This window comes from Mesorhizobium sp. B1-1-1 (assembly GCF_006442955.1).
In the GTDB taxonomy this organism is placed as follows: Bacteria; Pseudomonadota; Alphaproteobacteria; order Rhizobiales; family Rhizobiaceae; genus Mesorhizobium.
The window spans coordinates 171,679-229,349 of record NZ_VFWW01000011.1; the positions used below are offsets into that span (position 1 = coordinate 171,679).

Here is a 57,671-nt window from a genome sequence, read left to right on the forward strand (position 1 = left end):
GGGCTTGTCGGCGGCATGCGCCGCCGTGGCGACCACGAGTGACAGCACGGAAACGGCGAGCGCTTTTTTGAGTTGAGAAAGCATTGGTTTATCCTCTCTGGAATGGACGTGCATTTCAGTTTGATTTTTCAAGCGCCCGCACGTCGGGATGAGCGCCTGTTATGAGCGAAACGACTTCCTCGTGATTGGTCTCGGCCGCCAGCCGTTCGGCCACCTTGCGGCCGCGCCGGAACACCACGATGCGGTCGGCGACCTCGAACACTTCGGAAATGTTGTGGCTGATGAGGACGACGGCACAACCGCGCGCGGCAAGCCGCCGCGTCAGTGCCAGAACCTTGCGGGTTTCGGCGACGGCAAGGGCCGCCGTCGGCTCGTCCATGATGACCAGCCTGGCATTCAGATTGAGGGCCCGGCAGATGGCCACGGCCTGGCGCTGACCGCCGGACAGGCTGCCGACGGGTGCTTCCGGATCGGAAATATGCGCGTCGAGCTCTTTCAGCAGGCCGTCGACGCGCTGGCGCATTTCCTTGCGCTTCAGGAAGGGAATACCCAAAATGGAGCGTTTCAATTCGCGGCCGAGAAAGACGTTTTCGGCAATCGACAGGTTTTCCGAGAGCGCCAGTTCCTGAAAGATCGTCGCGATCCCCGACGACGCCGCATCCTTGGGCGAGGAGAAAGCCACCGGATTGCCCTCGATGAGAAGCTTTCCATCGCTGGGCGGATGGGCGCCCGCCAGGATCTTGATGAAGGTGGATTTGCCGGCGCCGTTGTCGCCGAGAAGCGCCAGCACCTCGCCGGAGCGGATTTCCAGGTCGACATCGGCAAGCGCAGTCAGAGCGCCGAAGCGCTTTGCGATATTTCTGGCGACAAGAAACGGTTCTGTCATGGCGGTTCCCCGGCGGTTGCTGGTCGGCTAGACGGCCTTGCTGACCCAGCGCAGCACGTTGGTCCAAAGACGCGCATAGCCCGGCCATTCCACGAAGCTGTTGGGCAGCCAATGCGGGCCGATATCCGACGTCCAGGCCAGCGTGCGGCCCTGGCCATGGCGGCCGGTGACCAGCAGCGGATGGCCGCCCTGATCCTGCGGCAACCGTGCGAGGATTTCGACGTCGTCGCGATCGCGAGCGATGACCTCGTTGGCGCCGAGCAGCAGCGGCCATTCGCCTTCGATGCCGGCAAAAATCGGGTGTTCCTTGGGGCCGGTGATTTCAGGCCGGAACCCTTCGGGAATCTCGAGCCGGTCGTCATAGGGGAGGCAGGTTACCGGCAGCGCCTCCTCGACGGCCGTGCGGTGCCAGCGCGCCTTGCCGTCGATGCCCTGGAAAGAGAAATAGCCGCCGATCATGACCATGCCACCACCGGCCTGCGTCCAGTCGCGCAGAAGCTTGAGCCGGTTGGGCACTGTCTTGCCGTGCAGCCAGACATCGGGGTGAAGCAGCAGCGAGTTCGCGCCGATGTCGGAGAGGATGATGGCCTTGTATTGCGACAGGCCCTCCGTGGTGAAAGGCAGCTTTTCGACGGCTTCATGGGCCGGCATGTAGTCGAGGTCGAATTCGCTGCTCTTCAAGGCATCGACCAGCGGCGTCGCGCCCAGGTGAAAGGTGACGCTGCCGAACTGATCGAACCCCTTGTAGTGGGTCGCCGAACTCATCCAGCTCTCGCCGACCAGAAGCACTCTTGTTTTCGCCATGACCAATACTCTCCTGGGTTCCCGTAAGTTGTTGGTTCAGCTTGCCAACATGGCGTTGTTCGCCAAAGCGGCAGCCTTCAAAGTCGCGAAATCCGCGATGTAGCCCTGTGCGCCTTCGACCGTGGTCGTCAGGCTCGCGCCGATCGCCGCATGGCGGGCGGCGTCGTCCAGCGACGCACCATGCAGCCAGAGGCTTAGGAATATGCCGGCGAAACTGTCGCCGGCGCCCGTCGCATCGACGCGGTCGACAGGCAGTGCCGGCACCTCGATCTGCGGTCCGCCATTCGCCGGAAAGACGACCGCGCCAAACTCGCCGAGAGTGAGCACGACCGTTCCGCGCGGCTTGATGCGCGCCAGCATCAGCCGCACCTCTTCGATCATCGTCGCCATCCTGGAGCGAAAGTCGAAAATCTCCCGCATCATCACATCGTTGATGAAGGTCAGGTCGATGTGCCGGACCATCTGCGTGAAGGTTTCAGGCGTGCGTGCGCTCTTGGGCAGGCCGGCCGAATGCAGGCTCACCCTCCAGCCGGCCTGATGAAAGCGCGCGATGGAAGCGGTCATCGTTTCGTAGTGGAAGCCTTCGATGTGAAGACAGGCCGGGCGCGGCTCGGGCTGGATGTCCAGATTGGCGGTCAGATCGATCTCGCCGAGTTCGAACGGTTCACTGATGATCGTGCGGCTGCCATTGCGCTCGATGATCACGATGGCCTGCGAAAGGCGGTTGTTGGGCGTGTTGCGGATCGGCAGTGCGTGGACGCCCAGTTTGGAAAGCGCGCCGAGCGCCCAGTCACTTTCCGGGTCTTCGCCGACCGCCGTCGCCAGTTCCACATCGAGAGCGTAGGGCGCCCCAACACCGGCGGCGGCAACCGCGAGATTGGCCGCGGGCCCGCCCAGCGCCTTCTCGATATGACTGGCTGTGATGCGGTCGTCGCGATGCGGCAGGACGTCGACGCGGCAGAGAAAGTCGACGCTGACCCGGCCCGCGACCAGGAGCCTCGGCAGATGATCGAGATTCTTCGGCCTGTGGGGCGCGCGGCCCGGCAGCGAACGCGCAAACGAACTCGGCCGGTACATCAACGTGGCGATCGCCTTTTCGATGCGTTCGCGCGTGGCCTCCTTCAGGCCGGCGGTCCCATTGATGAAGTTCGACACCGTTCCGATGGAGACACCGGCCGCGCGTGCGACATCCGCTATGGTTGGGCGCTTGCGTTGCAATGGCAGGTTCCAATTGAAGCGTTTCAAACGGTATCAACGGAAAAGCCGCCCCTCAACGGAATTATGTTCTAAAAGGTCGGGAATCTGCGCGGGAATTTGGAAACCTATGGCGATATGGCCTCAATTTCGGGCCATTCGTTCCAGAATTGAACGATTTTCAAATTCTTGAGCCGAAAGACCGGGCCGGCGAATTGCCTGCTTTCATTCGGATAGCTTCGCCGAGCCGATGATCTAGATCAGCAGCAAGCCCTTCATGCTGGAATAGCCCTTGCGACCGATGATGATGTGGTCATGCACGGAAATGCCCAGCCGCTTGGCCGCGTCGATGATCTCCTTGGTCATCTCGATATCGGCACGCGATGGCGTCGGATCGCCCGACGGGTGGTTGTGCACCAACCTATGAGATTCGAAAATACATTATATTTCAATAAGTTATTTTATGTCGAAGGTTGGGTGGTGCCGGTATCTGGTATCTGCAGTTTGCGCCAATTCGTAACAATCCCGGAGCAGCCCGCGCGACCCCTCAGGCGCCCGGAGTCACATGCTACTGCACGAATTTCGCACTGGTCTATCCCTATTTTGGGCGAGCGCGGATCCGAACAAGAGCTTACCTTGCCCGACGATGTTGCAAGCCGCATCTATCTCAATCGACGGTCAGCCCTGTCCATTCGAATGGCGTCGGGCCGTTCCACGCGTTCACCGGAAAGGACTACCGTTGGCGCAGGGAGGCAGTGAGTTAGTATGGCGCGCTCCCACTGCGCTTTGCTCGCGGCGGCCCAGAGAGCTCGCGTTGCCGCGGGCGGTCATAGAAGCTGAACAACGAAAGGATCACTGTGGCCGAATCTTCGAGGGTCAGAAGACCGTGCCGGATCTTTGTCTTTCGACACAACATCTGCAGCTGATCGGGAGCACCATGAGGTCGACGCCATATATCCGCACAGGACCGCTCTCGTTTTGCCAAGAGCTTTTGCTCTTTACAGAATTGTCACAATCGCGTGCTCCGATGATTGCCCGTTTAGTAAGGATAGTCGGTCACCTGGATATCCCGGCATTCGAGCGTGCGGTTCAGGCCACAGTCACGGCGCATGAGCCACTACGCTCCATTTGTGTTTGGCGCTCTGGAGAACCCGTTTGCCAAGTCATGGCACCAGAAGATGTCGAGCATAGTTGTCGACACGAGGACTTGCAGTCCGACACAAACGTAACGTCTGCTTTGCAATGGGCTTACGGCCCCGCGAATTTCTCCGCCGGACGCGCTCCCCAAATGCGTCATTGCATCATTCGCGTTGCAGAGGATGTACACCTTTGGGCCTTCGGCGTGCATCACATCTCGGCGGACGCCATCTCCCTCCAACGTTACGCCGAGACTTTTCGACAAAGTTACGCCGGTGCATTGAACGGATTGACCCTCACGACCTCGATCGACTATGCGCGGGTGCAGCGCAAGTGGTTGTCTTCGGTCGAGGCACAGGCGGAATATGAATTGTGGCTCCGCCGACTCGATGCCATAGGTATGGAACCAATGCCGGTCCGGGCGTCAACTTCGCCATCGATCGTCGGCCGCCACCGGCAGGAGTTGCGGATTGCAGTTGGCGGCCGGGACGCTGTGGTTCGCCGCGCGCGCGAATGGCGCGTTCCTCCGGCCGCACTCTTTCTCGCGGCCTTCGCACGCACTGTCGCCGCTCGACGTGTAGCATCATCTGTGGCTGTATTTACCAATGTCCCTAGTCGGAGCCTCCCTGGCGCTAGCACAGCCACTGGAGCGTTCTACAATACCGTGCCGCTGGCTGTGCCCGTGGAAGCAGGCGATGCTCGCTCCGCCTCCTCCAGGGCGGCTGGAGCACTTTTCGACGCGCTGGACCATCAAGAAGTGCCGATGGCCCTACTGAGCTTAGGCGCGACGCGGCGCGGCGCGGTCCCGCTTACTAAAAGGATTCCCATTTCGTTCAATATTGTTGATCACCCGTTGGGCAACTGGCACCTGCCAGGATGTCGTCTTGAGGATCTCGATATAAGCACTCTTGATCCGGTTACGTGGGAGTCGGGCGGCGCGGCGCGCCTCCAGGAGGATGAAGGTTCGGGATGCGACTCCATGGACTGGTTAGTTACCATGCTGCCTTCAGCACTCGTCGTCGCAGTAGAATATGACGCATCCTTGTGCGACTCAGATGACGTTCGGTCGATGCTTGTTGCTTACCGCACAGAGTTCCGTTCTTTTGTGGAAGCTAATCACGGTGACGACAAAGGCGATGCTGCTTTAGTGGCAGACTGGAGTTATGTGTGACGGGGCAGTTCCGTTAGCACTGTCGGTCTGTGGTACGCCACAGGACAGGGCAAACCTCTGGATCCGAGTAGTCTGGCGCACCGTCCGCGTTGGTACGGCAAAGCATGTCATTCAGGTGGACGGCCTCCGCATCCGCCCCTCCCTTCGATCGGATGTGCTGGTTAGCACCGTCTTGATAGTGGATGGCAAACCCCAGCCGCGGCCGGTCGGAGCGGTTAGGATAGCTGCCATGGACAAGCCGGCAGTGATGGAAGCTCACATGCCCGCGCTTCATGGGTATCAGACGCACATCAACGTCGCGTCCAAGCGCTCGGAACCTCGCTTCCAAAGAAGCTAGATCAGGTTCGTCGAAGGTGTGTAGGTCGTCGATATCGGGCCAGAGATGGCTGCCATCCCACACAGCAAGTGGGCCCATGTGCTCGTCCGTATCCTGTAGCGGGATCCAAGCTGTCAGCATGCGGACCGAAGTGCAGCTTCGCCAGTACGCCCGATCCGTATGCCACCCGACGCTCGAATTCGCATGAGTGAGGCTCACGGGGTCCTTCCACACCAATTGGTCATGGAAGAGCCGGATCTCCTCCGCACCGCTTAACGCCGAAGCTAGGCGCGGCAAAAGCGGTAGGCGAACAAACTCCATGACATCGTCGAGTTGGAGCGAAAGGTAGTCTGCTTGACGAACGCCTCGCTCGAGCGCACCGGACCATTGGGGTAAAACGCTGCGGGGAAGCTGGCGATCGCGCTCGCCAGCAGCATAACGCTCGAATGCGTACCTTAAGTCATCAAGTTCGGCGTCAGTGAGAATCAGACCCGACAGCCACCATCCGTGCGCGCCGAAGAAGGCGACATCCTCGGGGTTTGGTTCGAAATCGCTGTCGATCATTTGGACTTTGATCTCCGACAATCATGAAGACCGGCGCGCCCCAGATGCGAGTGGTTCCGAAGTTTGGCGCGCCGGTCAGATCCGCCATCCATAGATAAACCTGACATCGGTTCCCCGATGTAGGGGGATTGAGCCAACATCGACGGCGTACCCGCGAAGCTTCAAGAATGTCATCGTGCTTTCTGCACGTCCAGCGTGGTCTTGCAATTCGATGACGACCTGCGAGATCTTTCCCCAGTCCTCGGGTTCGATTCCCCGCAGCACCTCCTGCTCACCCCGCTGTACGTCAATCTTCAGAAGACCGACATTATCAACCCTAAATGTTCTTAAGATTGTCGAGATTCGTCGACACCGTGAGTTTTGCTGCCGCGCTTCGAACGCCGCCTCTAAGAAGCGCCCTTGCGCGGATTCGCCATCCGAGCTTGACCATGCGGGATCATTGGCAAGCAGGCCGCCAAGCAACGCTTTGTCCTTAGTGCGATCCGGTGCGAAGCTCGACATGGAGGGTACCTGTGGAAAATACGAGAAGTTCAACTCCTCGACGTCCACCTCACCGCATCCGAGATGGAGAAGGTCGAGTTGAGTTTCAACCTGCGCCAAATTCTGCTTGAGACAATTGAACAGCTCGAAGGCGGGTTCGATTGCGATCAGCCGACACCCGCCAGTCTCATGGAGGGCGTAGCGGCTGAATATCCCTATGTTGGCGCCCACGTCGACAATCGTTGCACCAGGCTGGTAGTGGAAGGCAGGGTGGCGATAGGCATTTTGGGTAAAGATTTCTGTCCACAAGTGACGGGCTTCGGCCGCCGACACAGTTGCGAATTTCCCATCCGGAAGGTCAACGAAATTGACGGGAGACGCGACCTCGGATTCAGAAGCGATCGTGCTCGGCCCCACCTCGCGGCCGGCGGATGTTTGGTTATGCACAGTGCCCACAGCACGGGCCGCCAAGAGCCCCTCAACGACCTCAGTGAACGCACGCAGCGAGGTACCACGGAGAAGGGTCGACAGAGGGACGCCGATACCGAGGGCGTCGTTTACCTCGGAGACAATCTGAATTGCTAGGAGAGAGTGTCCGCCGAGTTCCAAGAAATCATCATCGAGGCCAATTTGACCAAGTCCAATGCGGCGCTTCCAAATCGCTGCCACGCGATCCGCAGGTGTGACGCCGTACAGTGCTGGTCCCTCAGACGCTCCAGGGTGCGGGAGTTGAGCCCGATCGACCTTCCCCGAAGAGGAGAGGGGTAGTTTGTCGAGGAGCATCATCGCGCTAAGTCGCGGTACCATATATTCTGGCACGCGATCTCGAAGTGCATCGCGGAGTTCTCGCAAGGAGGCTCGGCTGTAATCGTTGAGAACCAAGTAAAGTGCAAGACCTGTCCATGTATCAGTGGTCCAATACTTAGCGGCGGCAAGCTGTACGCCCGGTAAACTTTCCGCATTTGCCTCAAGGTCCCCCAATTCGACCCGATATCCGCGTACCTTCACCTGATCATCCTGGCGGCCCAAAAACTCGAGGCAACCGTCAGACAGCCACCGCGCTCGATCGCCTGTCCGATAAACCATCGCTTCTGAATTTGTTGTGGTCGGATCGCGAATGAAACGATCGTGTGTGAGATCCGGCAAACCGGGGTAGCCGAGGGCCGGTGCAACACCGCCGACCAGTAATTCCCCGGCTATAAGAAGCGGCTGCGGCTTCCCCGCGGCATTCACAACGTACGCGCGGACGCCAGGAATCGGCCGACCGATTGCGGGAAGGTCTAACCACCGCAGCGGTGCTTGGTCGAGGATTGCCTCCGTCGCAACATGGGTTTCCGTGGGGCCGTATTGGTTGATCAGTTGGGCTGTCGTCGCTCTAAAGAACCGACGTATCGCTTGCGAAATGCGAAGCTGTTCGCCAGCCACAATAACCTCTTCGAGGTTGTCAAGCGCAGTAGGATGCGCATCAGCCGCTTCGGCCATCTGATGTAGAGCAACTGGCGGAAGGTAGATTCTGGCGATTCGGCAATCCGCGATGAGCGAAGCTAACGCACCGATATCAGCGCGTTCATTGTCGGCTGCTATCACGAGCGTTCCGCCAAAAAGAATAGTCGCGAAGATTTCCTGCAAGCCGACGTCAAAGGCGATGGAGGTACGGCCCAACGTGCGCTTGCCACGTATCGACCGTCGCCGATCCTCGCACGTTATGAGGTTGGCAAGAGTCCGGTGAGGAACCTCCACGCCCTTAGGAAGCCCAGTTGAGCCCGAGGTGAACATCAAATAGAGCGGATCATCTGGCGTTGACGATCCTACCTCGATTGGCCGCGCCGCGCCGTTCATCTCCGACGGCAGGTGCTCCAGAACGATGGGATCCATGCCCTTAAAGTGCACAGCCAGAAGGTTCTCGGTGACGACCGCCGTGAGGTTGGCCTGTTCTCTTATCGCCGCTTGCCGAGCAGTAGGAAGGGTTGTGTCGAGGGGGACGATTACGCCACAAAGCCGGATGGTCGCGATCAAAGCTGCGATCTGGTCTGGACCTGGCTGCAGCGCAATGCCTATGCGCGCGCCCTTCGAGCGGATCCGAGTAGAAATTGCCACACCGATCTCGTCGGCTCGGCCCATCAACTGGGCTAGGCTCCAGGACTGGTTTCCGAACTCGATGACAGGGTGCTTTAGCGGGCCGGTTAGCGCCGCGGCGACGAGATCCTGAACCGTGCCGTCGAATGCCGGATCGCCCCCCCCTGCGAGCGCGTCGAGCGCGACCGCTTCATCGTCGCCCAAGAAGTGTGTGCCGAGGATAGTCGCGGACGGCGTTTGGTGAAGCGCCACGAGGGTGCACGCCACATGCCCCAGGAATCTCTCCACAGTTTCAGCCCGGAGAACACGAGCGTTGTAATCCGCAACGAGAGCTCGTTCGTTGTCAAAACGCAGCGCGACATCGTGACGGAGCGAGGGCGCGGCAAAATGGTCTAAAACGACCAGCACTCCAAAGAGCGGATTGCGATTAGCGACGGCAGTCAAATCGGCAAGGGAGACCTGGCGTCCGAACGAAAGGGGATCCCAGATAACCTCGGCTAGAACCGCAGCAGCCTGTGTCTCGAGAGAAGCGAGTGTGCGAGCGCCAGGTGTCGACAATGACACACCCACAGCTACACCCCTTTCACAGACACCTAGAGAGACGTCGTCAGCGCTTTCGTACCTAGCCAATACGGTCGCAACCGCTGCGAGGAGTTGCGCGTTCCCATAGGGTACCTGGCCGGCGTGGTAGCTGAGAGTCAACGACGCTGTAGCCAGCTTGTCCGAATAGACGCGGGAACGCACACCTTCGAACGGCAAGGTCGCAGGGTGGAAGCTTGCAAAAGGGCCATTGTGAGAGCTTTGTGAATTCATTGAGCCTCTGCTCTCCAAAGCGTCGGACAGATCTCTGGATCACTGTAGTCAGGGTTACCATCCGGTGCACGGCGGCATAATAGGTCGTTCACATGAAGGGCTGGACGGCCGTGCTCATCGGATTGAGCGCGATAGCGATTGTCACCATCTTGGTAGTGGACGGTGAGAGCGATCCGCGGCGTTGTCCCATGGTTCGGCTTGCTTCCATGAATAGTTTTGCCAAGATGGAAGCTCACGCATCCTAAGGGAACGTTCAACTCGGCTATTCTCATTTGAACGCCGGCGGCCGCCAGCCTCGCTTCCAGCGCCGGCAGGTCTCTGTCGTTGAAGGTGGTCATCCAGTCTTGGGTGCCCTGAAGGTGGCTACCCCTAATTACCGCCAATCCTCCCATTTCCTTGTTGACCTCAACAAGGGGGATCCAAGCCGTAAGCATCCTTTCCGATGTGCATGTTCGCCAATAGGCTTGATCCACGTGCCAACCCACAACGGTACTCGCATCCGACGAGGGCAACTTGGTGATGAGTTGGTCGTGAAAGAGCCGGATCTCAGACGAGCGGGTCAGATGACCTGCGATCGCAGCGATCGTCGGATTCCCGCATAGCTCTCGCAATTGCTCATTCTGCAGCGAAACATAATCGTTTATGCGAAGCAGGCCACCGTGCTCGGGCCGCCAGTCAAGATAGCCGCCGGTAATCGGAAGCCGCCAATCGCGCTCGCCTTCGTAATAGCGGGCTACCCCGTACCGGGCTCGGTCTATCAGGTCGTCTGACAGCACCGGATGCGGCGTGACGTAGTACCCATCGCGCTGAAAAGCCTCCACTTCCTCGTCGGAAGGAAGAGGATCGATGGAGGAATGCGGCGTAGCTCTAGGGCCATCGGTTGAGGTATACATCGGCAGATTGCATATTTCCTGATCTGGCCTACAGTAGACGGTGTTTTCGCAATCGACAATTGCCGGCTTTTATTTGGAGAGGGGCGAATGCCACAACCGGAGCAGCTTCCTGAACTAGCAAGATTGGCCGAAGAATTTCTGACCGCATTGCGGGCAGCAGCCCAGGCGGTCGCGTCAGGATCGGGCGGCGGCGCGGACCTCGCGACCGATGTGACGGACAAGGCGTCGCGCTTCACGGCGTCCGCCGGTGGCTCGCCGGATCTAGCACGTGCGGTTGAGGCGTCCCCTGGACTTGCTGCGCTGAGTCTTGTCTCCAAGCCTCTTGCCGAGTTGGCCGCGAAGAACCCAAACCTCGCGGAGCTAGCGGTAGTCTCGCCGAATCTTGCCCTAGTCGCCGCCAAATTTCCTGAGATGGCCGAACTCGCCGAGGCATCACCCGCTTTGGCAGCCAACGTTGAGGCTGTTTTAGCACGTCTACGCGGCGGGTGACTCGCCGTTTGCGGACCTCGTCGGTTCACCTGGCGCGTTGCGGAACCGTTCCAGATCCAGAATTGGATTGGATCTCAACGAGGCTACATCCCGATGTTCGTGAGAAACTCTTAGCCTATAGGACGGTTGAGCGTCGAAACCAAACCGTCTTAGGTCGAGTTCTGCTGGCCATCGCTTTGAAGGAATTGGGCGAACAACTCGATGTGCTGTCCGAGCTCGGCGTTCGTCCGACTGGAGAGCCTGACGTTCCGATGGGTTATTCTGGATCAATCTCTCACACTGATGGGCTCGTTGGAGCCGTGGCGGCCGAAGGAGTGGCGATCGGTTTTGATCTCGAACACTGCTGGCATTCTTTTCTTGAGAAAGAGCCTCGAGATCCCGATCTTCTACGCGACGTTTCTTTCCGTGACCAATCCCTCCGCGGTTGGGTTGGGAGCGAAGCGGTGGCCAAGGCATCTGGTGCCACACTCTCGGACGTCCTTGTCACTCCATTAGTTGGCGGGCGGATGCTCTTGGGCGAGCCGTGGTTTGTCCAAACGTTTACGGTTGACGAGGGGTTCATGGCCGGTATCGCTACGCTTCAGCCTATTTCAGAGCCTTCCATAGTATGGTTGGCGCGGGATAGTTTTTTCGCTCCTTGCACTGGCGCGTACCCGGGCTCGGGTAAACTGAAGTGAATTCGTAAGCCCCTCATTTCACGGGAATTTGGGGGGCTCGCTCCTTGGACGAAGTGCGTTCGCCTGACCTGCAGACGGATTATTCTGGATCGATCTGTCACACTGATGGACTTGTTGGCGCCGGGGGTGGCGCGGGAGCGGCGATCGATTTTGATCCCGAGCACTGCTGGCATTCCCTTCTTGAGACAGAGCCTCCCGGTCCCAACGTCCTGTGCGACAGTGGTCCCGCGATCGATCCTGACCTTGCCCCCAGTTTCTATCCAGTTTTGAGTTTCCGGCGTGGGTTGTGCCCTGCTGGGCGGGTGAAGCGACGGGCGCTGGCGCGGAGCCTTTGGCATAGACGCAGCGCGAGCGACCGTCGCGGATTGAAAGTGCTGGCGAACTCGGCCGGTGTCTGCCAGGCGATTTGCGAGTGCGGCCGCGCGGTGTTGTAGTCGGCGCGCCACAGGGCAATGGCCACGCGCGCCTGAGCCAGCGAGGTAAACAGCGTCTCGTTGAGCAGTTCATCGCGCAGTCGGCCGTTGAAGCTCTCGATAAAACCATTCTGCATCGGCTTGCCGGGCGCAATGTAATGCCATTCGACGCGGCTCTGATCTGCCCAGGAGAGGATGGCGTTCGAGGTGAACTCGCTGCCATTGTCGCTGACGATCATCTTCGGCCGGCCGCGCTCGGTGATGAGACGGTCCAATTCGCGGGCAACCCGCATGCCCGAGAGAGACGTATCAACGATGAGTGCCAGGCACTCTCTCGTGCAGTCGTCGACGACGGCCATGATGCGGAAGCGGCGCCCGTCGGTGAGCTGGTCCGATACGAAGTCGAGCGCCCCAGTAAAGCAAGGAATGAGGAAATTTCGTCTTTGTGTGCGAATAATTGAGTCAGCCACTATCGGCCTGTAACCTCTGTAACACTATGTTGCGTGCAGTTGGTATTTAGGGTGTTCTCAGTAATATTTGTTGACAAACATTTTATTTATTAACTAATGTAGGTGGGGCTGCCGTGAGTTCATAAGACGTGACAAGCTATTGATTTGTAGCTTGGCAAAATAGGCGCCATGTGCCATGTTCAATATTTAACTGCTTTAAAGGGTTACCGCCGGAGGGCACGATGCAACTGCGTTGGTGTGTCGCATCTTTGTTTATTTTCGGCGTCATTGCAGCGCACGCTGACGATAAAAAGCCTGAGCCGGCGGAAATAGTCTCTTCAGCGAGCTTTGCTGCGCTGGCGGGGCCTTCGGGTTCTAGCGTGGGCGGAGCGGGGGCTTCTTCCATAACTCCTGATCTGTTTAATGGTGCGTTCTCTATATCAGCTCCGATTGCGTTACCTGCCGGACGAGGTGGTTTGCAGCCGGCCATTGCCCTTAATTATCGAAGCAATGTCCAAAACGGGTGGCTTGGCGTTGGCTGGAGTTTCAACCCGGGTACAATTAGTACCGTTAGAAATCCAAATCCTGCCAATGCTCCATTCACATATGAAACAACAACCGGGGCAGTCAGCCTGGTTGAACTAACTCCAACTTCTTTTAGATCTGAGCTCGACGAGTCCTTCGCGGAATATCTAAGAACCCCCGGCACGGACGGAAAGCCTGCTTGGCGCGTCGTTGACAAGGCGGGAACTGTGTTTCAGTTCGGGAGCACGTCCGGCTCAAGAGATGTGGATCGCGGTGCTAAGGAGACTCGTTGGTATATTGACAGGGTAACCGACACGAACGGGAACTTCATCTCATACAGCTATGTTGTAGACGGAAATCGCCGCTACCTGAAAGAAATCGACTATACGGGATTTTCGGATCCGGCCGGAACCATTATCGACCCAGCGCCCAATTCAGTTCTGTTCAGCTATGAAGATAGGCCGGACCCGATACTGACCTACGCAGATGGCATCGCCCGGGCAACGGCTAAGCGGGTCAAAAGCATCACCGTGAGCGCAAGCGGCGCAGTCCAGTGGGTCTTTGAGTTAACGTATGGCGTATCTTCTTCAACGGGAAGATCTATGCTGCAGAGTATAGTCCAGCGCTCCCATTTAGGGGGTGCGCTGCCAAATACGACTTTTGTCTACAATAACGCAGCCGTTGGTTTCGAAGCTGATTATGCTACGTCACTTTCGGCCAATCCATGGAAATCGGATGAGGTCCGGTGGAGCGGGCCGTTATCCGCGTTGATGGGGTATCCTGACTTTAACGCTGATGGGTTGCAAGAATTCTGCGTTCCTGAAATGTCGGCCCTTTCATGCTGGTCGCGCGCGGGCAACGCTTTGGAAAGGCCACAACGACTGCCACCTTTTAGAGAGGGCTGGATGAACTTCGATGTTTCGGTAGTTCAGTACCCGGATCTGAACCTCGACGGTAGCTCGGATGTCTGTGCTCATTTCCAGCGGGGAGTTCAATGCTGGCTTGCGTTAAACGGTAAGTTGCAGCCAAGACCCGGTCCTCAGTGGGATTTCTCGTATATTCCGACGGTCTCAACCATTCGGTATATGGATATCGACGGGGACCGTTATCCTGACATCTGCCGTCTTGAGGCGTCTGGGATCGAATGTTTTCCAGGAGGTATAGGCGGATTTCAGTTGGATCCCGCCAAGCGCGTCAAGGGACCTGAGTGGAAAGATCTCCCAGACGACGTGGAGAATCCACCGCCGGGCACGGATTGGAGTGACTCCTCCTACTATTCGACCATTAGGGCCATTCACCTCGACGCCGACCAACGTGCCGATCTCTGTGCCAGAGATGCCGATGGGGTTATATGCTATTTGGCTGATGCAAATGGATTTGATCTGGCCAACCCCGTGCGAGGGCCAGCTTGGTCTAACCCTCCACCGGTAGTCGACCCATTAAACCCGCCGCCCCCAGCAACCGATTGGAAGGCGACTTCCCATTCAACATCGATCCAGTACCCGGACCTAAATGGCGACGGCCTCAACGACGTTTGTGGCAGAGACAACAGCGGCATTGTCTGCTTTCTCAATGTCGACGGCTCCTTTGACTTGTCGCGCCCTATCTTGGGGCCGCGATGGGCGGATATTCCGCAGCCAATTGATGACATGGGGAATCCTGTCGGCGCGCCGGACCCCAACGACTGGAGCCAGGATTCGAGGAACGCCTCCATTCAATTTCAGGATATAAATGGGGATGGGACTGATGATATCTGCGGCCGGGATAAAGTTGGACTGATTTGTTACACAGTTAGCCAAGCAGCCGTATTCAGCGTCGCTCCATTGCGCGGGCCCTCAATGCCTGATGGCGGAACGCCAGACTGGTCAGCTTCGGATATTTATAGAAGCATCCGACTAATGGATTTTGACGGCGATGGCGGCCTCGACGTTTGTTTTCGTGGCAACAAGGGCTTGGGGTGTTGGTTTCGAAAGGATTTTGCAGATGATCGTCTGAACGCCGTGACCTCTCCGCTAGGAGGTACTACAACGGTAGAATATAAATCCACGGTATCGTCTACCCAAACGCGGCTGCCATCCCCGTTTCTGGTGCCGTCGAAGATATCTATTTCAGATGGCCGATCCACGATTTCTGAGCGGACATTTACATTTTCTGGAGGGATTTTTAATTCGCTGGCGGGACAGTTTCGGGGCTTTGGGCACGTGACAGTCGTAACGACTGCCGATGCCAGCGCGCCCCCGAGAGTAGAGTCCTTTCAATTTCTGCAGGGAGACGGACAAGAGCCGTCCGATAACGACGCAGACGCTGCAGTGGCAAAAATGCGCGGAAAGATCATCCGCCACGACATATCTGACGGGTCGGGAGTTCTTTTGGCTCGCACGGAGACCGAATATGCTACGCTGATTGACGGTCCCTGGTATTTCAGCCCCCCGACAGTTCAAATTTCGCGCCAGTGCGATAGGAGAGGTTGTTCAGTATCGAATAGAACAGAATACGATTACGATAATTCAACAGGTAACCAGGTGCGCACTATTCATCTGGGCAACCCGAGCAAGGAGGCAGACGATTGGCTAGTTGAGCGACGTTTCGTCGTGAACCCCACGCTCCACATTTCCAACCGGGTGGCCGAAGAGACGGTCTATCGCGGTCGGACAACTGTCGCGAAGGTCTCGTCGACCAGCTTTGCCTATGACGCAGTTTCAGGATGTGACGACCTTAGTGATCGTCCCTTGGATGTCAGGCGGGGCAACGTAACATCGATAACTAGGTGGAACGATTCCGGTCACGACGTGACAACGACCATGCGGTACGACAAGTTCGGAAATTTGGTCTGCTCAAGAGGTCCGGATGGAAGCAGAATCACGCTTGACTATGATCCGACGGGGACATTTGCCCTTCGTACTACGAACAGTCTGAATCAGGCGGTTGTTCAATCAATCGGTGGGGTAAATGGGGTTGCGGGTAGCGGCCTGTATGGGACGCTGGAAGCTGTTGCCGACGCTAACGGGGCGATCACCTCGTTCACGTACGATGAGTTCGGTCGTGAACTCAGCGAAACGCACCCTGACGGCTCGGGAACTCAGTTTTCTTATCTCAATTGGGGCAATCCTATCTCACAGCATACCAGATCGATAACTGCAGCAGGAGTTTGGCAGAATGATTTTCTGGATGGCGTGGGGCGAGTTTGGAAATCGGAGTTCGAAGGCGCCGCCGGACAGGTTGCTGAGTCGATCACCGAGTTCAATTCTCACGGCCTCCCGTCCAGATCTAGCGACATTGTCTATGCAGGCGCAACGCATCTATGGACTGAGTTTCGTTATGACGCCTTAGACCGCGTGGTGGAGAGAATTGAGCCAGGAGGTGCGATTTACCGGAGTTGCTACGGGCCGGGCGTGCAAGTTACCGTCGATCCTGAGGGGCAACGCAGGAGAGCAACATTCACTGCGTTCGGTCAAATAGACGCTTACAACGAGGACTCGGGCAGGGCCTTCGACTGTGTAACTGAGTCGGGTGGTGAGGCGCGGCAGACCAACTTTTCGTACGACGTTCTGGGCAACGCAACCGCGGCATGGTCGGGTGCCAGGCGAGAGCAATTCAAGTACGACAGCTTAGGTCGAAAGATTGCATCGAGGACGCCAGATAGTGGCGAATGGCACTACGAATATGACGCTGTTGGTCGTCTTCTCAAACAGACGGACCCATCCGGTGTATCAATGATACTTAACTATGACGTGCTGGGGCGTGTTCTGCGGAAAGAATTCCGCGACGACAACGACCGGCCCCAAAGGTTTGTCAACTATACATTCGATGAAGGTCTAAATGCCATCGGGCGTATGACGTCAGCTAAGGACGACAATGGAAGGTCGAGTTTCATCTACAGCGCAGCTGGGCAGCTTATAGCGGCACTCCGAACGACTGGTGACGAGACCTATGTAACGCATTCAGTCTTTGATCTCGATGGCCGTCTTAAGCAGCTCGTCTATCCCGACGGCAAAAGCGTATTTTACGACTACGACGGACCTTGGTTGAAGAAAGTTTATAGCGACTCTACTGTATACGCAGAGTACAGCAATTTCGATCCCCAGTTCGGACCGCTTGATTCTCGCTATGGAAATAACACCACGACCTCTGTAGAATATGGCAAGAACATCGCTGGGCGCTGTGGCTTTAAACCTTTTCTTATTTGCACGCTGAAAAGCGTCGGTCCTGGCGGAGTGATCGTTTCTCAGAACCTGGAATATGACATTGCCGGAAATGTCATCTCGATCGATGATCGAGCGTTAGGAGCGACGAAGCTTTTCTATGACGAAAACTATCGACTGACCTCGGCGGAAAGCCCCGCCGGCTCGAAAGTTTGGTCGTACGACAAATTTGACAACCCCGCTTTGCCAATAACCGATCCCAGTGTTTTCGCCGAGCCGATCGAATTGCCCTCAAATAAGGTCGGGAAGGTCGACAACACTTCTCTCGCATATGATCAGTTGGGGAAAGTTGTTTCCGTCTCAACTCACGTCGGAAGCGACAATCTCAATATCACCTACGCCATTGATGGATTGCTAAGCGGTGCTAGCCGCCGAGGAAAAACTTTGGCATCGTATGACTACGATGGTGACGGCTTGATGGTGCAGAGAAGGACACCCTCAGGAACCACCGATTATGTCGGTTTACATTACGAGTGCGAAGAAGGTCACTGCTTGAGGAAGATTCTGGCGGGGGGCTTAACGATAGCTTATGAGGATGACAGCGCGGCCATATACTATTCGTATTCCGATTACCGCGGTTCGGTGCGCGCGATTGCGGGTGCCGATGGAGTGCCTGTTGCGACGCTCAACTATGACCTCTGGGGAACACCAACGCACAGCGAAGTGCGAAAGAAGATACCTGGCGTCACTTCTGGCATGTATTTAGCATTTGGCGGCGGAGCGTTGGACGAGGCGACGGCCCTCTATACGCTAGGGGCTCGTCAGTACAGCGGAGATCTCCGGCGCTTCTTGCAACCGGATGGCCAAGCCTCTGATCTGGGTTCTATGCTCAGATCAAACCGTTACTCGTACGGCTTCAACAATCCGGCGACCTTTAGCGATCCAGATGGTCGACTGCCTTTTATTGTGATCGCCATCATTGTCGGCGCCGTGATCGGAGGGTTGGACGCGGCGTTTCACGACGAGGATGTGCTTGGAGGGATTGTCAAAGGGGCGGTTATCGGTGGTGTTAGCGCCGCTCTAGCAAGCGGAGTGTACGCTGGCACGTTCGCGCTTACCGACAGCGTGCTAGCGAGTAGTACGATAGCGGGCGCCGCAACCGGGGCCTTGAGTGCCGCTATAAATGGGGGAGATGTAGGCCGGGGAGCGCTTGTCGGTGCCGTCAGTGGTTTTGTGGGCGGCGGATTTGCTGATCTCTACGGCAATTCAATAACAGCTAATACTCCGACTGAGGCGATTGCTGGGCAGGTGGGTCGCGATATGCTGCGCGGCGCAGCCCAGGGATATGTTGTCAGTAGGGTTTTTGGCGGCGACCCAGATGATGCGATGGTGAACGGAGCGGTACAGGCGGTGGTCGCCGGTCAGGCCACAAATGCTGTTGGATACTCAATCGGTTTATACGAGAGCGGCGGGAAACAGCCAACTTGGTACAAGCATGGATATGTGTTCAAGGCTAAGGAAAATATGGCGGGTCCAGGCATAACAATAGGTATATTTTCGACAGTCAATCCCGGACCATACGATGCAGCCGTCCAGAAGAATTACGGGCGCGGGGCGCGATACGACCGGTATGCCAATCAACTTATCACTCACGAGCAGGGGCATGTCTCGCAGTACTATGCTCTTGGCGGCGGTTACCTTCCCGCCTATGGTGCGGAGGCAGCATTGCATAATCCAAATCAGATGAGCCTTTCAAATAATTCTTATGAGAACTCAATGCCAAACGGTGCTTGGTCGAGCAATCATTTAGGTAATACCTATGGTGACTTGTTTGGCAAGAAGTAGAATGGGAGCATTTTGGTGTTCTTTACCCGTCTTGGCGCTATCGTTGTTTTAATTTTGGTCGGCTTTCTGAGTAGATTTGCTGTGGCAGATCCTCTGGATCTATTGGAATATTCGAATTCTACGAGAGGTTATTCGGATAAGGTTCGCTTTCTCACAATTTTCAAACTTGGCAGCCCCGTCTTAGAGAAATCAGCGAGAGGAATTTCCGAAGCAGCGATGAAGAAGTGGGTTGCCGACGGCAATAAGGCAATGATCGTAGTTGGTCATGCCGACGATTTGGCGGATGATGACCTGAATCTCTCTCTTGGTCTGTCTCGAGCGGCAAATACGGCTAAAGTGTTGACCTCTGATGGAGCGGATCCGACTGCGGTTGCGGTGCTATCTGCTGGGGAAATGTTTCCGTTGATCTCCGTACCCAATGAAGAACAAGAGTCGCACAATCGTCGAGTCGAGATGTTCTTAACTGACGACCAATGGAACAATGCCAGTGCTGTAAATTGGCTTACATTAGCTAAACCCTCCGAGCCGGACTTAGACTCGATCAAAGAATTCGTTCCGAAGGGAACTGATCCATCGGATATAATGTCGGCGCGCGTCGATCTCCTCGGCAGTGGCAACAGTTTCATTATATTCCAGACCAAGTCGCCATGTCGCTATGGTTGTACGACAGCATTGATCGCCTTTGACGGGGCGGCCTGGAAAGTGGTTTTGAGGGGACCGCCAAATTCTGACCTGGAGATCAATAATAGCGGAGGTACCCCAGTTCAGCTGGCGATTTGGTCGAGCTTGGACGATCTTTACTGCGGTCAAAGGGTAATTGTCGCGGGTGGAGAGGTTCAACTCCAGAAGTTATTGGCGTGCTTTTCACCTCGTTCCGACTTCGTGCCCTTGTCACGGTACCTTATCGGACGATGGTCTACCGTAGCTGGGTGCTCCGAAGAGACCACCATAACGTTTGCCAGCGACGGCAAGGGCACGCATTTTGGCACTCCGATGCGATGGGAAGTGTCGGGAGATATCGTACACCTTTCAATCGCCGAGCAGAGCATCGATCTTGCGATATCAGGAAGACGTGCCGGCGAATTCAGCGCGACCGAGGGTACGAGTATGTCGAGGTTCTCAGCCTGCGGGTCTTAGCGTAACGGGACGCGTCCTGCTCCGTTTCCTGCCAACTGACAGACCAATCGACCCCCTTTTTCGGCGAGTAGGCAATGACCCGAAAACGCCCCGACGGCATGTCCTGCTCTGCTGTCCACGATTGCGTTAGCTGCCAAGGCTTGGCTGATCGTATCAGTCTGCTGTCCTCCCGATGATAAGCACCGTTGAGGTATCGCATCGTTACTCGTTCGGTCATCTCGGTGAGAGCGAGCCCCTATTGGCACCGTGTCGCTATAGAAGACGGTCGGCCGGTCCGGAGCCCAGATGCTTCCTGAGTGGTAGCGACCGTATTTACGATCCTTTGGCTCCACTTCCTGTTGATTGACGTGGATGCGACCAAGATCGTCTGCGGCCTGAGCGATGTGAACCCGATATCCTTGATTGTGCAGTGCGAGGTAGAGGTCATTGGCGATCGAGAGTGCGCGAAGTAGCGCGGTTTCCGATGAAATCAGATCCGGCAGGATCCTCTTGTTTGGCCTGAGAAATTCGCCGTCTTTCACGTCTCGCGTTTTCCACAAATGTTCTTCGACACCGAACAGTAGCGGATGATGTGCGAGACGATCGGGTTTCGCTACGCGTCTGGTCTTGCGCGCGGAGCTTTCGCCCGGCGTTCTCTTTGTTCGTGGCTTTGGAGTCGACGGCGTGATCTCAATGGGTTCATCCAATGCTTCCGGCAGTGCTGGCAACTCTGCCGCAAGCCCCAGCGACCTGCGGGTCCAGTACCCCGATCCGGGGTAGGGGACCTGATACTGTTTGCAGATGGCGGCTAACGCCGTGCCTCTTCTGATGTCGCATATGCCAATATCGGGTAACGACAACCGCCAGAGCCATGCCGGGCGCCCGCCCGGGCGTCCGCTTTGGTGCTGTAACTCTGTATCCCGACATGACCAGACATAGCGGGGAATCGCTTCGGCTTATTGTCGCCGATGCAACAGATGTGATGGCCTGATATGGACGTCCTTACACCCGAACAACGCCGGCACAATATGAGCCGCATCCGGAGTCGCGACACTAAACCTGAATTGCTTCTGCGTCGCGGTTTGCACAGGGCGGGGCTCCGGTTCCGTCTCCACGCCCCGGAACTGCCCGGACGACCTGACCTGGTATTTCCCCGCTTCCGCGCTGTCATACTGGTGAATGGTTGTTTCTGGCACGGACATGACTGTCCGCTGTTTAAGCTCCCGGCGACGCGAAGGGAGTTCTGGGTGTCAAAGATTGCAGGAAACCGCGCGCGTGACCAACAAAACCAAATGGCGCTGGGCGCAGCGCATTGGCGCGTTCTGACAGTCTGGGAGTGCTGCATGAAGGGGCCGGCACGTCAGCCGTTGGTGCACGTCATTGAATCGTGCAATGCCTTCGTACGCGGGGATTTCCAATGTGCCGAAATTGAGGGACAGAAAAGTGGCGGAGCTTGACGGCCGAAACCACGTGAATGCAAAACGACGGCTCCACCTCTTTCAGTTTTTTTCAGTCGGCAAGTACACGGTCGCCTTCGCAAGGGTCTTGTTGGAGGCCCCGATATACCAGGCGTTCATACGCTTATCCCAGCTGCGGTTTTCGCAGAACGTATTCCAATCGAACTCGTAGATCGCTTCCAGCGACCAGTCCCGGCCCATTTTTACAATCAGCAGGTATTCGAACAGCTGCTTACGAGGATCATCGGAGTCAGGGTATATTGTTCCCGTCTTCTTTGCATTGCATATGCCCTTAATCGAATACCTCTCTCCCTTTCTTGACAGGGCGTCGACATTCGCGGTTCCAGTGGGGGCGGCGAGTAAATTCGGTCGCCCGGATGTGCTGTAGAAGTACTGTATCGCAAGTTCCTCTGCCATCTGGCCAACCGAGATCGCGATTTTTCGTCGTTTCATTTCAACGTCGAGTGCTGCCCGCAACTTGATGAGGTCCATATCTTCGAAGCCGGCAAGGAAGTTCGCGGGTGCCGTCGGATCGTAAATCCTGTCGCTGGCGGGAGCTACTTTAGAGCTTCGCGTCGTAGTCATCTGGCATCCTTTGAAGGCGAGCATTCGACCTGCAGTGAGACCCTTGCAGATCAATTTACCACGGAATTACCGGTCGTTCGTACCGCACCACGGGCCTCGAAGAAAATAATCAGAACTATTGTCCACTATCTCCTTGCTTCTGCACGCGACGACGGTCTTCAGATCCCAAATGTCCAGCTCTGGTGTCGTGTAGAGAATTGCACCCGACCATTGACCGAAATTTGCTGGCGGCCGGATGTCAAAGTGCTATCAAAGTTTTGGGGGGAGATTTGCATGAACGCTTTGCCGCAATGGACGGAGCTCGCTGAAAAACGCGGCCTCGATCCACTGGGCATGCAAAACAGCGGCGTTGCCCTTTATCAGTCTTTGGTGCCTGGCATCAGCAACGTGACGCTGCGCATGCGGTATTATGGTTTCTATTGCTGGCTGAGTGATGCTTACGCGCGCCATGAAGGCAGCACCGACTTTGACGACTGGCAAAGATGGGTACGGCGGGCCGAGGCGCTTTATGCGTTGGTTTCGTCGGCGCAAGGAGGCGAAACCGGAGTTGGTGGTATCGACTGGGCGAACAATCGGCTTCTCAGGGGCGAGGCAGAGATTGACTTTATCGAGGCCGCGTCGACCGACCCGAATGTGAACCGATATCTGCGCCAGTCTATGGGTGTGTTCGGTGGCGCATACTACTCGCAGATGGTAGAGACCGGGCTGTTCATTGGAGGCGATCATGGCATCCCGAAGGCGACGGCTGCCCGGGGCATTAACGCCGCCGGAGCGTTCCGCGACGCGATCGGTCCGCAGGTGGAAGCGCTGCTCATCGCAAAAATCAGATCTGCGCGCGTCACCAGGGAAGAGCTCAGCTTACTCGGGTCCATCGCACCCTCCCGAATTCAGGAGGACTCGCCGGAACGTGAGATCTATGAACAGGTATTGTTTCCGGCAGGTGACAGCGTGACCGTGTCCGGCCAGAGCCGGCATTCAACCCTCTTGCTGCTGCTGGGGGCTGCAGATGCACTGGGCAGCCGTCCTGATCCTGACGACATCCGCTGGTTTCTGTTTCACAGCGCGGACCTTGACCTGCCTGAAGCGCTTGAACGCCAACGCCTGCGTTGGGAGGCCTATCAGTCACACGATCTTTTCCAGCTGGCAGCAGCAGGATTGCTCGGATGGGCGATTGCGCTTGTGAGCGAAGTGGAAGGCGGTCTTGAGCTGGGCGAGATAGGGGCGGAAGTTGAATTCCGTCTCCGGAGCTCTGACTCAGTGATTGCCGACCGAACCTGGAGCGAGTTTCGCGGCGACCTGCGTGCGGAAGATGACGACTATCAGAACTGGTCAGACACCCTTTCGGCCAAGCGGCACTCGGCGGAAGACAAGGTCTGGGAAGCACTTCGACTCATCGCGGCATTGCATGGCCGTATCCATCGGCGACCCGAACTGGCTGCTGAGATCGCACAAAGCTTTCCTCTGGATGGCCATGCTCGATCGATCCGGACTGAACTGGCCTGGTTCGACAAGCAGGAAGGGCGCCCTGTCGCCGAACTCGTCTCAGACTATCTCGTGCGGCGGATTGTGAGACGGCATAGCTGGGTGGCAATGCAGAAGTTCCGGCGACAGAAAGACTACACGTTCCTGTTTGAGGCGCGCGACGGTCGGATTGCACACCGGTCCGACTACCTTCCGGTCGCGACCACACCTCGGCTCGCGCCTGCTGTGCAGTTCCTCGCTGACATACACCTCGTCGGGCCGGATGGTCCTACGATCCGTGGTCAAGAGTTGCTTGGTCTCAACCCATGAGGCTTCTTGACCGTCTGGTGCGGCGAAAGGGCCGCGGCTTTCACAGCGCACTGGCGACCAGCTTTGCCATCGAATTCGGCGCATTTGAGGACGTCATGCTGCCTCAGCTGATGGGTAGCGGGGCGACCAACATTCTCATTGTTGCCGACGACCGGATGACCGCGCTCGCGCTCATGGATGGTTCGACGCTGCCAAGGCAGCTCGGTCGGGACTACGCGCTGTACGGGCCACCGGTTGGGGCAGGCGTGTTTCATCCGAAGATCGTTCTGCAGCTTGGCCGTGATGGAGGTCGGGCGTTCGTCAGTTCAGCGAACATCACCGGCGCCGGTCTGGGCGGAAATCTGGAGATCGCGACCGAAATTGAATGTTCCGCGGAGCCTGGACCCGAACAGGATTTCATCCGCGCGGCCTGGCACTATGTTGAACGCATCACATCGGAGACAGAGGGAGCCGCGCGCGACGCGCTTGACTGGGCACGCGAGCGAACACCGTGGATTGCCGGACCTGTACCCGAAGACGTGCAGGTCCTTGGTGATGGCAGCCTTCTGGCGTTTCTCGCCATTCCTGACGAACTGGGCGTCCTGGAACGTTTCGCAGGCCTTGTCGGAGGTGCTCCCGTCGAGCGCCTGATCATCGTCAGCCCCTATTGGGACAAAGCACTCGACGCTATCGCTGACATTCGCGCGGCCCTCAATCCAGGTCGGATCACCGTGTTGCTGGACGCCCAACGGCACGATTTTCCCCGTGAAGCGGAACATGCTGCTGATCTGGAGATCATCGACATTTCAGAATGGGAAGGAAGCCGCTTCACTCACGCAAAGCTTCTTATCGCGATGACCGCAGGCCATGACCATGTGCTCTCAGGCAGCGCGAACTGCACGCCGCCCGCCCTCGGCCGCAAAGGCTTCGCCGGTGCCAACGCTGAGGCATGTGTGTATCGCAGACTGCCTCCCGGAATCTCGATCGAGACGCTGGAACTCCTGGAGTTTCTCGACCTTCCAGCTACGCCCGCAAGCGAACTGCCGGTCGTCGAGCATCGCGAGCCGATCTCGTTTGCCCCCCTCGCAGGGCGTGGCGCAGGAAGTTTTGAGGTAGATCATGGCCTGTTGATATGGACACCTCCAGACGTGCCGCGCTGGACGGGCGGCAGCATTGAACTCATCGACTCGTCGGGAGATCCGGTCATCCGTGTGGAAGCAGAGCGGCTGATCGCGCGCTCGCACCAACGTATCGTGCCGCTGGACGATCCGTTGCTGGCGAAAGTTCATTTTGCCCGCGTGATCGAAGGCGAAATGTCTTCGACAGTTGCGCCAGTGGTCCATCGCGCGCTCATGAGGAACAGGCGGCGCGAACCTGCCAGCGGCCGCGTTGCGCGTTCGGCCGCAGCGTTCCTGGAGGGGTCTGGCGCCGAGTTCTTTCTGCTCGAAGCTTTCGAATATTTATACCGCGCCGACACTGCAGAGGCCGATGCGGCGCCTGAGATTGGTCCGGCACACGGACCACGCTCAAGAAAGGAAACCCTCGCTGAGCCCGGACGAAAGCTCAGCTACGAGGAGTTCATGGCTGAGCGCGCTGTTCGTCCCTCCAGGGGAGAAAAGGGCGAAAACGCGCTCGCGGGAACACATTGCGATGGTGTGCGAGTGCTCCTCAATCGCCTGTCGGGCGGAGGGGAGGCGGCCGACGATCGCACTGGGCACGTGGATGATGACAACTGGATGAATCTCGGTGACGAGAGCGGAGATTCTGAGAGCCTCAATCCCCGGATTTCAGAACCGGATCCCGGATCCCGGATCGAGGTCGACCAGAAGCCACCAGCTGCCGACCGCAAGGCTTTCGAGCGGGCTGTAGACAACTATGTCGAGGGTCTGACCAACGACGAGCGCTCCCTGAGTCCGGCCGATGTTGTTAAACTCCGCCTCCTGCTTATGGTCATTCTATGGAACGCGTACTGTGCTGCCTTCCCAGGCGGCCTGCAGTGCTCGGTTGACGACAAAGGGTGGCCCCGTCTCGTGCTCCGGGTCATCGCGGCGTTCTTTTGCGGAAGAAATCCACCGATCCGCCGACTAATCCTGGCCAGTGATCTCCAGGAGATGCCCATAGATTTTCTCGAATGTTGGGCGACCGTGATCTGGGCGCTCGACGCGATAGCCCGGATGCTTCCGGTTACCAGCGGCACTCGAGACTTTCTGAGCCGCCTGCCAAAGCTCAAGGCGCAAATTGTTGCGCAGCTGGGTCTGACTCAAGCTGACCTTGCCGGCGACGTGATGACAAAGTGGGCAGCGGGACTAAGCAGAGAGATGGGCAGGCGTCTCGGCATCGAGGGTAAATAGAACGGCCGATATCCCAAAAAGATTTCATGCCAGGCCGTAGGCCGACCCCGCCTGGTAGTTTGGAGAGTTTCTGCGACGATCGAAGAGACATCATGTCTTTACGCCAATTGTGACCTGCGCAAGTCGCCGGCTTTGTGCCAACGACAGGAACCGTGTTTAAGCCTGATCGAGAATGCCCTTGGGGTATCGAGCCAGATGTTTGTGCAACTTCCTCTCTACAGCAGCTATCTTATTGAAAGAATTGCAAAATCGGTGCCGATAAGGACGCGAGGAGCGGCCTCTGGGGGCGGTATTGGATGCTCCTCCGTCACCAATCACGCTCACTCACTGCCGTTCATGCTGAATCGCGTTGACGCACGGCACGCCACGGTATTCTTTTGATCCCACATCTCGAGTTCCTCAATTGGGTACAACACCGCTTTGCCAAGCTTTACGTACGCCGGTCCAATCCTCTTGGCGCGCCAATTTCGTAGCGTTCCAAGAGAGATGCTGCCGCGATAGCGTTCCGATACTTCCTCAGCTGTCAAGAACTTCCTGTTGTCCATCAGGCTCTCCAAAATGTCCGACGTCGGGAGGATGTGAGCAGGCTCAAGCACGCTCCCAAACCCTGGATCATGCAGTTGCGCGGCCCATGAGTGGGTATGTGCATCGGAAATAGAAGCCGCTGAGCGAGCGAGTAGAATCAGCGGATATGGCTGGATAGAAATCGGATCAACTGCCAACAAAGTGAGCAAGGTCGGCCGACCCGGGCCAGTCGGCAATGTGGTGGGCGGTCTCCGACACCATCGCCTCGACGCGGAGGTCATAAAGTCGTAGTCGGAGCTGAGGTTTGCAGTTATAGCCGCCATGGGCGGCGTAAACGGTGAGATTGACCTGAGACCCTGAAGCTCCTCCAGTTTTTGGTAGAGTCCGCCCCGCTCAAGGAGACGGACGAATGAAGCGTTCACGGTTCACGGAAGAACAAGTCATCGCGATTTTGAAGGAGCAGGAGGCGGGAATGAAGACCGCCGATGTCTGCCGCAAACACGGGATCTCGGAAGCGACTTTTTACAAATACAAGGCCAAGTTCGGTGGCATGGACGTTTCCGACGCCCGCAAGCTGAAGGCTTTGGAGGAGGAGAACGCCAAGCTGAAGAAGCTGCTGGCCGAGCAGATGCTGGACAATGCCATCCTGAAGGATGTCGCTGCAAAAAAATGGTGACGCCCGATGCCAAGCGATGCGCTGTGGCCCACGCCTGCGAGCGGCATGGGGTGAGCCAGCGTCGGGCGTGCAAAGCTCTTTTCGTCGATCGCTCGAGCGTTCGCTACACAAGCATCCGGCCGGATGATGCCGTCGTTCGAGCCGCGATGAAGACGGTGGCAGCCGAACGACGCCGCTTCGGCTATCGGCGCATCCACATCATGCTTGAACGGCAAGGGATCGTGATGAACCAGAAGAAGCTGCGGCGGCTTTACAGGGAGGAGAAGCTGCAGGTCCGCAAGCGTGGCGGCCGCAAGCGGGCCTTGGGAACGAGAAGGCCGATGATCGCGCCGGGCCGGATGAACGAGCGCTGGAGCCTGGATTTCGTCAGCGACGCCTTCACAGATGGTCGACGGTTCAGGGTTTTGGCCGTCGTCGACGACTTCGCGCGGGAATGCCTGGCACTGGTCGCGGATACGTCGCTGTCGGGCGCCCGCGTCGTCCGGGAACTGGACGCCATCATCGCTCGCCGCGGCAGGTCTCGCACGATCGTCTCGGACAACGGCACCGAGCTGACGTCGATGGCGGTCCTCAAATTGTGCCAGGAGAGCGGCGTCGAATGGCATTACATCGCGCCCGGCAAGCCGATGCAGAACGGATTCGTGGAGAGTTTCAACGGCCGATTTCGCGATGAATGTTTGAACGAAACGCTGTTCTCCACTCTCACGCAAGCGCGGGCAGCAATCGAACTATGGAAGGAGGACTACAACCGCAACAGACCACACTCAGCCTTGGGTAACATCACGCCCATCGAATTCGCCATGAAAATGGCGCTGGAAAAACAGGCCGCATGAGGCCAGAAATGAAGCGCCGGACTCTCCATTGAAATGGAGGGAACAAGGGTCTCAGGTCAGTCGATAGCGATATAGCCGCGAGGGCGTCGAGTAGACTCTGACCCTAGCCAAATCAAGCACTCCAACCTGGCCAAGTAGCGTCGTTCATAGGCATGCTGCTGCAATAGTAGTCATCTACGAACCGGCCGGTGGCCTTATCTCGGCACCGCCAGATGAGGCTATAGTTCTGGCCATAGAATTGATCCCAGGCGACTCCGTAGGCTTGGGGCATATAGTATCCGCCGCCGCTGTTCTTTGCCGCGGCACCGGCCGCCGCAGCTACACCCGCAACGGCTATCCCTGTCGCAACGGCATTGTCCGTGTGTATCAGCCTTGTGCATCTCTCGACCGTGGCTCCGCGGCGGACTAGGAGGGCGGCAACTCGCGCTCGATACTGCTCGTCTGGGCTGTTCGCCAGGGCATGGCACAGGCTGCTCGTATTTGATGCTGCGAGATCAGCGTCGGAAACAGTAGGTTTGTCGTGCAGCCGCTGATACACAGGGCTGCACTCGCAACGAGTGCCATTGTCTTCATCGATTAGTCCCCCCACGAGAACAGTGGGGTAAATCGACTTCGAAAGTCCAGAGATTTGTTGTTCAGGCGCGAGATTTCCGCCCGGAGCCGCTGTGAAGTATATGCAAAAAAACTGATGTATAGCCATTGACTCACAACAGCGAATGGCGCGAACATCCTCTCAATCCGAGGGGATAATCAAAATGGATAAGCTTCATGTACTCGGCGCTGGCTTAGCTGCGCTGGTTTTGTCGGCATGCGCTGAACAACGCGTCAATCAGAATCAGAGTAAAGTAGGACCGAATCTGTATGAAGCGCAATACAGCCAAATAAATTACCAGCTTAGTAAGTCAATTGACGACCCTTATTCCATTCCTATTTTCGCTTTTGTGTCAACTACTGCTTTAAACTCGACTGACAGTGCAACGCTTGGAGGGACGTATACATCCGCAGCGGCAGGTCTAACTCGAACTTTCACCGGATCCTTCGGAGGTGTGAGCAATTCGTTTCTTTATACCGGGAGCCCGGTAGGGGATCCGGATGCTCAAAAAATCGTTCGGGACATTTACGCTTACACCGTAGGGCAGACTGAGTGGCAAGCTGAATTCGATAAACTTACGATACCTCCGCCACATAAAGGTTGGCTTGTCAAAGATAGCAGCGCGCAGCCAGGCTTATTTTTAATTGGAAAATATGGTGCGTACACTTTGTGGACCAGATCACGGAAAGACTATAGCGACTTCATACTCTCGGTCTTGAGTGCGTTTGCGCCTATTAAGGAGGACGCTGCTCCGGCAGGCGGTAAAGGAACCACCAAAGGGAAGAAGGCGCCCAAAACTGGCGGAGCAAGATCTTATCTTGGACCAGCGACCGTATTAACGGTGCCTGCAGCAGAGAAATAGGAATAGGATACCGAACTCGAGCCAAGGCGCAGCACCACTTTCGTTTAGCGCGAGGGCCGACGACTTGTCGCCCTGCGACGGAACGTCGAAATGGTCCCGCCGCGGCGCTCGCACTCGACCTCACTGTGGCGTTCGCGAACTTCCTAGAAGCATCAGGTCCGGCGATCGGCCACATTGTAGGTTAGGGGCACAGATGGTCATTACTAGGCCTTGGGGGCACCGATGGATTTGGGGCAGTGGCACTACTTCCTGTCGCTTGAGCGGGACTTCGAGAGGACGCTCGACTATGTCGAATTGGCCGAGGAAAACCATAAGGCCTACTCTAATGAATACGCGAAGCTTCTGCTTCTCGTCGGCAGCGAGGTCGACATTGTGGCCAAAATCCTTTGCAAGGACATCAACGCCGCATCGACCGCCAGCAACATCCTGCACTATCAGACCGAGATCTGCGCTCGCTTTGCTGGGATGCACACAATTGAGATAGACATTCCGCGGTATCGAATGAGCGTCTTGCCTTGGCTCGATTGGGGGAACACCCCGCTAAGCAGCCCTGGTTGGTGGCGGTCCTATAACAACGTAAAGCATGGCCGCGACGCCAATTTCAATGAAGCGAGCCAGGGCAACGTCACCGCCGCCTTGTGTGGCCTCTTGGCGCTTCACTTGTACATCCACAGAGACACGGGACACCTTCAACCGTATCCGAAGCTATTGGAGTTTGCGTTTCCTCAAACTCTGGTGGCCCGAGGCAGTGGGAAAACGCTGCCTGGTGTTTAGCGCAGTCAGGCTGCGAGCTTCATCCTTGTCAGGAAACGCTATCACTACGCGTACTCTGTTAGCAGGTCTCTGAGGCCGCGCGCTCCAACTCCAAGCATCGGGGTCGGCATAAGCCAAGCATCCCAATCACCACGGAGTGAGCCGAGTCAATTTCATCGTCCCTTGGGTCGAATTTTCTCTTCTTTGAGCAGGCTTCTACAAGCTTTTTCATGGTGCGGCAGATCGAGGCATAGTTTTCGGCGGCTGATGTCTCTCCTCTAGGGTCGGCCATCGCATACCCACCCAGCGCCTGGTGGCATCGCTCTCGTCCCGCGAGATCAGCTATCGCCGTAGGCTCGGCCGGCCGAACAATGGTTCCAGCACTGTACCCAGTAATCCATTAACTGCTTGATTTGCCCATCGAAAGTGATGGTAGCGGGAGAGCGCTACCGCCTTTCCCCCACTCGGAAACCCCGCGATACCTTCTACGGAGTTGGACGTGATGACATGTATCTGTCTTGCAAAGGCCAGTGGGCAAGGACAAACTGACCTGAAGCCGACGCCCGTCTCCATGACGCGAAAGGCAGCTTGCGCCTGATCTCGGTCATCGGTGCTTCGCTAGCAATTACCCAAAAGCGGCCATCCATCGAGGGAGCTGAGCAAGCTGCTGTCATCGCAAGTGATTTGCTTGGGCAAGGTTCGCTTTGACTCGAGTAAAAGACGGCAGTCAAAATACACCAATAAACGTCCGCTCCCGCTCGAACTGGAAATACTTCTGCGCGAGTTCTCAAACGAACTCATCCCAGCTATGCTCGGAGCCGGAGGCGGGCAAACGGGATGAGGTTACCATTTCATTGGGCGATGGCTGTCACCTTGGCGACAGTGCTGAGTGTTGCAAGCATCGCAACTGGCCAGGAATCCCGATACTCCGCTCGGCAGGTTCAACAGGCCCTTGCTGAACATGGGTACGATCTTGGGACCGCGGACGGAATTTGGGGACGTCGCTCTATCAGTGCGCTCAAGGCTTTCCAGAAAGCGAGCAACCTTCCCCAGACGGGTACTTTGGACGAAGCGACGTCAGCGGCGCTCTTTCCGCAAGCCCAGGTGACGCGTGGCCCGTTGACGCCCATAGCCACGGATGTGCACCCGTCGCCCGTGCAGCAGCCTGGTGTTCCAACGAAGACACCTCCACAGACGGGTAACGGGAGAGACGCGCAAGCTGGCGGCGATACCCACCAGGCGCCGCCTTTGCCGGCAAACACCGAGGTGGCACCGGCCAAATCCGATCGCCTGGCGCCGGAGCCCAAAAAGGTCACCGAGGGGTTCACCCCCACGCCGCGTTTGATCTATCTGGGCCTGCTAGGGATTGCAGCCATGTTCTTCTTCCTGCGGAGACGCCGAAGAAACCCGGCCGCGGAATTGGTTCCAGCGACATCGCAAAGCAAGCCCAGCGAACCGGAGCGCACTCTCAACCGCTCGGCCAGAACCGACAGGCATCGCGTCCAAGTCCGAACCGATCGCATGGCTCCAGCCAACAGCTCTGCCGGAAAGCAGTCGATCAACCAAAAACCGGTCCTGCCGGCGGATATTGCGACTTCTCTCGCGGTACACAACGCCGCCGTCCACGATTTCATCGAGCAAAGAGGAGCAGTCGAACGGTCCAGATCAGCGGCCAATCCTTCAGCCAGGCAGCCGTCGACTCCCGCAAAAACGGGGTGGCAAAGCATTGAAGACACCAAGGTTATCCCGGTGTCGACAACAACCGAGGAATCGCACGCATCGCATCATGCTCAGGGTGCGGATTTCACTCGGCAACGCGACGCTATTGTTGTTCCCAACACGGCCGGCTCGGACCAGCCGCGGTGGTTCGACCGGCTTCCCGCAGTGCGAGCGAGCCCAGCCGCGCGCCAGTCGGCACATTGGATTCCTGCGACTATATCAGCAAAAGTGAGAAGCCAGGGCATTCCCGGCGGCATGGTCTATGTAGGCGAACACCTTCCGAGGCAGGGCAGTTCAACCGACCCGGAAAACTGCCTGATCGACCCGAGATTGAGCGTGGCCACTCACGGCGATCCGCTGGGGCAGACGATGGGCTACTGGCCGTCCTACTCGAGCATTTCGCCTGCGGCGCGAAAATCCTATCTGGACTGGCTTGCCGGGTCGCGATCCGATCCTGACGCCTATATCGGATACGTGTTCCTCTATTTCTACGGTCTCGAACGCCGCCTTATGCTGGAGGAAAGCCCACCCGACGCCGATGGTGTCGTTGCCGAGGTTCGCCGGCTCTTGCAGGTGTATGGGGGCAATGGTTCGTTCAAGCGTTATGCAGGTGAGTTGCTTTCGGCTTACCAGCTAAAATCGGCTCACTTGCCGGAAAAGTTTGATCTGGAGGTTGAGGAAAATAGCTACGAGATCCCAATAATGCTGAAGGTCGCGCTGGGCATGCGGGTACGCAGCGGAGAAGCGATCGAGCCGGACCTTTTGTTGGCCTACGTCCTCGCCGATCCCGAAACGAGGGTGCGAACGCCGGCGCGACGGGCACAAACGCTCCTGCGAGAACTGTTTGCGGAAGCAGTGGAGAAGCAATATCCAAACGGCGTGCGCGTTCCGGCGGCCGGAGTGCGAAAACTGAAGGTCAACTATCGTGCCTGCAGCGGGACGTTCGATTTGGCAATGCGCCCCTTTGGCGGTGACCTCCCGGACATCACCAACCGCGGCGAACCGATAGGCGGTGCACGCCGCATCTTCGAAGACTGTACGGATCGGCTCGACAACTACAGCCGCATGCTCGGCCGTTCGGAGGGACTGAGGCCTAGCCTTGCGGCGGTGGCTCAGCTGCCCCAGGGTTTGCGTGTGAAGACTTGCGAGAAGCTCGCTGGTCGCCCGTTGAGCCGGCTCCAGGAACTTGCGATTGAGGGCACCCTGATCTCCATTCAGAAACTGGCTGAGTTGGCCGGGATGGACCCCGACAAAATTGCCACGCGGGCAAAGCAGAAGGAACTTTCCGGAATTCTGGCCGCCCTTGGCTATGGCCATACCGCCGATCCTTCCTTTTCCCTGAAGTCGGCAAAACCAGACGAGCCGACGATGGTCTTTGCCCTGGAGCGCGAAGCTGAAGCTGATCTCGAGCCGGGCGAGCATTACCGTCCCATGCAACTTTCAATCATGCTCGGTATGGTGATTGCTTTCGCCGACGGTGTCCTCCACCCTCTGGAGGAACGCAGGCTCTTCGACAAGATCGACGAGGCGACCGCTCTGTCGAGGGACGAACGTGTACGCCTGAAAGCCGAGCTGAAGGTCTGCGCAGCCGATGCTGGCCGCATAATGGACTGGACCAGACGCATAGGAGACGTGCCGGAAGACCGCCGCGAAGATCTCGCCGATGAATTGGTAGCAATCGCTGCGGCAGACGGAACCCTTCACGCACGAGAAGTGTCGCAGCTCGAGAAGCTGTTCAGGCAGATGGATCTGGACGAAGCCTCTCTCTACTCGCGCCTGCATGGCGGTGGTGCACCACAGAACAGGCCGGGCGACGGAAATGATGATCTTCCCCTGGTTATCCCCGCCGGGATACAGCCGCCGGGCATTCCGGTGTCGCCGGCGCCTCCCGCACGTGCCACGCGCGTCGACATCTCGCGTCTCGAAGCGATCCGACGTGAAACCCGCAAAACGTCCAGCGTTCTTGCCGATATCTTCGTGGACGAAACAGAGCCGCCGATCGAGCTTCAGCCCGCGATCCAGGAAATTGAGACGTCCAATGGGGATGCGCGTTTCGACGGGCTGGAGCAACGCTATGCGTGGCTCCTGTTGCAACTGATCGAGCAGGAGAACTGGACGGCTTCGGATTTTCAGCGTCTGGTGCGCAGTGCCGATCTGATGCCGGGCGCGGCGAAGCAGGCATTAAACGATTGGTCGCTCGACCGCTTCGATGAACTCGTCCTGGACGGCGAGGACCCTGTCGTCCTCAACGCCAGTCTGTTTTCCGAGGCTACTCCCCAGTCTCCGTCGCTTACCGTCTCTGTCGAAGGAATGTCAGCTTGACGACAAAACCTCCAACTATCAAACCAAGAGATCGAGACACCATCATCAGCGCTTTGCGTGCCGGTGTCGTGCCGCGCATCGGTCTCCAGCACATTCAGGTGGGGCGCCAGCGCGAGATCGAAGCGCTGATTCAGGACATAGAGCGGATCGGCAACGGCGGATCGAGCATCCGTCTCGTCATCGGCGCCTATGGTGCAGGCAAGACCTTCTTCCTGTTTCTCATCAGGCAAATCGCACTTCAGCGCAAGCTTGCCGTCTGCCAGGCCGACCTTTCCCCGGATCGCCGCATCCACGCCACCGGCGGCCAGGCGCGTACGCTCTATGCCGAGCTCGCCACCAGTCTTGCGACTCGTACCGCTCCAGATGGCGGCGCGCTCAGAAACATTCTGGAAAGCTACATACAAAAAGCAACCGAACGCGCTTCCTCAAGCGGAACGACTATTGAAATCGCCATCAAGGAAGGGCTTGGCGATCTTCGCGAGATGGTCGGTGGCTATGATTTCGCAACCGTCATCGTTGCCTATGCGCGGGGCTACGAGGAAGGAAACAGCAATTTGCAGGACGCCGCGCTGCGTTGGTTGCGCGGCGAATATTCGACCAAGACAGAGGCGCGGGCCGACCTGGGCGTGCGTACCATCATTGATGACGCGTCCTTCTACGATGGCCTGAGACTGCTAGCCCGTTTCACAAGGCTCGCTGGCTTCGGCGGCCTGTTGGTCTGTCTCGACGAACTCGTCAACCTTTACAAACTACAGAGCGCCCAGGCCCGCAAACAGAATTACGAGCAGATCCTCCGCATCTTCAACGATGTGCTGCAGGGCACGACGCAAGGTATCGGTTTCATTCTGGGAGGCACACCGGAATTTCTGCTCGACACCCGGCGCGGCCTTTACTCCTACGAGGCCTTGCAATCCCGCCTTGCCGGGAACAGCTTTGCCGGCAATGGCCTGACCGACTACTCCGGTCCGGTGGTCAACCTACCGAACCTGACGCCGGAGGAACTTTACCATCTCCTGGAGCGGCTGCGCGACGTCTTCGCGGCGGGCGATGAGGAAAAATGGCTGGTTCCGGACGAGGCACTTCACGCCTTCATGGACCATTGCGCCAACCGGATCGGCGAGGCTTATTTTCGGACCCCCCGCAACACGGTGAAGGCCTTCGTCGATCTGCTCGCGATCCTCCAGCAAAACCCTGGCACAGATTGGAAAGACATGCTCGGCGCCGTGGACGTCGCGGAAGATCGAGGTGATGCAGGCGACCAGCCAATCGATGACGCTGAAGGCGGAGCGGACGACGAGCTTGCAACCTTCCGCATTTGACACGCTTTCCGAGCCGGTCAGGCGCTGGATATGGCAGCGGAAATGGCCGTCGCTACGGGACGTGCAGGAAAAAGCCATCCCGGCCATCCTCGCGGGCGGCGATGTCGTGGTCTCAGCGCGCACTGCCGCCGGCAAGACCGAAGCCGCCTTCCTGCCGTTGTTGACCCGATATGGCGAGCAAGCAGGAAGCGCCGATGGGTTCGCCATCCTCTATGTCAGCCCGCTGAAGGCGCTGATCAACGATCAGCACCGACGTCTGGAGAGCCTGTGCGAAGGCAGCGGCGTCCTTCTGCACAAATGGCATGGCGATGTGTCGGCGGATGCCAAAACCCGTGCACGAAAACGACCTTCGGGTATCGTGCTGATTACTCCAGAATCGCTGGAGGCGTTGCTCGTCCGTAGGGGCGGGGAGGTTGCGCAGATGTTTTCGCGCCTCAATGCGGTGGTCATCGACGAGTTGCATGCCTTCATCGGCACCGAGCGAGGCATGCAGCTGCAATCGATCCTGAACAGGATCGAGGTCGCGACCGCGCGCGACCGCATCGATCGAATTGGGCTGTCGGCAACGCTCGGCGACATGAACCTGGCTGCCGAGGCGCTGCGGCCTGGCAAGGGTGCCAACGTCACGATCGTGGAAGGCAAGGACGAGGGAAACGGGGTCCGTTTGCAAATCCGGGGTTATCTGCTGGACGGCACTGCCCCAGACGATCTCACGAGCGCCACTGACGATAGCTATCCACCAAATAAGGCAGCTGAGCCTTTCGAACAGTCGACGGTGCCGGCAGCGCTTGCGGCCGACTTGTTTCGCCTACTGCGCGGCCAGAGCAATCTGCTGTTTGCCGGATCTCGCGCCAATGTCGAAGTCTATGCCGACATGCTGCGTTCGATGTGCGACGAAGTAAGCTTTCCAAATGAATTCTTCCCGCATCATGGCAATCTCGCAAGGGCGATGCGCGAGGAGGTCGAAGCGCGGCTTCGAGACGATCCGCGCCCGACCACGGCGGTCGCGACCACCACCCTGGAACTCGGAATCGACATTGGCGAGGTGGAGACGATCGCGCAGATCGGGCCGGGTTTTTCGGTGGCGTCACTTCGCCAGCGCCTTGGCCGATCCGGCCGCAGGGCCGGAAAGCCCGCAACACTGCGCATGTTCGTTATCGAACCTCCCATTGGCAAGGGACGACACCCAATCGACCGGCTTCGTCTGGATCTGGTTCAGTCGATTGCGATGGTCGAGTGCCTGCGGGCGGGATGGTGTGAACCGCCATTGCCAGTTGGGCTGCATCTTTCAACGCTCCTCCATCAAGTGATGGCACTGATCGTGCAGACCGGGGGCGTAAGCCCGACGGCCGCCTGGAAACTGTTGTGCGAGCGCGGTCCATTCCGAGCCGTGGACAGGACGTTGTTTGCCGAATTGCTTCGGTGCATGGCCACGCCTGAAAACCGCTTGATAGAGCAGTCCCCGGACGGCTTGCTCATGATCGGAGAGACCGGGGAAAAAATCACGGAATCGTACGAATTCTATGCTGTTTTCGCCACGGAACGAGAATATCGGATTATTCACGATGCCCTCACGCTCGGCACCCATCCACTGAATTCTCCCGTTGCACGCGGCGAAACGATCATCTTTGCCGGGCGCCGCTGGCAAGTCATCGAGATTGATGATCGCGCTCGGGTTATCATGGTCAAGCCGACACGGGCTGGAAAGCCCCCACATTTCAATGGCAAGGGGGCGGCCATCCACGATCACGTGGTGGGAACGATGCGCGCGGTTCTCGCATCTGATGAGGCCTACCCCTATCTCGATCCTGCGGCCAACCGCTTGCTGGATGAGGCGCGCAGTTCTTTCCTGGATCTGCAGCTGGATAGCCGTTCAATCATAGCGCATGGAGAGGGGGTCCTGATTTTCCCCTGGGTCGGAACCAGGAAGCTGCAGACGCTAACCCTGGCGATGCTCGCGCGCGAGTTCAAAGCATCGCATTTCGGCCATGCCATAGAGCTTCAGGAATGCGAGGCCGAGAAAGCCGTCGAAATTCTCCAGGACATCGCTCGTTCGCCGGCGCCAGACGGGAAAGAACTTGCTGCCCGACTGGCGCAACCGGCACTGGCAAAGTTCGACACGTTCCTGAGCGATCATCTGATGACGTTGGTCACAATGGTGGAGAGAATCAGCGCCGAGGACTTGCCCCTGATCGCTACCAACGCACTTGGAAATCATACGACGCATGCAGTCGTATAACCGGCGGCATCGGTTAGGCTTCGGGTCGGAACCGGTCGTTGGCCGCTTGTACGTTTTTTGCGAAGGCGACCTAGATTGCTGAGGGCATATTGCATCGAAATGTCTAGTTTTTAGGCTTATCCGATTTTGCCTTAGTGATGATTGCCTTGGCGCGCTCGACAAGCTGCCCCAGCTTTTCGATCGTCGGAGGTGCTTCAGTGCCTGCCTCCGTATGGCTATGACCTTCCATTATGGCTGAACACATCTCGAATACATCGATGATTTCCTCAATCAGAATCTGATCCCACATCACGCGACGAAGTGCTGTCACCATGATGCGGTCGTCCCAACGTTTCACAACTTGCTTGAGCAACAGGTGCGGCACCACCTCCTCGATTGTGCGCCGTAGCTGCCCGGCGCCCTTGCGCACCAAATCTACCCGAGCCGAGCCGAGGAGCTGTTGCGCTTGGGCCAACGTTTCTTCCGCCAGCTTGGTTTTGAGATACTGGGGCGTGGAAATTGGCGCGTCGTTAAGGCTGACGAATCCAGGTTTGTCGTTCGCGCCTCTTTGAACCCAATGCATCGTTGGTTCGATCTGGGCTTTCTCCGCTGCGCCGCAGATCTTAGTGAAGAACAAGAGATCATGTGTGAATATGATGACCTGCCTGCTTTTTGCCTCCTCGACCAGCCGGCCAGCGATGCGTTCCTTGCGCTGATGGTCCTGGGAATTTACCGGATCATCAAAAATTAGCCCGGCATTGAGCTCATTGAGAGCGGCCTCGGTCAAAAAATCCGCCAAGGCAACGGCCCTTTGCTCACCCTCACTCAGGATTTGATCCAAGGCGAATTCTTTGATGGCAAGCGAGCGGATCGTCTGCCCCTTCTGGCCTTTGGTGCGAAACTCGACCGGAATGGCACATTCGAGTCCGGAGCATTCCTGTGCGAGCCGTGACCTGTAGGTTTCGGCAATGACCCTTGAAAACAGTTCACTTTCCTTCTCGGTAAGGTGGCGGGGGCTCAAAGCAGGCTTGGCCTTAGAGTCAGCGACCTCACACCACTTGAGATCCGCTACGTATTTCTCGATGTCATGAAGGTTCTTGCTTAGAACTTCGCGATGACGAAGCTCCACCCTCTCTGCGTCGAGCTTGGCGATGGCATCCGCCACGCTGAGAAGCTTCAAATCCGCAATGTCCGCGTCGATCTTTGTAATCACAGCCTCAAAAGCCGGCGTCAAATCCATGGTGCCGTCGCCTGGAAACGTCTCTCCCGCCTTTTGCAAGGCTACAACGATGGCATCCCGGTCAAGCTTGAGGGCGGCGAGTAGCTGAACAACCTGATCATTGAGCGAGGGATGGGCGGTCTTGAGATATGTTCGTGCTACCGTGTCCTCGCCGAAAACATTGAGCGTTAGGCTTTCGAAACCTTTGATCTTGGCCTTGAGCTGGTTGTCCAAGGCCACCAGCGCGGTCCGGTCCGTACTGGCGAGGAATTCCCAATATCGGCCAAAAAGTTCAACGGCCTGCTCGCTTAACGGCTGCTGGCAAAGCAAACAACTGTCGCCGTCATTTGGATAATGATCGTGTTCAAGGGCAGCCGACTTGTGAGCGGCTGCAATGAGTTTTTCCCATTCCGGCCCACCGGCGCCCTTCAGCTTTTCCGACTTAAACGACGCCGTACCGGTTGCCGCTACCTTCCTGGCGGTGTCGTTGAATTCCGCAAGTAGGCTTTTCGCCCCATCCCGCACAGTCTGCGAAAGGCCCGCGCGTAGCTGCTTCAAGGTGTCACGCAGAACCTCGACCGGCGTACGCGCTTCCGAGAGCCGTCGAATGCTCTCTTCGGGTGAGGTGGATTGCAATTCCAGCGTCAAACGCTGGATTTCCTCACTCGGGCTTCTTCGTCCTTACCGTACTCCGCTAGCTTCCGCAGAGCCGCCAGGTCGGTCTTTGGCCCCAGTTCAGCAACAGCGCCCGAAGCGGCAGTTACGTTTCCGATGAACGCGTTCACAAAGCGGTTTTGCTGTGGTCGCCCAACGATGGCGGCGGCCAGTTTTTGAGCCAACAGACCATACACCCTCGCCATCTCGGGAAAGACGTCAAAACCAGCCGGCTTGAAGCCGAGAGGCCCCGAATCCTTCAAATGCTTTCCCGCGACGGAACTATCGAATACTGCAAAAGACCTCTTCAGCTCGGCATGCTCCGTCGTTCCATCGAAGACGAGAGGGATTTCGTTGCCAGCGTGATCGACCACCACAATGATGGCCGAGGCTTTTTTTGGAGCGGTATCGTCATAAATGTCGGGAATGATCGCATGCCGAGTTCGGCTGAAACACACATTCGTCAGGATGCGCGCGAAGCCGCTTTTTCCAGCTCCGTTTCCACCATAAATAAGCGTCAGTTGTGGCGAAAAGACCAGCTCGGCGGATGGGGTCAGCGCATTTACGCCGCTGACATCATGAATGCGCAAGAGCCGGGGTTTTTGGGAGGCGAGCCCGATCGCCTTGCCGGTTATTGTTGCTGGAATCTCTAGCTTGGGACTTGGTTCGTCCGCCAACCCAAATCCATGCAGGAACACACTATAGACCTGCTCGATCTGCTCTGCAGCAAGAACACCATATCGCACGGCCCAAGCAAGTGTCAGCTTTTGCCAGGGCGAGAAATCCTTCGCCCAAATCTCCAGCTCATCCCAAACCGTCGCCTGAGAAGGCGGTGCCGCCTGCGCGTCCTGAACTGTCAATTTATCTCCCCCAATCAGCCGTCATTCCGACAAGTAATCGGGTAAAAAGTCAATATCCAACGAAACAGGCGATACTATTTCCTGTATCCAACACTTGAACGCCCAGTACATGCCGAATGTGATTTTTGTGACGCCGTGAACCCAAGCCTCACGTTTCTCCCTTGCCGAGCTCGGTTGAGTTTCAACAATCACACCGTCCAACGCGATAGAAAGCCAACACCGCCTATCGTCAAATTCATCTAACGCGCCGCGATAGAACATCGGTATGTTCGTGGGCGGAGACCGCTCAATGGCATTTCGATTCGTACACACCGCCGATATTCATCTCGACTCGCCGCTGCGTTCGCTAGCGATGCGAAACCCCGACCTTGCCGAACTCGTCGGAGACGCCAGCCGCCAGGCATTCATCTCCATAGTTGACCTCTGCCTTGCGGAACGTGTCGATGCCCTGGTCATTGCCGGCGATCTCTATGATGGCGACCAGACATCGATGAAAACGGCGCGGTTCCTGGCGTTGCAGATGACGCGGCTCCACCAGGCCGGCATCAACGTTTTCAAGATCCGTGGCAATCATGACGCAATGTCACGGATATCGAAACAGCTCGTGTTCCCGGACACGGTCACAATCTTCGGCGGCCGTCCCCAGTCGGTGTTGCAGACAGCCGGCGGGCTCGACGTCATGTTCCATGGCTTGAGCTTCGCGAGCCCCAAGGCGCCGGACAGTCTGCTTCCCAAATATTCAGCCCCACGTGAGGGCGCGGTTAATGTCGGCATCATGCATACGAGCTTGGCCGGATCGCCCGGCCACGACGTCTATGCCCCCTGCAGCGTCGCTGACCTGCACAGCCATGGCTTCGACTACTGGGCCCTCGGGCACATCCATGTCCGACAAGTCCATCCTGGGGCATGCACCGTGGTGATGCCGGGAATTCCGCAGGGCAGGGACATCAACGAGGCCGGAGAGAAATCCGTCACCCTGGTGACGGTACGCGACGACCGCACCGTCGAAGTCGAGGAAAGGCCGACCAGTATCGCGCAGTTTGAACGGGTGAGCATAGACGTGACCGAAACGGTAGAATGGTCCGAAGTCGTCGGGCGAGTCCGCTCCGCGCTCGAAGGTTTGGGCGCATCCGTCAGGTCCCGCCATGCTGTCGTCCGTCTCGGCCTGACCGGGGCTTCACCTTTGTCCTGGACGCTGATCCGTGACCGCGACCTGCTGCTCGCAGAAGCTGAGCAGGTCGCGGAACAGGTTGGTGAAACCTGGGTGGAGAAGCTCGAACTTAACGTCTCTCCATCCACGGCCGAAGCATCCGAGGACGTCGCTGATCCGATCTTCGAACTCGCTCAATCCATGCGCGCCGATGCCGGCTCGGAAGCGTTCCGTGCCGAGGCGAGGGCGTTAGTTCAGAAGATGATCGCGGATCTTCCGCCCGACGGGCGCGATTTCGCCGGCAAGGACGAGGCTGAGCTGGAGTTGTTCCTCGACAGGGTGCTTGCCGACGGCGCCGACCTGGTCACCGCCCGCCTCAAGGCCGGTGGATCACAATGAGGCTCCGGCGACTTGATCTCATCCGTTATGGCAAGTTCACCGACAGGACGATCGACTTCGGGCCAAAACCGAAATCGGGTCCCGACCTGCATGTCGTCTTCGGCCTGAACGAAGCCGGCAAGTCGACCGCGCTTGCCGGCTATCTCGACCTGCTGTTCGGCATCGAGGAACGCAGCCGCTACAACTTCCTGCACGAGTACAGCGCGATGCGCATCGGCGGGGTGCTCGAACTCGGCGGCGCGGAGCACACGTTCACACGCACGAAACAGCGCACTAACTCACTGCTGAACGAGACTGGCCAACCGGTCAGCGAAATGGCGATATCAGCACATCTCGCCGGGCTGTCTCGTGACGCATACGAGACCATGTTCTCGTTGGACGACGAGACGCTGGAAGCAGGTGGAAAATCAATCCTGGAATCGCGCGGCGACCTGGGCAAGCTGCTGTTCACTGCCAGCGCCGGGCTCGGGCACGCAAGCGATACATTGAGCGTGCTCGAGGCCGAGGCGGACAGGCTCTATCGCAAGCAGGCACACGGAACCGAACTTGCGCTGCTCAAGAAGCGGCTTGCGGAACTGAAGGCCGGTAAGGACGCGGTCGACACTTTGGCGTCAACTTATGAGAGCCTTGAAGCCGAGCGCCTCGACGCGACGGAAAAATACGACCGCAGCATCGCCGAACGGTCGGTGCTGTCGGCTCGGCTCGATACCATCGCGAAGTATCTTCGCGCGATCCCGATCCTTGCCGATATCCGGCGCAAGCAAGCCCAACTGGCGGAGTTGCCTGAGATCGCTTCACCGTCACGGACCTGGACGGGCAGCGTCGCCGACATGATCGAGACCGACGCCAGTCTGCGAACGCGGCTATCGGCGAGTGTGGAAGAGTTCGAACGGGTGACGACGAAAATCGCCTCGGTCGATGTGGACGCGACGATCCTGGCGATCTCCGAACGGGTGCGTGGCCTTGCCGACCGCAAGGTGCGCCACGTCTCCGCCGGCCTCGACCTGCCAAGTCGCAGGACAGAGTTGCAGATCCTCGACAATGCGGTAGCGACCTGCCTCGCCGCCCTGGGGAGGTCTTCCGAGCCGGACCCTGCCAAACTGCTTTTGCCTGCTGCAACCATTGGCTCCGTTCGCACCATGGTCGAGCAGCGATCCGGGATCGTTACCAGCGTGCGCGTTGCGCGCGAAGAGGCCGCGTCAGCTGCTGATGCGCTTCAGGCGGCACGCGAGCGGGTCGGCGAAGAACGGGCCGTGCCGGAGCCTGTCAGGGCAAGGCTGGTTTCGGCTTTGTCTACTGCAAAGGCCAGCGGGCACATGAGGGAGACCAAGGCGGCACGCGAGGCCGCGGATGCAGGTGCAATTCGATGGGAGGCCGCGATCGCGCGCTTGCACCCCTGGTCGGGAGATGCTCGGGCCCTGGCCAGGGTAGCCATTCCGAATGCTGCGCAGCTTAGCGCATGGAAGGCGCTTGTAGCAGAGATCGCGAAGAGCAGGGGCGTCCTTTCCGAACGTCTTGCCGAGCACCAGGGCAATCACGATTCGCTTTCGGCGCGGCTGGAAGCCCTTCGTGCCTCGGTCGATGTCACCGACGATGACGCGGCCGACGTCATTCGGCGTGCCCGCGACGAGGCCTGGGCGAGACATCGCGATGACCTGACTGGCGAGACGGCGGACGATTTTGCGGCAGCACTGGCTCGAGACGACAGTGTCGGGGCAGGCCGTCTGGCCAACGCCCGGGAGCTCGTTGAGATCCGCAGCACAAACCGCAACCTCGCAGAAACCGCAGCCACCATCGAGCATGCTCGCGACCAACTTGCACGCAACGGCTCAGATCGGGAGGCTGTGCTCTTGGAAATACGCACAGCCGCAAGAGACCTGCTTGGAGAAATCCCGCAAACATCCCCCGAACAGCTGATCGAACTGATCGAGGATCGGATTGCTGCCCGCATCGATGCGCTCTCGGCTTGGGAGGAGATCGAGCTTTCGCGCAAGAAGACCGAGCGGACAGTTGATGAGGAGGGCCGGATACGCCTGGAGCTGAACGCCGCACTGGCAAGCGTCGGTGTCGGTTCGAATCCTGGTGACGGCCTGGAGACGGTCATGGCTGTGGCGGAGCTGTTCCTTGACAGACAATTCAAGGTAGACGCTGAACGCACCGAGGCGCTCAGGACCGTTGGCACAAGGCAAGAGGATCTGTCCGGCAGGCGCCGAGCTGTCGACGTCGCGGAGCGGCGTGAGGATGAATGGCTAGCCGGCGTTGCCGAAGCGCTCAAGGGCACTTGGCTCGAGAGCGGCATCTCGGCTCCCAGCGTCGGGAGCGTCCTCGATCAATTGGCTGAACTGTCCAAGAGTCTGCAAGACCGGGACGCCATGCAGCTGCGTATCGACAAGATGGAAGCCGACAGAGACAATTTCCTGGTTGAGGTTTTCGCCGTTGCAGCCGAAGCGGACGAGGCGGCCGACGAACCGGAACAACTGGCGTTCCGGCTTGCCGAGCGCCTCGAGCGAGCAGAGCGCACACGCGAGGCCAAGGCAAGCCTCGTCAATGACCTGCAGCGCCTGCAGGATGGGCGTGAGATCCTCGATGCTGAGATTTCGGCACACGACCGCCGCAAGCACGAGGTCCTGAGCGTCTTTGGAGTGGCCACGCTATCCGAAGTCGTGCAACGTGACGAACTGCTGCGCGACAGGGATCGCCTGCGCACAGTCGTGGCCGAACTTGCGGAGCAGGTGTCGTCCGAACTCGCGGTGGAAGGGTTCGAGCAGGCGTGTTTGATTTTGGATGCTGTCGATCTCGACAGTCTCGCAATCGAGAAGGCAGAAGCCGAGCAACGGCTTCGCGACCTTGACGAGGCGTTGCAACAACAGCTCATCCGGCAGACGCGCTCAACCGACAAGCTTGACGCCATTGGCGGCGACAGCGCTGTTGCCCGCATAGATGCCGAACGGCGCACCGTCCTTCTGGAACTCGAGGAAAAGGCCGTCCGCTTTATCGAGCTGAAACTGGGAATAATGTCGGCTGCAAATGCTCTGCGCGTATATCGCGAGCGTCATCGCTCCGGGATGATGACGCGTGCATCCGACGCATTTGCGCTGATGACGCGTGGTCAGTACTCGGATCTGACAACTCAACCGGTGAAGGGTGGAGAAGTGCTCATCGCATTACAGCGCGACGGGCAGTCCAAGGTCGCGGACGCGTTGTCGAAGGGCGCGCGTTTTCAGCTGTACCTGGCGCTCAGGCTTGCGGGATACTACGAGTTCGCCCAGCTTCGACCCTCGGTGCCATTCATCGCCGATGATATCATGGAAACCTTCGACCATGTCCGATCAGAGGAGGTTTTCCGGTTGTTTGGAGAGATGGCGAATGCCGGTCAGGTAGTCTACCTCACGCATCATCAGCACCTGTGCGAGATCGCCAAGACGATTGTGCCGGGCGTAGCGATCCATGAGCTCGGATGAGATTGGACTTTACTTGATGCGTTGCTGACATAACGTACTGTTCGGTGTTTGCTCCTTAGCTAGTCCAAGCGCCGGCTTTGGCGCCCGCTTTGCGTCTATTCCGGCCGTTCGACTGACACTTGAGTCTCAATGGGGTATTCTAGCAGCCGCTCGTCCCGGCGACAGTGTGCGCCATCACCAGCGGCCGAACTGGCGCTGCCATTGTGCAAGCGACGCACATGCCTTTTGAAAGGTTTGCTCGTCTTTGACATACTGCAGCGGGCTCGTCCGACCGAGCTCGTCATCGCGCGCTTTCAAGAAGGCGGCCGCGTTCGCTTCGGAAAGGTCCCGTTCGGCCAGTTCGGCAATACGGGACTGATACTTGGCTTTCTCGGCCGCGGCCGCAGCGTCCACTTGACGTTGCCATACATAGGCCTTCAGGGCCTCCCTTGCGCGATTCAACCCCGCTTCGCTGTCTTCTGCGAGCTCGACCAGGGTCATGCCCTCAATGCGATCACGCTTGGTGTGCAGGAAAGCCTCGAGCTCGGCGCCGCTCATTTCCTTCTCCGCATCGATGCATAGCCGGTCACGGCGCGCATGACGGTTGCGCATCGCTTCCTGCAGTTGCTTTTCCCGAAGCGCTTCTGCTTGTTTTGCCATCTGCGTTTGGCGACGCGCGAGAGCGGGCACGACCGGCAGACCAAGCGTCGCCTGTGGAAGGGGGCCGTGACCTTTCAGCATGGCTGCTATGGCGCTGACTTGCCCGGCGATCGCGGCGGCTTCGATGTCTGAGCGGAGCGCGTCTTTATAGGTCAGTCCAGATTCTCGGTGGATCGACTGCAGCCAGGCTTCGCCTGTCATGCCTGCCCGCTCCCCTTCAGGCAGTTCGCCGAGCATCCATTCTATGTCGCGCACCACCGCTTGCATCACGGCCGTTCGTTGCGTCTCCGCGAGCGTGCGGGCCTCCCACCTCTCGGCAAACGGGCTGCTGAGTTCGGCGCCATATCCCCAGTTCACCAGAACTCCCTTTCCCTGCAGATAATCAAGGTAAGCGTCGACTGCTTTCCAGGCAGGAGCGAACCCCGGCTCGAGCGCCGCTACATCTGCCGCCACTTCATTGGAGAGGCGCTGGAACGTCCGCTCGACCAGGCCGCATTTGTCCAGGTAGTTGGCAACGGGAACAGCTTTGCGCGGACCCTGACCGAGCCGTTTGTCGTGGAAAACTTCGGCCAGAATAATGGCCTGCCATACCGACGGCGGCTGGCCGAAGCACGCAAAGCCCGCAACCTTGATGCCGACATGCGCTGCAAGGCCTACCGCCTGCAGCTCCTGCTGCCGAGGAATGCGGGCTGCCAAATTTCCCTGCTTATTTGCCGCCTGGTTGTATTTCGCCGCGATACCTTCAACTCGGCGCCTGTGGCGCTCTGCGGCCTCAGCCCAGCGCCGGTTCTGCCTTTCTTGTCGAGCTGCTTCGTCGACCTCATATTGCGCCTGCGCGGCGTCGATGCCGGGATGGTATAGCCAGCGTCGCCTTGCAGAATGCAACACCTCCTCCGCGACCGTGTCCCGAAGCGCATCACGCGGCAGCTTAGACAGATCGATTTCAACGGCCGGTATTTGGTGCTGACGGAGCCGTTGGATTTTTGCGCCGTCGCTGAAATGCGTGACGGCCACCTCGACAAACAGGTCGTAGCCAAGCGCGCGCACATAGAGATCAGGAATAATCCCCTTGGGGCCGGTATATTCCATGTGATGGAATTCTGTTTCGACCTCCGTCGGAGGCTTCATTACCACGCGCTTTTTGTGATCGAGCGCAATGCGTTCCGGCAGCAGCATTTTCGGGTTGCTGCAGAATACTTCCTTTGCCAACAGATGAAGGACCGTCTCAGGACCGCCGCCGCAAGCCTCGCCCCCATGATGGGCGAAATGCGGCACTTGGTGATCGTCCTTCAGGCGGGCGACGAGGCTCGCATCGCAAGCGGGACAAACACAGCCACAGGCAAGCCCGCGCGCGACCTCGCTGATATGGGCTAAGGACCCGTCCGAGCGTTTGCCATAGACTAGGCGCGCCCGGTCGGTGCCATAGGATTTCTGCGCATCTGGGTGATCCATTCCTGACGATATCCGCATTTCATTTTGTTGGTGCAGAGCCTGCCAAGCGTTAGCTATACGCGCTGGGGAAGAAGATTATGCCGATGACGGATGGGAATGCCACCATTGTCCTCGCCTGCTGGCGCAGCGCGAGTGGAGACCGCTGTCAAGGCTTTGCACAGCCTGCAGCTCTCCTTGCACCGCTATGTTCGCTGGCTCTTTTGGTCTTCACGGCGTTCCGCATCGAATGCCTGCTTCCCCTTCACGGTCCATAGGTTCCGCGGATGCTCGCCCTCGTGGCTCTTGAGTTTCGCGGCGATCCAAAGCAGAGCGCCGTAGATGGTAGCGCGATCGTCATTGGTGAGCTCGACGATGCCTGCCTTGACGACGAGACCGCCGAGTTCGATCAGATGTCGGGTACGCTGGCGTCGCTCGACCTGCCAGGTGCGCATGTCATTGCGAGCCTGTGTCGCTTGCCGGCGATTGTGCGCTGCCCGGTTGTGCTGGAGCGCTACGCCGGTTGCGTTCAGGCGTCGGAGCAGCTCGCCGGGACCGGCTGTCGAAAAACATTACTCCACGCTTGGCCCATGCCTCACGCTTTGAGGTGTCTTTCGTTTCAGCGATTGCGACCAGTGCACCAGCCAGTTCGTCGGTGCTGAGTTGATCGGCGCCGGTGGCGATTACGAGTTCGCCAAGCTGCTGCACCTTGCGGGTTTTGAGCTCGCGCGCCTTGTCTTCCAGTGCCTTCAGTTCGGCGTCGAAGTCACGTGGTTTACGCATGGCAGTATCCATCAATTGTCGATGCGACGATGATAGGCGAGCGTCCGCCGGAAGGCTTCCGGGTTGCCGAGACAGCCCGGGACGGGCTGGTCCATCCCGAGATTTTTTCGAGGGAGGGCGCGCTTATACGTCGTGCCGACGTACGCTTTGCCGTGCAAATGATCTGGGCGCGATGGCGATCTATCATCTTCACGTCAAGGTCATTGGCCGCAAGGCAGGCTCGAGCGCTGTCGCTTCAGCCGCCTACCGTTCAGCTTCGCGATTGCGTGACGAGCGGATCGAACGCACGCATGACTTCTCGGCCAAGCGCGGTGTCGTTCATTCCGAAGTGATGCTGCCGGAGGATGCGCCGGAGGTCTGGAGCGACCGCTCGAGGCTGTGGAACGATGTCGAGGCGTTCGAGGTCCGCAAGGATGCCCAGCTCGCCCGTGAGGTCGAGTTCGCGCTGCCGCGCGAACTCAGCCAGGCGCAAGGCATCGAGTTGGGGCGCGACTTTGTGCAAGCCGAGTTTGTCAGCAAGGGCATGGTCGCCGATCTCAATGTGCACTGGGACAGGGCAGAGGATGGCAGTCCCAAGCCCCACGCTCATGTCATGCTCACCATGCGCTCCGTGGACGAGAATGGTTTTGGTGCCAAGGTTCGAGACTGGAACCGCACGGAGCTGGTTGAGCGCTGGCGCGAGCGATGGGCGGAGCTGGCCAATGAGCGTCTGGCCGAACTCGACATCGACGCCCGCATCGATCATCGCAGTCTGGAAGCGCAGGGCATTGCGCTGGAGCCGCAAACGCAGATTGGTGCGCCGGCGCAACGCATTGAGGGCAGTGGCCTCGACGCTGGGGACTCTGAAGCGGATCGCGCCGAACTGCATCGCGAGATCGCGCGCAACAATGGTGCGCGCATCATTGCCGATCCATCCGTAGCGCTCGACGCCATAACCCATCAGCAATCGACCTTCACCCGTAAGGATATTGCGAAGTTCTCTCATCGGCACAGCGACGGAATGGAGCAGTTCAACGCGGTCGTGGCCGCCATCAGCAATGCACCCGATCTGGTCGAACTCGGCAAGGACGGACGCGGCGATGACCGGTTCACCTCCTGGCAGATGATCGAGACCGAACAGCGCCTTCACCGTGCTGCAGAGCGTATCGATTTGGACGAGCGACACGCGGTGAGTGACGAATATCGTGAGGCAGCGCTGGCGCAGGCTGCGCAACGCGGGCTTATCCTTTCGGGCGAGCAGAGCGATGCGCTTGCGCATATCACCGATGGTCGCGGTCTTGGTGTCGTTGTCGGTTTTGCCGGAACGGGCAAGAGCGCCATGCTGGGCGTTGCGCGCCAGGCATGGGCAGCGGCGGGCTACGAGGTTCGAGGCGCGGCACTCTCCGGCATTGCCGCCGAGAATCTCGAAAGCGGTTCGGGCATCTCGTCACGCACCATCGCCAGCATGGAGCATGGCTGGGGACAGGGCAGGGATCTTCTCACCACGCGCGATGTCCTGGTGATCGATGAGGCCGGCATGGTCGGCACGCGCCAGTTGGAGCGCGTGCTCTCCCATGCGGCGGACGCTGGCGCAAAAGTCGTCCTCGTCGGCGACCCGCAGCAGCTGCAGGCAATCGAAGCCGGCGCTGCATTCCGCTCGATCCACGAACGCCACGGCGGTGTCGAGGTCGGCCAGGTGCGTCGGCAGCGCGAGGACTGGCAGCGCGATGCGACGCGCGATCTGGCAACCGGCAGGATCGGCGCCGCGATCAGCGCCTATGACGCGCAAGGCATGGTGCATCAGGCCGCAACTCGCGATGAAGCGCGCAGCAATCTGGTTGATCGCTGGGATCGCGACAGGCAGGCGCATCCAGAGGCAAGCCGGATCATCCTCACCCACACCAACGATGAGGTGTACGCCCTGAACCATGCAGCCCGCCAGCGCATGCGCGCTGCCGGCGATCTCGGCGACGAGGTTCAGGTGGATGTGGAACGAGGTGCAAGGGCCTTCGCCAGCGGCGACCGGGTCATGTTCCTGCGCAACGAGCGCGGGCTTGGTGTCAAGAACGGCACGCTCGGCATTGTGGAGGAAGTCAGCATCCAGAGCATGGTCGTGCGCACCGATGACGACAGGTCGGTGGGGTTCAACCTGAAAGACTATTCGCACATCGACCACGGGTATGCCGCGACCATTCACAAGGCTCAAGGGATGACCGTTGACCGCACCCATGTCCTGGCAACGCCGGGAATGGATGCACATGGCAGCTACGTCGCTCTGTCTCGGCATCGAGATGGGATGGACCTGCATTACGGCGGCGACGACTTCAGTACGCGGGAGCGGCTGGACCGAACGCTGTCACGGGACCGCGCCAAGGACATGGTGTCGGATTACGGGCAGGTCGACCCGGCGCAAACCTATGCCGAGCGGCGCGGCATCACGTTCCGCGAGCGCGTGGTCGAGATCGTGCGCCGGATCATTCCGGAGAAGCTGCGCGACAGGATCGGCGGATTGCTGGACGGGTTGCGCTCGCCCGCAGACGGCGAGCCCATGCAGGAACGCGGACCTGGGCCGGTAAGGGAGAGTGTTGGGGCGCGGATCGGAGATGTTGGCGCCACGCCTGGAAGAGAAGCTTTTGCTGGGGGAGCGCAGCGCGACGCGAATGTGCCGATGGACGCGGAAACGGCGTTGCGCAGTGCTCGTACGAAAGCGCTTGTGCGTCACGGGCGCGCTATCGACGCGATCCTCAGTACTGGAAATGCTGACGGGCAGGCCAGTCCCGAGCAGATGCGCGAATTGAGGGATGCCCGGAGCGCTTTCGAGAAGGTGCGGCCGTATGGCTGGCGCGATGCCGAGGCGGCCTATGTGAAAAATCCCGAACTTGTCCGCGAGGCGGGGGCCGGCCGCGTCAGCCGCGTCGTGCTTGCTCTCCAGCTTGAGACGGAAATCCGTACCGGTATGGACTTCGATCCCGGCCGCCGCGCCGACCGGTTCGTCGAACGCTGGCAAAAGCTCGACCGTATGGGACGGGAGCAATATCAGGCCGGCGACATGTCCGGTTACAAGTCAACGCGTTCGGCAATGTCCGATATGGCCAAGAGCATCGAACGCGATCCTCAACTTGAATCCCTCCTGGCGAACCGCAAACGCGAGCTTGGCATCTACAGCGATTCCGGCCGGCGCCTCGGCGCGGAACTCGCATTCAGCCATGGCATCGGTAGGGGGCGGGGAATTGGGATCTAATACCCCTCCGATTTGCCGCCGTTTCCACTCCGCAACCGGCTGGGGCGACAAACCTGATTGCCTCCGCCACGGGTTCGTCCTGTCTGTCTCAGCGGATACCAGCAATAACCAGTGAGATGCACTCAGTTATGCCGGAGCCGGATCGCATAATACGTCTCAAAACAGTCCTTGCCAGGACCGGCCTGTCCCGTTCGACCCTCTATCGCAAGATCGCCGAAGGCACGTTCCCGGCTCAGATCAAAATCAGTGTCAACGGAGCGGGATGGAGGGAGTCCGACGTTAATCGATGGATCGCCGACCCCGTTGCATGGCGAAAGGACCGTCAGCTCTGATTGCGAGACAGACGAACGCCGGGGCCACCGCCGTTCTCTGGGATGAACTCGATCCCGGCGGCTTCGAACGTGGTCCGGAGTGCAGAGACTGTAGTGCCCTTGAGTTGTTCTCCGCGCTCAAACCGAGCCACAGTATCGGGTGATACTCCAGCATTCCGGGCCAAGTCCCTCGTCCCCCAACCGAGGGCTACCCGCGCCATTTTGCACTGGATGATGTTCATTTCGTAACATCGATACGATTCATGTTGATCTGCATCATCACTTGAGATATCGTAACCCTGATACGATTATGGGGGTCGCTTACTGCGGCTGCTGATGGTGTTACGACCACCCTCAGCAGCCTTGCCACGCCCCAAGCTGTTAGGAGCTCGGATCATGACTGATTCCGACAATAGCACGACTTTGCCTTCCGTCACGACCAGCCGCCGCGATCGGCAGATCTCAAAAGCGTCTGGTTATTTTGACGATTCGGACCCTGCCATCCTGCTGCAGCGAGAATGGCTGCGGGCACAGCATGTTTCGCAGGTCCTTTGTCGACTTCAGCAGCGTCTAGAAAGGCGCGTGCTCAATGCAGGCGTCCTGGAAACGATGAATCAGGAGGTCGATTATTTGATCGCATGCCAAGCGGAGGTTGAGGCCGCGACAGCGGCCCTGAAGCTTCAAGATCGGCTTCCCCATGTACCAGCGCGGTCGCTTCTGGGCATTGTTGCCAAGCTTGAAATCATTGCCGGCGCAGATCGCGACATTGACGATCCAACAGACTTCCCATGGCCGCACATTTGGTCGGTCCTTAATGATTTGAAGCGAATGGCAGGTAGTCTGCCGATTCAACGGCCTGAGCGATCCGTCGTTCGAACGCAGTGCCGACGGTATCAAGCCATAGCAGCCGACTTGGTCGGCCCCGAAAAGCACGCCGCTAACCACCGATTGGAGCGCAGCCCCTGGGTGGCCACTAACGCGGAGTAGAGGAAGAATCCCAGCTGTAAAGCCAACGTTACTCAAAAGGGAACACGCTCTACGCGACTTTGGAGATCAACCCGCCTTCCCCCTGCGGCACCAAGTCGTGAACATAATAGGGAATACCGGCACTGAGACATTTTCGCCCGAGAAACTCGGCCTCGGAACTGTCGTGCGTGGACAGGATGACCTGATAGCCTAGCTCGCGCACCATCTGCCGAATCAGGTCCATGAACGCGCTCGCGTGAATCACGTCGTTATGTTGAAGAGGATCATCGAGGAGCAAACCTCGCCAGCGGGACCACCCGAACGTCGTGCTGGCGGCGAAAAGGGCGGCTACGCTTAGCGCCGACAGCTGTCCTTCGCTGAAGTAGAGATTGGGGTTCATCTCAAGCTGTGTCACCGTTCCGTCCGCCTCGCTCCGGACGATCCCTGGTCGTAGCTCAGATCGGGTTACATGATGCTCAGCTCGATAGATGATCGAGGCGTCTGCCCAAGTCATTAACGTTCGGGCAAAACGCTGGATCGTCGCGTTGAGCGGAAAAAGCACCTCATCGGCGTATGATTCTGCCCGCTCCTGCAATTGGCTACCTACGGCGTCGATCCGATCGCGAGCCCGTTGAGCGACTTCAAGCGCGCGGTGTGCCTCGTCCACACGCTCCTCAAGCCGCGGTCGAACTTCCAGCTCCGTCGACACATCCTCCTCGCGAGCGATCTCAGCGATCCGTTCCTCCAGCCGGCGCAGTTGCTCGTCGCTCAGCCATTTCCGATAGCCGGCGACCAGCTGCTGCTGCATCGCACGCAACGGCCCAAGCTGCGCCACACGCTCCTGGAATCGGGCACGGTTCTGAGCGACGCGCGCGGCATCAGGCTCGCCGCTCTGGCCGGCATTGGTCCAACGTTTCAGGAGCGCGGCGCGCGCTGCAGCAAGTGCGTCGAGTCGCGCGTTGGATGCAGACTGAGCTTGGGTCTCCCGCGCTTCACTCTCACGGAAATCATCCCGTGTAAGCCGCACATTATCCAGAACGGCTCGATCGCTCGATATACGGCTGGCGAGGTCGGCAAGCTCACGATCGATGCTCGCTTGTTCTGCGTCAAGGTCGACCAGCAGCCCCTTATCGTCAGTCCAAATCCCCGCATGCTGCCGCAAGGCTGCCTGTGCCGCCTCGGAATCCTCGTCGGCAGAATCGCGAGACCGCTGAATCGTGACGCGCTTGGTCAACTCAGCCTTTAAAACGGCTTCAGTCTCTTTCAGACGAACCTCGATCTGTTCGGGCGTCTCGCCGACTGCAAGCTGCGCGTCAAGCGCCATTAGCTCCTGCTCGAGTAGAAGCGCCTGGGATTGGTCATAGATCCCGCTTGCCGACCCACCGGCTTCTACCAGATGCTGACGTAGTTCCTGCTCTCGCTCGCGCAGCGTCGCCATAGTCGCCTGCAGCTGCTCAAGCTCGGCCATTGCGCGGTCGACGGACGCAATCTGCCGCCGCACTTCTTCGCTTTCCATCCGAGCATCTGCCAGTGCCGTCGCCAGTTGCGATGCAGGCCGGGTGTCGGCCGCGCTTTGTTTGCCGGCAAGTTCAACGAGGCGCCCCGGCGGGAATTCCGAGGCGCAGACCGGACAGCTGACGTCGCCGTGAGTTAACCGGTGAGCTATCATTGATACGGCTTCGGCAATGGCCCGCGCGCGATCGTCGTGCGCCCTTAGATCAGCGGTATTTTGCGCGATCGAGGCTTGGGCAGCCGAATCGCGTTTGGCGAGAGCTTCGCGCTGCGCCTGCAGTTCGACAGGTTGTCTGCTCGCAAGAAGAGGTGTCAGTCGGTCGGCCTCAGAGCGGGTGGCCGACAGCTTTCCCGAGATTTCGGCTCTACGCCTAGCAAGAGTGACCTGGTCTGAAAGCGCGCGGCGGTCCGCTCGTTGCGCCGTTGCTCGCTCGAGGCTCTCCCGCAGAGCGACGATGGCGGTTTCAATGCGACCAGTCTCAATGGCGGATCGCGCAAGTTGCTCAGCCGCCTCGGTGCGTCGGGATCGAGAATGCTCCAACTGACGAAGCGCTGTTCGAACTCGCGCGATTGTCACTGAGCGGCCCTGCGCTTGGGCAACCTGTCGTTCGGTGGCCATTAGGCTTGCTGTAGCTCGCGAAAGTGCAGCCTCGACTTCCCCAAGTTTCTCAACGGCTGCGGCCCGGCGCTGCTCGATATCCTGGGCCATGCTGCGAAGCGTGAGCGTCTCAGCGCCGGCGAGATCAAAGTCAGCTGCGATCTTTGCCAGCCCTTCCGCGGCTTCGGCATCGGCGACGCTACGCTGCTCGACCATGCGAAGCAGGTCGGCGAGACCCTGGAGGAGCGATTCTGAAGCAGTGGATGGCTCCGGCATGCTCCAAACCACATCCGGCACCAGCTTGAGGATCTGAGCGCCTGCCAACTCCACCGCTTCCCGAAGCGCCGCCGGTGGAACAGCTTGATCCGAGGAGGATAGCTGTCCCGCGCGATCGCGCTCCGCGAGCAGCGATATCCAAGCCGCGAGCGCGCCGGATGCCTCGCTGAGCCTCTTCGTCCTCTCTTCCAGAGTGCGTGTGAAAGCTCGTCGCACGCCAAGGCCGCTCAGCCGCTCGCGTAACGCGTTTATGCGGTCCACGCCGGCGGGACCCTTTAAAGCCTCCCATTGCTTGTCGGGCTTACGGAGGGAGAAGCGCTGCGTGGCAGCTTGGCCAAGGAAGTGGGTTATAGAGAGGTAGCCATGAAGGTTACTAATTTCCGCCCATTCTGGACGCTTCAACAGCCTCGCGATCGCGCCTTCGTCCGGAACAAAGCCAGCGCCCCGGTCAATCGGATCGCCGTCGCTAAACTGCAGGCTCACACGGTGGCTGTTTTCAGGCGCACCAATGCGGGTCAGTGGATCTGGTTCCTTGCGCCGCGCGTCCATCGGTATGTCCTGGAAGCGGCTGACTTGGTTGGTGAGCGCCCACTCGACGCCATCAAAGAAGCTTGTCTTTCCCAGCCCGTTCGCTCCGGTAATCAGCGTAACCCCCGGCCCGTCGGGTAGCTCGAACGCATAGCTGTCGCCATAGATGCGGAAGTTAGAAAGCTCGACGCTGCGCAAGTAGAGATTGCTCATTCAGGCACCCCCCGCTCCAACTCGATCAGCCGCTCCACGAGTCCGCCGAAGTCGAGATTAGGGTCCTCAACGGCCTCTTCCCACCCGTCGGGGAGGCTAATGTTCGCCATGCTGTCGAGCTGCTGCGTCAGCTGCTTGGCCGGCCACGGTCGAGCGATGAACGTGCGCTCGAAAAAGCCCTTGGCATGCTCGAGCGTAGGCGACCCTTCGAAGAGCCAGACCAGCTTGCGGCAGATTCGGTCGTCGGCCTCGATTTCGGCCGCCATTTGGCGCCAGGCAGGATCCCGCAAAGCTCCGCTAGGGCCTGTCAAAAACAGCTGCAGGTTTGGCGCGTCAGAGCCGAGCCAAGATCGGGCGATGGTTGCCTGGTTACGATACCTCCGCACCTGCTGATCAACACTCGTCTTCAACGCCGACCCAACGAGTGCTCCGATCAACACAGGAATTCTGTCCAAGGTCACTGCGGCGACATACTGCGGGAGATCGTCTTCCCGGCGGCCGAGCGTCCGATCTACGATTGCGTCGCTCAGAAACTCTGAGTTGAACCGTGATCCGCTGAGCTGCGCAGGCGCTTCCGTCACGGTCGCTCCAATAAGGCGTGCGGCGTCGATCATCAGCGGCATCATCGGAGGAGTCTCACGCTGCGTCATCGGCCACCTCCTCCAGAGTCGGAGTGACAGTTTCGGTGCGCCAGCGAAAGATCGACTGAAGATAAGCCCGTAGTTCGAGCTCCCCGACCTCAAGAGCTGCCACGAAACCCTCATCCGCGCCAATTATTAGGGGTCCCTCGCTAGCCGCGATGGTTCCAATTGCTGGCGCATCAGACATGCTTCTATCCATCCTGAGGTCACCTTCGATCATTTGCACGGCCTGACGCAACTGCGAAAGCAGCACCACTCCAGTCGTCCACGTCTGATCCATGGCGTTGCGCGTTCCGAGCATGCGCTCGTTGATCCAGCTGACGCCGCAGCTGTGTCCGGTCATCGCGTGGTAAGCGAGATTTCCTGGATGAACATCTGCGGGGGACATTGGCATGCCCGAGCACACCGCGAACGCAAGCGCGAAGATCGTCGACTTCGTCATGAACGGGCGTAGCGTCTTCAGTCCGAGCCCCACTAGCGCCGACTCGCGTGCCGGCTCACGATCTTCCTGCGAGGTCAGCAAACGGAGGAAGCGTCGGCAGAGCGAGTCGTCTGCGGTCAAAGCAGCCTGCCATTGATTCCACCGTTCCCAAAGGCGTTGCCGAAAAGCAGGCTCTATCGGCCAGCCTATTTGGGCTGCCGCGGGTCCAAGTATGTCGAAAAGAATGGCGTGCAGCTGGCGTAGCACCTCGCGGTCAAGCCGGACCTGGACGGTCGCCGCTAGCACGGGCGCCGCAAGCTCGACAGCAGGACCTTGCAAGGCTACCTCCTGCCACTCTGTGACCAGGCAACTCATCTCGAGGTCGGGCCCTGGCAATCCCTTGCTGGCGCACAGGGTGGC

At 58.6% G+C, this 57,671-nt stretch carries 36 protein-coding genes and 2 pseudogenes (2 of these 38 only partly in view); 18 read left to right on the plus strand and 20 right to left on the minus strand.

The annotated features are described in order from the left end of the window. From FJ986_RS23355 to FJ986_RS23375, 5 genes and pseudogenes are all read right to left on the minus strand, one after another. Positions 1 to 84, minus strand: partial view of an autoinducer 2 ABC transporter substrate-binding protein gene (locus FJ986_RS23355; RefSeq protein WP_140495805.1) — the beginning only. The gene continues 903 nt to the left of window position 1, outside the view; 84 of the gene's 987 nt are visible here — the first part of the coding sequence; the start codon lies at positions 82 to 84; the stop codon falls past the left edge of the window. Positions 85 to 115: 31 nt separating this feature from the next. Beyond that, positions 116 to 886, minus strand: a complete 771-nt coding sequence (locus FJ986_RS23360) for an ATP-binding cassette domain-containing protein (protein ID WP_140495806.1) — start codon at positions 884 to 886, stop codon at positions 116 to 118. Positions 887 to 913: 27 nt separating this feature from the next. Next, entirely contained in the window at positions 914 to 1,690 is a 777-nt protein-coding gene (locus tag FJ986_RS23365; RefSeq protein ID WP_140665095.1) for a glutamine amidotransferase, read from the minus strand. Positions 1,691 to 1,726: 36 nt separating this feature from the next. Continuing rightward, entirely contained in the window at positions 1,727 to 2,908 is a 1,182-nt protein-coding gene (locus tag FJ986_RS23370; protein ID WP_140521013.1) for a PfkB family carbohydrate kinase, read from the minus strand. Positions 2,909 to 3,139: 231 nt separating this feature from the next. Beyond that, positions 3,140 to 3,304 (minus strand): annotated as a pseudogene (locus tag FJ986_RS23375) (JAB domain-containing protein); the annotation flags it as partial. A gap of 517 nt (positions 3,305 to 3,821) precedes the next feature. Between FJ986_RS23375 and FJ986_RS23380 the strand changes: the two are divergent. Continuing rightward, entirely contained in the window at positions 3,822 to 5,192 is a 1,371-nt protein-coding gene (locus FJ986_RS23380) for a condensation domain-containing protein (protein WP_281406982.1), read from the plus strand. 13 nt (positions 5,193 to 5,205) lie between these two features. Here FJ986_RS23380 and FJ986_RS23385 read toward each other — a convergent pair whose 3' ends face one another. The 3 genes from FJ986_RS23385 to FJ986_RS23395 form a co-directional block, all read right to left on the minus strand. After that, positions 5,206 to 6,072 (minus strand): phytanoyl-CoA dioxygenase family protein, encoded by an 867-nt coding sequence (locus FJ986_RS23385; RefSeq protein WP_140675857.1) that lies wholly within the window; start codon positions 6,070 to 6,072, stop codon positions 5,206 to 5,208. 75 nt (positions 6,073 to 6,147) lie between these two features. Next, positions 6,148 to 9,441: an amino acid adenylation domain-containing protein gene (locus tag FJ986_RS23390; protein WP_140675858.1), complete on the minus strand. Its 3,294-nt coding sequence runs from the start codon at positions 9,439 to 9,441 to the stop codon at positions 6,148 to 6,150. Then, positions 9,438 to 10,334 carry a phytanoyl-CoA dioxygenase family protein gene (locus FJ986_RS23395; RefSeq protein ID WP_140675859.1) on the minus strand — a complete coding sequence of 299 codons (897 nt, stop codon included), beginning with the start codon at positions 10,332 to 10,334 and terminating at the stop codon, positions 9,438 to 9,440. Before FJ986_RS23395 ends, FJ986_RS23390 begins: the two co-directional genes overlap by 4 nt. Before the next feature lie 87 nt (positions 10,335 to 10,421). Between FJ986_RS23395 and FJ986_RS23400 the strand changes: the two genes are divergently transcribed. Then, positions 10,422 to 10,823 (plus strand): hypothetical protein, encoded by a 402-nt coding sequence (locus FJ986_RS23400; RefSeq protein ID WP_140675861.1) that lies wholly within the window; start codon positions 10,422 to 10,424, stop codon positions 10,821 to 10,823. 933 nt (positions 10,824 to 11,756) lie between these two features. On the opposite strand, the pseudogene FJ986_RS23405 reads toward FJ986_RS23400, so the two are convergent. Next, positions 11,757 to 12,323, minus strand: a pseudogene (locus FJ986_RS23405) (integrase core domain-containing protein); the annotation flags it as partial. Positions 12,324 to 12,604: 281 nt separating this feature from the next. Here FJ986_RS23405 and FJ986_RS23410 point away from each other — a divergent pair. The 3 genes from FJ986_RS23410 (at position 12,605) to FJ986_RS23425 (ending at position 21,447) form a co-directional block, all read left to right on the plus strand. Further along, a complete protein-coding gene (locus tag FJ986_RS23410) occupies positions 12,605 to 18,874 on the plus strand; it encodes a SpvB/TcaC N-terminal domain-containing protein (RefSeq protein ID WP_140675863.1) in 6,270 nt (2,089 codons plus the stop codon). A gap of 15 nt (positions 18,875 to 18,889) precedes the next feature. Continuing rightward, positions 18,890 to 20,011: a hypothetical protein gene (locus FJ986_RS23415; protein ID WP_181181912.1), complete on the plus strand. Its 1,122-nt coding sequence runs from the start codon at positions 18,890 to 18,892 to the stop codon at positions 20,009 to 20,011. Between the two features lie 1,007 nt (positions 20,012 to 21,018). Then, entirely contained in the window at positions 21,019 to 21,447 is a 429-nt protein-coding gene (locus FJ986_RS23425) for a very short patch repair endonuclease (RefSeq protein ID WP_246681825.1), read from the plus strand. Positions 21,448 to 21,489: 42 nt separating this feature from the next. On the opposite strand, the gene FJ986_RS23430 is transcribed toward FJ986_RS23425, so the two are convergent. Next, positions 21,490 to 22,032: a hypothetical protein gene (locus tag FJ986_RS23430; protein ID WP_246681821.1), complete on the minus strand. Its 543-nt coding sequence runs from the start codon at positions 22,030 to 22,032 to the stop codon at positions 21,490 to 21,492. Between the two features lie 273 nt (positions 22,033 to 22,305). Here FJ986_RS23430 and FJ986_RS23435 point away from each other — a divergent pair, with 273 nt between their 5' ends. Together FJ986_RS23435 and FJ986_RS23440 are read left to right on the plus strand one after the other, a co-directional pair. Then, positions 22,306 to 23,823 (plus strand): hypothetical protein, encoded by a 1,518-nt coding sequence (locus FJ986_RS23435; RefSeq protein ID WP_140675870.1) that lies wholly within the window; start codon positions 22,306 to 22,308, stop codon positions 23,821 to 23,823. Further along, complete coding sequence (locus FJ986_RS23440; protein WP_140675872.1) at positions 23,820 to 26,153, plus strand: hypothetical protein; 2,334 nt, start codon at positions 23,820 to 23,822, stop codon at positions 26,151 to 26,153. Before FJ986_RS23435 ends, FJ986_RS23440 begins: the two co-directional genes overlap by 4 nt. A 320-nt stretch (positions 26,154 to 26,473) precedes the next feature. Here FJ986_RS23440 and FJ986_RS23445 read toward each other — a convergent pair whose 3' ends face one another. Continuing rightward, positions 26,474 to 26,698 carry a helix-turn-helix domain-containing protein gene (locus FJ986_RS23445; protein WP_140675874.1) on the minus strand — a complete coding sequence of 75 codons (225 nt, stop codon included), beginning with the start codon at positions 26,696 to 26,698 and terminating at the stop codon, positions 26,474 to 26,476. 389 nt (positions 26,699 to 27,087) lie between these two features. On the opposite strand from FJ986_RS23445, the gene FJ986_RS23450 reads away from it, so the two are divergent. The 6 genes from FJ986_RS23450 to FJ986_RS23475 all read left to right on the plus strand — a co-directional run bounded on the left by FJ986_RS23450 (position 27,088) and on the right by FJ986_RS23475 (position 37,993). Next, positions 27,088 to 28,187, plus strand: a protein-coding gene (locus FJ986_RS23450) for an IS3 family transposase (protein WP_140675877.1) whose coding sequence is annotated in 2 segments (ribosomal slippage) — positions 27,088 to 27,340 and positions 27,340 to 28,187 — 1,101 coding nt in all. Because the reading frame shifts where the segments join, the coding sequence is not laid out codon by codon here. A gap of 755 nt (positions 28,188 to 28,942) precedes the next feature. Further along, the gene (locus FJ986_RS23455; protein WP_140675880.1) at positions 28,943 to 29,641 is read left to right on the plus strand and encodes a hypothetical protein; all 699 of its coding nucleotides are present in this window, start codon (positions 28,943 to 28,945) and stop codon (positions 29,639 to 29,641) included. 222 nt (positions 29,642 to 29,863) lie between these two features. Further along, on the plus strand, positions 29,864 to 30,415 hold the full coding sequence (locus tag FJ986_RS23460) for a hypothetical protein (RefSeq protein WP_140675882.1): 552 nt from the start codon (positions 29,864 to 29,866) through the stop codon (positions 30,413 to 30,415). 1,227 nt (positions 30,416 to 31,642) lie between these two features. Further along, positions 31,643 to 34,435: a TerB N-terminal domain-containing protein gene (locus FJ986_RS23465; RefSeq protein WP_246681822.1), complete on the plus strand. Its 2,793-nt coding sequence runs from the start codon at positions 31,643 to 31,645 to the stop codon at positions 34,433 to 34,435. Further along, positions 34,432 to 35,754: an ATP-binding protein gene (locus FJ986_RS23470; protein WP_140675887.1), complete on the plus strand. Its 1,323-nt coding sequence runs from the start codon at positions 34,432 to 34,434 to the stop codon at positions 35,752 to 35,754. Before FJ986_RS23465 ends, FJ986_RS23470 begins: the two co-directional genes overlap by 4 nt. Then, positions 35,684 to 37,993 (plus strand): DEAD/DEAH box helicase, encoded by a 2,310-nt coding sequence (locus FJ986_RS23475; RefSeq protein ID WP_246681826.1) that lies wholly within the window; start codon positions 35,684 to 35,686, stop codon positions 37,991 to 37,993. The genes FJ986_RS23470 and FJ986_RS23475 overlap by 71 nt, the downstream gene beginning before the upstream one ends. A 103-nt stretch (positions 37,994 to 38,096) precedes the next feature. Here the strand turns inward: FJ986_RS23475 and FJ986_RS23480 are convergent, their stop codons facing one another. Continuing rightward, complete coding sequence (locus tag FJ986_RS23480) at positions 38,097 to 39,839, minus strand: AAA family ATPase (protein ID WP_181181914.1); 1,743 nt, start codon at positions 39,837 to 39,839, stop codon at positions 38,097 to 38,099. Then, positions 39,836 to 40,705, minus strand: a complete 870-nt coding sequence (locus FJ986_RS23485; RefSeq protein WP_140675892.1) for an ATP-binding protein — start codon at positions 40,703 to 40,705, stop codon at positions 39,836 to 39,838. The genes FJ986_RS23480 and FJ986_RS23485 overlap by 4 nt, the downstream gene beginning before the upstream one ends. A gap of 289 nt (positions 40,706 to 40,994) precedes the next feature. On the opposite strand from FJ986_RS23485, the gene FJ986_RS23495 reads away from it, so the two are divergent. Together FJ986_RS23495 and FJ986_RS23500 are read left to right on the plus strand one after the other, a co-directional pair. Then, a complete protein-coding gene (locus tag FJ986_RS23495; RefSeq protein ID WP_140675975.1) occupies positions 40,995 to 42,254 on the plus strand; it encodes a DNA repair exonuclease in 1,260 nt (419 codons plus the stop codon). Next, positions 42,251 to 45,715, plus strand: coding sequence for an AAA family ATPase (locus FJ986_RS23500; protein ID WP_140675898.1), 3,465 nt, complete (start codon positions 42,251 to 42,253; stop codon positions 45,713 to 45,715). Before FJ986_RS23495 ends, FJ986_RS23500 begins: the two co-directional genes overlap by 4 nt. Positions 45,716 to 45,889: 174 nt before the next feature. Here the strand turns inward: FJ986_RS23500 and FJ986_RS23505 are convergent, their stop codons facing one another. From FJ986_RS23505 to FJ986_RS23515, 3 genes are all read right to left on the minus strand, one after another. After that, a complete protein-coding gene (locus tag FJ986_RS23505) occupies positions 45,890 to 47,806 on the minus strand; it encodes a hypothetical protein (protein ID WP_140675901.1) in 1,917 nt (638 codons plus the stop codon). Between the two features lie 182 nt (positions 47,807 to 47,988). After that, positions 47,989 to 48,237: a conjugal transfer protein TraD gene (locus tag FJ986_RS23510; RefSeq protein WP_140675904.1), complete on the minus strand. Its 249-nt coding sequence runs from the start codon at positions 48,235 to 48,237 to the stop codon at positions 47,989 to 47,991. A 1-nt stretch (position 48,238) separates the two neighbouring features. Further along, positions 48,239 to 48,565, minus strand: coding sequence for a conjugal transfer protein TraD (locus tag FJ986_RS23515; RefSeq protein WP_140675906.1), 327 nt, complete (start codon positions 48,563 to 48,565; stop codon positions 48,239 to 48,241). Positions 48,566 to 48,737: 172 nt separating this feature from the next. On the opposite strand from FJ986_RS23515, the gene traA reads away from it, so the two are divergent. Both traA and FJ986_RS23525 read left to right on the plus strand, forming a co-directional pair. Further along, a complete protein-coding gene (gene traA / locus FJ986_RS23520) occupies positions 48,738 to 51,785 on the plus strand; it encodes a Ti-type conjugative transfer relaxase TraA (RefSeq protein ID WP_140675909.1) in 3,048 nt (1,015 codons plus the stop codon). A gap of 128 nt (positions 51,786 to 51,913) precedes the next feature. Continuing rightward, on the plus strand, positions 51,914 to 52,117 hold the full coding sequence (locus FJ986_RS23525) for an AlpA family phage regulatory protein (RefSeq protein ID WP_140675912.1): 204 nt from the start codon (positions 51,914 to 51,916) through the stop codon (positions 52,115 to 52,117). Here the strand turns inward: FJ986_RS23525 and FJ986_RS30995 are convergent. After that, on the minus strand, positions 52,108 to 52,338 hold the full coding sequence (locus tag FJ986_RS30995; protein WP_246681823.1) for a transcriptional regulator: 231 nt from the start codon (positions 52,336 to 52,338) through the stop codon (positions 52,108 to 52,110). The genes FJ986_RS23525 and FJ986_RS30995 overlap by 10 nt on opposite strands. A 154-nt stretch (positions 52,339 to 52,492) precedes the next feature. Here FJ986_RS30995 and FJ986_RS23535 point away from each other — a divergent pair, with 154 nt between their 5' ends. Further along, on the plus strand, positions 52,493 to 53,083 hold the full coding sequence (locus FJ986_RS23535) for a hypothetical protein (RefSeq protein WP_140675914.1): 591 nt from the start codon (positions 52,493 to 52,495) through the stop codon (positions 53,081 to 53,083). 49 nt (positions 53,084 to 53,132) lie between these two features. Here the strand turns inward: FJ986_RS23535 and FJ986_RS23540 are convergent, their stop codons facing one another. The 3 genes in view from FJ986_RS23540 to FJ986_RS23550 are tightly spaced (each overlapping or abutting the next) and all read right to left on the minus strand, a layout consistent with a single transcriptional unit that may run on beyond the window. After that, positions 53,133 to 56,189 (minus strand): AAA family ATPase, encoded by a 3,057-nt coding sequence (locus FJ986_RS23540; RefSeq protein ID WP_140675917.1) that lies wholly within the window; start codon positions 56,187 to 56,189, stop codon positions 53,133 to 53,135. Further along, positions 56,186 to 56,839, minus strand: coding sequence for an ABC-three component system middle component 1 (locus tag FJ986_RS23545; protein ID WP_246681824.1), 654 nt, complete (start codon positions 56,837 to 56,839; stop codon positions 56,186 to 56,188). Before FJ986_RS23545 ends, FJ986_RS23540 begins: the two co-directional genes overlap by 4 nt. After that, positions 56,826 to 57,671 carry the 3' end of an ABC-three component system protein gene (locus tag FJ986_RS23550; RefSeq protein WP_140675920.1) on the minus strand. 1,584 nt of this gene lie beyond the right edge of the window, so 846 of the gene's 2,430 nt are visible here — the last part of the coding sequence; its start codon lies beyond the right edge, outside the window; it ends in the stop codon at positions 56,826 to 56,828. The genes FJ986_RS23545 and FJ986_RS23550 overlap by 14 nt, the downstream gene beginning before the upstream one ends.

Bases quoted from the DNA above. Each gene is read 5' to 3' on its own strand.
- FJ986_RS23360 (WP_140495806.1), bottom strand. From the start codon at position 886: ATGACAGAACCGTTTCTTGTCGCCAGAAATATCGCAAAGCGCTTCGGC.
- FJ986_RS23365 (WP_140665095.1), bottom strand. From the start codon at position 1,690: ATGGCGAAAACAAGAGTGCTTCTGGTCGGCGAGAGCTGGATGAGTTCG.
- FJ986_RS23380 (WP_281406982.1), top strand. From the start codon at position 3,822: ATGAGGTCGACGCCATATATCCGCACAGGACCGCTCTCGTTTTGCCAA.
- FJ986_RS23385 (WP_140675857.1), bottom strand. From the start codon at position 6,072: ATGATCGACAGCGATTTCGAACCAAACCCCGAGGATGTCGCCTTCTTC.
- FJ986_RS23390 (WP_140675858.1), bottom strand. From the start codon at position 9,441: ATGAATTCACAAAGCTCTCACAATGGCCCTTTTGCAAGCTTCCACCCT.
- FJ986_RS23395 (WP_140675859.1), bottom strand. From the start codon at position 10,334: ATGTATACCTCAACCGATGGCCCTAGAGCTACGCCGCATTCCTCCATC.
- FJ986_RS23400 (WP_140675861.1), top strand. From the start codon at position 10,422: ATGCCACAACCGGAGCAGCTTCCTGAACTAGCAAGATTGGCCGAAGAA.
- FJ986_RS23410 (WP_140675863.1), top strand. From the start codon at position 12,605: ATGCAACTGCGTTGGTGTGTCGCATCTTTGTTTATTTTCGGCGTCATT.
- FJ986_RS23425 (WP_246681825.1), top strand. From the start codon at position 21,019: ATGAGCCGCATCCGGAGTCGCGACACTAAACCTGAATTGCTTCTGCGT.
- FJ986_RS23430 (WP_246681821.1), bottom strand. From the start codon at position 22,032: ATGACTACGACGCGAAGCTCTAAAGTAGCTCCCGCCAGCGACAGGATT.
- FJ986_RS23435 (WP_140675870.1), top strand. From the start codon at position 22,306: ATGAACGCTTTGCCGCAATGGACGGAGCTCGCTGAAAAACGCGGCCTC.
- FJ986_RS23440 (WP_140675872.1), top strand. From the start codon at position 23,820: ATGAGGCTTCTTGACCGTCTGGTGCGGCGAAAGGGCCGCGGCTTTCAC.
- FJ986_RS23445 (WP_140675874.1), bottom strand. From the start codon at position 26,698: ATGGACAACAGGAAGTTCTTGACAGCTGAGGAAGTATCGGAACGCTAT.
- FJ986_RS23455 (WP_140675880.1), top strand. From the start codon at position 28,943: ATGGATAAGCTTCATGTACTCGGCGCTGGCTTAGCTGCGCTGGTTTTG.
- FJ986_RS23460 (WP_140675882.1), top strand. From the start codon at position 29,864: ATGGATTTGGGGCAGTGGCACTACTTCCTGTCGCTTGAGCGGGACTTC.
- FJ986_RS23475 (WP_246681826.1), top strand. From the start codon at position 35,684: ATGCAGGCGACCAGCCAATCGATGACGCTGAAGGCGGAGCGGACGACG.
- FJ986_RS23495 (WP_140675975.1), top strand. From the start codon at position 40,995: ATGGCATTTCGATTCGTACACACCGCCGATATTCATCTCGACTCGCCG.
- FJ986_RS23500 (WP_140675898.1), top strand. From the start codon at position 42,251: ATGAGGCTCCGGCGACTTGATCTCATCCGTTATGGCAAGTTCACCGAC.
- FJ986_RS23505 (WP_140675901.1), bottom strand. From the start codon at position 47,806: ATGGATCACCCAGATGCGCAGAAATCCTATGGCACCGACCGGGCGCGC.
- FJ986_RS23510 (WP_140675904.1), bottom strand. From the start codon at position 48,237: ATGCGCACCTGGCAGGTCGAGCGACGCCAGCGTACCCGACATCTGATC.
- FJ986_RS23515 (WP_140675906.1), bottom strand. From the start codon at position 48,565: ATGCGTAAACCACGTGACTTCGACGCCGAACTGAAGGCACTGGAAGAC.
- traA (WP_140675909.1), top strand. From the start codon at position 48,738: ATGGCGATCTATCATCTTCACGTCAAGGTCATTGGCCGCAAGGCAGGC.
- FJ986_RS23525 (WP_140675912.1), top strand. From the start codon at position 51,914: ATGCCGGAGCCGGATCGCATAATACGTCTCAAAACAGTCCTTGCCAGG.
- FJ986_RS30995 (WP_246681823.1), bottom strand. From the start codon at position 52,338: ATGAACATCATCCAGTGCAAAATGGCGCGGGTAGCCCTCGGTTGGGGG.
- FJ986_RS23535 (WP_140675914.1), top strand. From the start codon at position 52,493: ATGACTGATTCCGACAATAGCACGACTTTGCCTTCCGTCACGACCAGC.
- FJ986_RS23540 (WP_140675917.1), bottom strand. From the start codon at position 56,189: ATGAGCAATCTCTACTTGCGCAGCGTCGAGCTTTCTAACTTCCGCATC.
- FJ986_RS23545 (WP_246681824.1), bottom strand. From the start codon at position 56,839: ATGACGCAGCGTGAGACTCCTCCGATGATGCCGCTGATGATCGACGCC.